The 54,056-nt window shown below is 34.5% G+C and carries 79 protein-coding genes (1 of these 79 running past the window's edge); 12 read left to right on the top strand and 67 right to left on the bottom strand.

Annotated elements, in window-relative coordinates:
• Positions 1-173, bottom strand: the 5' portion of a protein-coding gene (locus RTL21_RS04785) for a GNAT family N-acetyltransferase (protein WP_312093850.1). The gene continues 670 nt to the left of window position 1, outside the view; the window shows 173 of its 843 coding nt (coding positions 1-173); it begins with the start codon at positions 171-173; its stop codon lies beyond the left edge, outside the window.
• A 49-nt stretch (positions 174-222) separates the two neighbouring features.
• Positions 223-804, bottom strand: a complete 582-nt coding sequence (locus tag RTL21_RS04780) for an LOG family protein (protein ID WP_312093848.1) — start codon at positions 802-804, stop codon at positions 223-225.
• 729 nt (positions 805-1,533) lie between these two features.
• Between RTL21_RS04780 and RTL21_RS04775 the strand changes: the two genes are divergently transcribed.
• Together RTL21_RS04775 and RTL21_RS04770 are read left to right on the top strand one after the other, a co-directional pair.
• Positions 1,534-1,635, top strand: coding sequence for a YjcZ family sporulation protein (locus RTL21_RS04775; protein ID WP_251629896.1), 102 nt, complete (start codon positions 1,534-1,536; stop codon positions 1,633-1,635).
• A 270-nt stretch (positions 1,636-1,905) separates the two neighbouring features.
• The gene (locus RTL21_RS04770) at positions 1,906-2,016 is read left to right on the top strand and encodes a YjcZ family sporulation protein (RefSeq protein ID WP_312093844.1); all 111 of its coding nucleotides are present in this window, start codon (positions 1,906-1,908) and stop codon (positions 2,014-2,016) included.
• Positions 2,017-2,137: 121 nt separating this feature from the next.
• Here the strand turns inward: RTL21_RS04770 and RTL21_RS04765 are convergent, their stop codons facing one another.
• The gene (locus tag RTL21_RS04765) at positions 2,138-2,446 is read right to left on the bottom strand and encodes a CotD family spore coat protein (protein WP_312093842.1); all 309 of its coding nucleotides are present in this window, start codon (positions 2,444-2,446) and stop codon (positions 2,138-2,140) included.
• 215 nt (positions 2,447-2,661) lie between these two features.
• Positions 2,662-2,883 (bottom strand): WYL domain-containing protein, encoded by a 222-nt coding sequence (locus RTL21_RS04760; protein ID WP_312093840.1) that lies wholly within the window; start codon positions 2,881-2,883, stop codon positions 2,662-2,664.
• Positions 2,884-3,144: 261 nt separating this feature from the next.
• Between RTL21_RS04760 and RTL21_RS04755 the strand changes: the two genes are divergently transcribed.
• On the top strand, positions 3,145-3,735 hold the full coding sequence (locus RTL21_RS04755) for a ferritin family protein (protein ID WP_312093838.1): 591 nt from the start codon (positions 3,145-3,147) through the stop codon (positions 3,733-3,735).
• A 271-nt stretch (positions 3,736-4,006) separates the two neighbouring features.
• Entirely contained in the window at positions 4,007-4,597 is a 591-nt protein-coding gene (locus tag RTL21_RS04750; RefSeq protein ID WP_312093836.1) for a hypothetical protein, read from the top strand.
• A gap of 371 nt (positions 4,598-4,968) precedes the next feature.
• Here RTL21_RS04750 and RTL21_RS04745 read toward each other — a convergent pair whose 3' ends face one another.
• The 7 genes from RTL21_RS04745 to RTL21_RS04715 all read right to left on the bottom strand — a co-directional run bounded on the left by RTL21_RS04745 (position 4,969) and on the right by RTL21_RS04715 (position 7,978).
• Positions 4,969-5,244 carry a hypothetical protein gene (locus RTL21_RS04745; RefSeq protein ID WP_312093834.1) on the bottom strand — a complete coding sequence of 92 codons (276 nt, stop codon included), beginning with the start codon at positions 5,242-5,244 and terminating at the stop codon, positions 4,969-4,971.
• 13 nt (positions 5,245-5,257) lie between these two features.
• Positions 5,258-5,494: a hypothetical protein gene (locus RTL21_RS04740; protein WP_312093832.1), complete on the bottom strand. Its 237-nt coding sequence runs from the start codon at positions 5,492-5,494 to the stop codon at positions 5,258-5,260.
• A 1-nt stretch (position 5,495) separates the two neighbouring features.
• Positions 5,496-5,705 carry a hypothetical protein gene (locus tag RTL21_RS04735; RefSeq protein ID WP_312093830.1) on the bottom strand — a complete coding sequence of 70 codons (210 nt, stop codon included), beginning with the start codon at positions 5,703-5,705 and terminating at the stop codon, positions 5,496-5,498.
• Positions 5,702-6,277 carry a replication-relaxation family protein gene (locus RTL21_RS04730; RefSeq protein WP_312093828.1) on the bottom strand — a complete coding sequence of 192 codons (576 nt, stop codon included), beginning with the start codon at positions 6,275-6,277 and terminating at the stop codon, positions 5,702-5,704. Before RTL21_RS04730 ends, RTL21_RS04735 begins: the two co-directional genes overlap by 4 nt.
• Positions 6,270-7,490, bottom strand: a complete 1,221-nt coding sequence (locus RTL21_RS04725) for an FtsK/SpoIIIE domain-containing protein (RefSeq protein WP_312093826.1) — start codon at positions 7,488-7,490, stop codon at positions 6,270-6,272. The genes RTL21_RS04730 and RTL21_RS04725 overlap by 8 nt, the downstream gene beginning before the upstream one ends.
• Before the next feature lie 84 nt (positions 7,491-7,574).
• Entirely contained in the window at positions 7,575-7,835 is a 261-nt protein-coding gene (locus tag RTL21_RS04720) for a hypothetical protein (RefSeq protein WP_312093824.1), read from the bottom strand.
• Complete coding sequence (locus RTL21_RS04715) at positions 7,835-7,978, bottom strand: hypothetical protein (RefSeq protein ID WP_312093822.1); 144 nt, start codon at positions 7,976-7,978, stop codon at positions 7,835-7,837. Before RTL21_RS04715 ends, RTL21_RS04720 begins: the two co-directional genes overlap by 1 nt.
• Positions 7,979-8,035: 57 nt before the next feature.
• On the opposite strand from RTL21_RS04715, the gene RTL21_RS04710 reads away from it, so the two are divergent.
• Positions 8,036-8,344: a helix-turn-helix transcriptional regulator gene (locus tag RTL21_RS04710; protein ID WP_312093820.1), complete on the top strand. Its 309-nt coding sequence runs from the start codon at positions 8,036-8,038 to the stop codon at positions 8,342-8,344.
• A 25-nt stretch (positions 8,345-8,369) separates the two neighbouring features.
• Here RTL21_RS04710 and RTL21_RS04705 read toward each other — a convergent pair whose 3' ends face one another.
• From RTL21_RS04705 to RTL21_RS04580, 26 genes are all read right to left on the bottom strand, one after another.
• On the bottom strand, positions 8,370-9,092 hold the full coding sequence (locus RTL21_RS04705; RefSeq protein ID WP_312093819.1) for a toxin regulator: 723 nt from the start codon (positions 9,090-9,092) through the stop codon (positions 8,370-8,372).
• Between the two features lie 137 nt (positions 9,093-9,229).
• Positions 9,230-9,487, bottom strand: a complete 258-nt coding sequence (locus RTL21_RS04700) for a hypothetical protein (protein WP_312093817.1) — start codon at positions 9,485-9,487, stop codon at positions 9,230-9,232.
• A 331-nt stretch (positions 9,488-9,818) separates the two neighbouring features.
• Positions 9,819-10,724 (bottom strand): peptidoglycan-binding protein, encoded by a 906-nt coding sequence (locus tag RTL21_RS04695; RefSeq protein WP_312093815.1) that lies wholly within the window; start codon positions 10,722-10,724, stop codon positions 9,819-9,821.
• A gap of 132 nt (positions 10,725-10,856) precedes the next feature.
• Positions 10,857-11,087 carry a phage holin gene (locus RTL21_RS04690; RefSeq protein WP_312093813.1) on the bottom strand — a complete coding sequence of 77 codons (231 nt, stop codon included), beginning with the start codon at positions 11,085-11,087 and terminating at the stop codon, positions 10,857-10,859.
• A 5-nt stretch (positions 11,088-11,092) separates the two neighbouring features.
• Complete coding sequence (locus RTL21_RS04685; RefSeq protein ID WP_312093811.1) at positions 11,093-11,449, bottom strand: hypothetical protein; 357 nt, start codon at positions 11,447-11,449, stop codon at positions 11,093-11,095.
• Between the two features lie 92 nt (positions 11,450-11,541).
• Positions 11,542-12,387, bottom strand: coding sequence for a DUF4393 domain-containing protein (locus RTL21_RS04680; RefSeq protein WP_312093809.1), 846 nt, complete (start codon positions 12,385-12,387; stop codon positions 11,542-11,544).
• Positions 12,388-12,666: 279 nt separating this feature from the next.
• Positions 12,667-12,801: a hypothetical protein gene (locus RTL21_RS04675; protein WP_312093807.1), complete on the bottom strand. Its 135-nt coding sequence runs from the start codon at positions 12,799-12,801 to the stop codon at positions 12,667-12,669.
• 33 nt (positions 12,802-12,834) lie between these two features.
• Complete coding sequence (locus RTL21_RS04670; RefSeq protein WP_312093805.1) at positions 12,835-13,155, bottom strand: hypothetical protein; 321 nt, start codon at positions 13,153-13,155, stop codon at positions 12,835-12,837.
• 16 nt (positions 13,156-13,171) lie between these two features.
• Positions 13,172-15,346: a hypothetical protein gene (locus RTL21_RS04665; protein ID WP_312093803.1), complete on the bottom strand. Its 2,175-nt coding sequence runs from the start codon at positions 15,344-15,346 to the stop codon at positions 13,172-13,174.
• Positions 15,339-16,859, bottom strand: a complete 1,521-nt coding sequence (locus tag RTL21_RS04660) for a phage tail protein (RefSeq protein ID WP_312093801.1) — start codon at positions 16,857-16,859, stop codon at positions 15,339-15,341. The genes RTL21_RS04665 and RTL21_RS04660 overlap by 8 nt, the downstream gene beginning before the upstream one ends.
• 14 nt (positions 16,860-16,873) lie before the next feature.
• Entirely contained in the window at positions 16,874-17,689 is an 816-nt protein-coding gene (locus RTL21_RS04655; RefSeq protein WP_312093799.1) for a phage tail family protein, read from the bottom strand.
• A gap of 5 nt (positions 17,690-17,694) precedes the next feature.
• Entirely contained in the window at positions 17,695-20,520 is a 2,826-nt protein-coding gene (locus RTL21_RS04650) for a hypothetical protein (protein WP_312093797.1), read from the bottom strand.
• Positions 20,521-20,757: 237 nt separating this feature from the next.
• The gene (locus RTL21_RS04645) at positions 20,758-21,102 is read right to left on the bottom strand and encodes a hypothetical protein (protein WP_312093795.1); all 345 of its coding nucleotides are present in this window, start codon (positions 21,100-21,102) and stop codon (positions 20,758-20,760) included.
• 9 nt (positions 21,103-21,111) lie between these two features.
• Positions 21,112-21,690: a major tail protein gene (locus RTL21_RS04640; RefSeq protein ID WP_312093793.1), complete on the bottom strand. Its 579-nt coding sequence runs from the start codon at positions 21,688-21,690 to the stop codon at positions 21,112-21,114.
• A 2-nt stretch (positions 21,691-21,692) separates the two neighbouring features.
• Positions 21,693-22,007 carry a hypothetical protein gene (locus RTL21_RS04635; RefSeq protein ID WP_312093791.1) on the bottom strand — a complete coding sequence of 105 codons (315 nt, stop codon included), beginning with the start codon at positions 22,005-22,007 and terminating at the stop codon, positions 21,693-21,695.
• Positions 22,004-22,363, bottom strand: coding sequence for an HK97 gp10 family phage protein (locus RTL21_RS04630; protein WP_312093789.1), 360 nt, complete (start codon positions 22,361-22,363; stop codon positions 22,004-22,006). Before RTL21_RS04630 ends, RTL21_RS04635 begins: the two co-directional genes overlap by 4 nt.
• Before the next feature lie 5 nt (positions 22,364-22,368).
• Complete coding sequence (locus RTL21_RS04625; RefSeq protein WP_312093787.1) at positions 22,369-22,719, bottom strand: phage head closure protein; 351 nt, start codon at positions 22,717-22,719, stop codon at positions 22,369-22,371.
• Complete coding sequence (locus tag RTL21_RS04620) at positions 22,706-23,011, bottom strand: hypothetical protein (RefSeq protein WP_312093785.1); 306 nt, start codon at positions 23,009-23,011, stop codon at positions 22,706-22,708. Before RTL21_RS04620 ends, RTL21_RS04625 begins: the two co-directional genes overlap by 14 nt.
• Before the next feature lie 6 nt (positions 23,012-23,017).
• Positions 23,018-23,197: a hypothetical protein gene (locus RTL21_RS04615; RefSeq protein WP_312093783.1), complete on the bottom strand. Its 180-nt coding sequence runs from the start codon at positions 23,195-23,197 to the stop codon at positions 23,018-23,020.
• A 16-nt stretch (positions 23,198-23,213) separates the two neighbouring features.
• The gene (locus RTL21_RS04610; protein WP_312093781.1) at positions 23,214-24,383 is read right to left on the bottom strand and encodes a phage major capsid protein; all 1,170 of its coding nucleotides are present in this window, start codon (positions 24,381-24,383) and stop codon (positions 23,214-23,216) included.
• 6 nt (positions 24,384-24,389) lie between these two features.
• Positions 24,390-25,187, bottom strand: coding sequence for a head maturation protease, ClpP-related (locus RTL21_RS04605; protein ID WP_312093779.1), 798 nt, complete (start codon positions 25,185-25,187; stop codon positions 24,390-24,392).
• The gene (locus RTL21_RS04600; RefSeq protein WP_312093777.1) at positions 25,184-26,332 is read right to left on the bottom strand and encodes a phage portal protein; all 1,149 of its coding nucleotides are present in this window, start codon (positions 26,330-26,332) and stop codon (positions 25,184-25,186) included. The genes RTL21_RS04605 and RTL21_RS04600 overlap by 4 nt, the downstream gene beginning before the upstream one ends.
• Positions 26,333-26,407: 75 nt before the next feature.
• Positions 26,408-27,013: a hypothetical protein gene (locus RTL21_RS04595; protein ID WP_312093775.1), complete on the bottom strand. Its 606-nt coding sequence runs from the start codon at positions 27,011-27,013 to the stop codon at positions 26,408-26,410.
• A gap of 75 nt (positions 27,014-27,088) precedes the next feature.
• Entirely contained in the window at positions 27,089-28,732 is a 1,644-nt protein-coding gene (locus RTL21_RS04590) for a terminase TerL endonuclease subunit (RefSeq protein ID WP_312094019.1), read from the bottom strand.
• Complete coding sequence (locus RTL21_RS04585) at positions 28,729-29,061, bottom strand: P27 family phage terminase small subunit (protein WP_312093773.1); 333 nt, start codon at positions 29,059-29,061, stop codon at positions 28,729-28,731. The genes RTL21_RS04590 and RTL21_RS04585 overlap by 4 nt, the downstream gene beginning before the upstream one ends.
• Positions 29,062-29,193: 132 nt before the next feature.
• Complete coding sequence (locus RTL21_RS04580) at positions 29,194-29,943, bottom strand: HNH endonuclease (RefSeq protein WP_312093771.1); 750 nt, start codon at positions 29,941-29,943, stop codon at positions 29,194-29,196.
• A 113-nt stretch (positions 29,944-30,056) separates the two neighbouring features.
• Here RTL21_RS04580 and RTL21_RS04575 point away from each other — a divergent pair, with 113 nt between their 5' ends.
• Positions 30,057-30,197 (top strand): ribbon-helix-helix domain-containing protein, encoded by a 141-nt coding sequence (locus RTL21_RS04575; protein ID WP_224428280.1) that lies wholly within the window; start codon positions 30,057-30,059, stop codon positions 30,195-30,197.
• Positions 30,198-30,209: 12 nt separating this feature from the next.
• On the opposite strand, the gene RTL21_RS04570 is transcribed toward RTL21_RS04575, so the two are convergent.
• Genes RTL21_RS04570 through RTL21_RS04555 form a run of 4 tightly spaced genes read right to left on the bottom strand, consistent with a single transcriptional unit; the run spans position 30,210 to position 31,882 of the window.
• Positions 30,210-30,557: an HNH endonuclease gene (locus RTL21_RS04570; protein WP_312093767.1), complete on the bottom strand. Its 348-nt coding sequence runs from the start codon at positions 30,555-30,557 to the stop codon at positions 30,210-30,212.
• Positions 30,558-30,570: 13 nt separating this feature from the next.
• The gene (locus RTL21_RS04565; protein ID WP_312093765.1) at positions 30,571-30,750 is read right to left on the bottom strand and encodes a hypothetical protein; all 180 of its coding nucleotides are present in this window, start codon (positions 30,748-30,750) and stop codon (positions 30,571-30,573) included.
• Positions 30,750-31,001 (bottom strand): hypothetical protein, encoded by a 252-nt coding sequence (locus RTL21_RS04560; RefSeq protein ID WP_251645190.1) that lies wholly within the window; start codon positions 30,999-31,001, stop codon positions 30,750-30,752. The genes RTL21_RS04565 and RTL21_RS04560 overlap by 1 nt, the downstream gene beginning before the upstream one ends.
• A 38-nt stretch (positions 31,002-31,039) precedes the next feature.
• Positions 31,040-31,882 carry a hypothetical protein gene (locus RTL21_RS04555; protein WP_312093761.1) on the bottom strand — a complete coding sequence of 281 codons (843 nt, stop codon included), beginning with the start codon at positions 31,880-31,882 and terminating at the stop codon, positions 31,040-31,042.
• Positions 31,883-32,429: 547 nt separating this feature from the next.
• Here RTL21_RS04555 and RTL21_RS04550 point away from each other — a divergent pair.
• Complete coding sequence (locus RTL21_RS04550; RefSeq protein ID WP_312093759.1) at positions 32,430-32,606, top strand: DUF8096 family protein; 177 nt, start codon at positions 32,430-32,432, stop codon at positions 32,604-32,606.
• A 427-nt stretch (positions 32,607-33,033) separates the two neighbouring features.
• Here RTL21_RS04550 and RTL21_RS04545 read toward each other — a convergent pair whose 3' ends face one another.
• From RTL21_RS04545 to RTL21_RS04525, 5 genes are all read right to left on the bottom strand, one after another.
• Complete coding sequence (locus RTL21_RS04545; RefSeq protein ID WP_312093757.1) at positions 33,034-33,192, bottom strand: hypothetical protein; 159 nt, start codon at positions 33,190-33,192, stop codon at positions 33,034-33,036.
• 209 nt (positions 33,193-33,401) lie between these two features.
• A complete protein-coding gene (locus RTL21_RS04540; RefSeq protein WP_312093755.1) occupies positions 33,402-34,151 on the bottom strand; it encodes an FRG domain-containing protein in 750 nt (249 codons plus the stop codon).
• Between the two features lie 49 nt (positions 34,152-34,200).
• Complete coding sequence (locus RTL21_RS04535; protein WP_312094017.1) at positions 34,201-34,635, bottom strand: ArpU family phage packaging/lysis transcriptional regulator; 435 nt, start codon at positions 34,633-34,635, stop codon at positions 34,201-34,203.
• Between the two features lie 80 nt (positions 34,636-34,715).
• On the bottom strand, positions 34,716-34,865 hold the full coding sequence (locus RTL21_RS04530) for a hypothetical protein (protein ID WP_312093754.1): 150 nt from the start codon (positions 34,863-34,865) through the stop codon (positions 34,716-34,718).
• 19 nt (positions 34,866-34,884) lie between these two features.
• Positions 34,885-35,232 (bottom strand): hypothetical protein, encoded by a 348-nt coding sequence (locus RTL21_RS04525; RefSeq protein WP_312093752.1) that lies wholly within the window; start codon positions 35,230-35,232, stop codon positions 34,885-34,887.
• Positions 35,233-35,338: 106 nt separating this feature from the next.
• Between RTL21_RS04525 and RTL21_RS04520 the strand changes: the two genes are divergently transcribed.
• Positions 35,339-35,917, top strand: coding sequence for a CBO0543 family protein (locus tag RTL21_RS04520; RefSeq protein WP_312093750.1), 579 nt, complete (start codon positions 35,339-35,341; stop codon positions 35,915-35,917).
• 285 nt (positions 35,918-36,202) lie between these two features.
• Here the strand turns inward: RTL21_RS04520 and RTL21_RS04515 are convergent, their stop codons facing one another.
• From RTL21_RS04515 to RTL21_RS04440, 16 genes are all read right to left on the bottom strand, one after another.
• Positions 36,203-36,679 carry a hypothetical protein gene (locus RTL21_RS04515; RefSeq protein ID WP_312093748.1) on the bottom strand — a complete coding sequence of 159 codons (477 nt, stop codon included), beginning with the start codon at positions 36,677-36,679 and terminating at the stop codon, positions 36,203-36,205.
• A 2-nt stretch (positions 36,680-36,681) separates the two neighbouring features.
• Positions 36,682-37,233: a RuvC family protein gene (locus tag RTL21_RS04510; protein WP_312093746.1), complete on the bottom strand. Its 552-nt coding sequence runs from the start codon at positions 37,231-37,233 to the stop codon at positions 36,682-36,684.
• Between the two features lie 12 nt (positions 37,234-37,245).
• Positions 37,246-38,556: a replicative DNA helicase gene (locus RTL21_RS04505; protein WP_312093744.1), complete on the bottom strand. Its 1,311-nt coding sequence runs from the start codon at positions 38,554-38,556 to the stop codon at positions 37,246-37,248.
• A complete protein-coding gene (locus tag RTL21_RS04500) occupies positions 38,525-39,376 on the bottom strand; it encodes a conserved phage C-terminal domain-containing protein (protein WP_312093742.1) in 852 nt (283 codons plus the stop codon). The genes RTL21_RS04505 and RTL21_RS04500 overlap by 32 nt, the downstream gene beginning before the upstream one ends.
• 16 nt (positions 39,377-39,392) lie before the next feature.
• Positions 39,393-39,755, bottom strand: coding sequence for a hypothetical protein (locus tag RTL21_RS04495; RefSeq protein WP_312093740.1), 363 nt, complete (start codon positions 39,753-39,755; stop codon positions 39,393-39,395).
• Positions 39,756-40,502, bottom strand: a complete 747-nt coding sequence (locus RTL21_RS04490) for an MBL fold metallo-hydrolase (protein WP_312093738.1) — start codon at positions 40,500-40,502, stop codon at positions 39,756-39,758.
• Positions 40,503-40,507: 5 nt separating this feature from the next.
• Positions 40,508-41,407, bottom strand: a complete 900-nt coding sequence (locus tag RTL21_RS04485) for a RecT family recombinase (RefSeq protein WP_312093736.1) — start codon at positions 41,405-41,407, stop codon at positions 40,508-40,510.
• A 17-nt stretch (positions 41,408-41,424) separates the two neighbouring features.
• Positions 41,425-41,586, bottom strand: coding sequence for a DUF6906 family protein (locus tag RTL21_RS04480; protein WP_312093734.1), 162 nt, complete (start codon positions 41,584-41,586; stop codon positions 41,425-41,427).
• The gene (locus RTL21_RS04475; protein WP_312093732.1) at positions 41,583-41,831 is read right to left on the bottom strand and encodes a hypothetical protein; all 249 of its coding nucleotides are present in this window, start codon (positions 41,829-41,831) and stop codon (positions 41,583-41,585) included. Before RTL21_RS04475 ends, RTL21_RS04480 begins: the two co-directional genes overlap by 4 nt.
• A 1-nt stretch (position 41,832) precedes the next feature.
• Positions 41,833-43,383 (bottom strand): AAA family ATPase, encoded by a 1,551-nt coding sequence (locus RTL21_RS04470; RefSeq protein WP_312093730.1) that lies wholly within the window; start codon positions 43,381-43,383, stop codon positions 41,833-41,835.
• Between the two features lie 10 nt (positions 43,384-43,393).
• Positions 43,394-43,753 carry a hypothetical protein gene (locus tag RTL21_RS04465; protein WP_312094033.1) on the bottom strand — a complete coding sequence of 120 codons (360 nt, stop codon included), beginning with the start codon at positions 43,751-43,753 and terminating at the stop codon, positions 43,394-43,396.
• A gap of 12 nt (positions 43,754-43,765) precedes the next feature.
• Positions 43,766-43,981: a YqaI family protein gene (locus RTL21_RS04460; RefSeq protein WP_312093728.1), complete on the bottom strand. Its 216-nt coding sequence runs from the start codon at positions 43,979-43,981 to the stop codon at positions 43,766-43,768.
• A 73-nt stretch (positions 43,982-44,054) separates the two neighbouring features.
• On the bottom strand, positions 44,055-44,222 hold the full coding sequence (locus RTL21_RS04455) for a DUF6877 family protein (protein WP_312093726.1): 168 nt from the start codon (positions 44,220-44,222) through the stop codon (positions 44,055-44,057).
• A 63-nt stretch (positions 44,223-44,285) separates the two neighbouring features.
• Positions 44,286-44,441, bottom strand: coding sequence for a hypothetical protein (locus tag RTL21_RS04450; RefSeq protein ID WP_312093724.1), 156 nt, complete (start codon positions 44,439-44,441; stop codon positions 44,286-44,288).
• 11 nt (positions 44,442-44,452) lie between these two features.
• Complete coding sequence (locus RTL21_RS04445; RefSeq protein ID WP_312093722.1) at positions 44,453-44,722, bottom strand: hypothetical protein; 270 nt, start codon at positions 44,720-44,722, stop codon at positions 44,453-44,455.
• A gap of 5 nt (positions 44,723-44,727) precedes the next feature.
• The gene (locus RTL21_RS04440; protein ID WP_312093720.1) at positions 44,728-44,952 is read right to left on the bottom strand and encodes a helix-turn-helix domain-containing protein; all 225 of its coding nucleotides are present in this window, start codon (positions 44,950-44,952) and stop codon (positions 44,728-44,730) included.
• A 252-nt stretch (positions 44,953-45,204) separates the two neighbouring features.
• Here RTL21_RS04440 and RTL21_RS04435 point away from each other — a divergent pair, with 252 nt between their 5' ends.
• The 3 genes from RTL21_RS04435 (at position 45,205) to RTL21_RS04425 (ending at position 47,315) form a co-directional block, all read left to right on the top strand.
• Positions 45,205-45,642 (top strand): helix-turn-helix domain-containing protein, encoded by a 438-nt coding sequence (locus tag RTL21_RS04435; RefSeq protein WP_312093718.1) that lies wholly within the window; start codon positions 45,205-45,207, stop codon positions 45,640-45,642.
• 16 nt (positions 45,643-45,658) lie between these two features.
• A complete protein-coding gene (locus tag RTL21_RS04430) occupies positions 45,659-46,075 on the top strand; it encodes an ImmA/IrrE family metallo-endopeptidase (protein ID WP_312093716.1) in 417 nt (138 codons plus the stop codon).
• 82 nt (positions 46,076-46,157) lie between these two features.
• On the top strand, positions 46,158-47,315 hold the full coding sequence (locus RTL21_RS04425) for a tyrosine-type recombinase/integrase (protein ID WP_312093714.1): 1,158 nt from the start codon (positions 46,158-46,160) through the stop codon (positions 47,313-47,315).
• A gap of 115 nt (positions 47,316-47,430) precedes the next feature.
• Here the strand turns inward: RTL21_RS04425 and glnA are convergent, their stop codons facing one another.
• The 5 genes from glnA to spoVK all read right to left on the bottom strand — a co-directional run bounded on the left by glnA (position 47,431) and on the right by spoVK (position 53,010).
• Positions 47,431-48,741 carry a type I glutamate--ammonia ligase gene (gene glnA, locus RTL21_RS04420; protein ID WP_396954419.1) on the bottom strand — a complete coding sequence of 437 codons (1,311 nt, stop codon included), beginning with the start codon at positions 48,739-48,741 and terminating at the stop codon, positions 47,431-47,433.
• 63 nt (positions 48,742-48,804) lie between these two features.
• Complete coding sequence (locus tag RTL21_RS04415) at positions 48,805-49,224, bottom strand: MerR family transcriptional regulator (protein WP_031538273.1); 420 nt, start codon at positions 49,222-49,224, stop codon at positions 48,805-48,807.
• A 111-nt stretch (positions 49,225-49,335) separates the two neighbouring features.
• Entirely contained in the window at positions 49,336-50,604 is a 1,269-nt protein-coding gene (locus RTL21_RS04410; RefSeq protein ID WP_312093709.1) for a methionine gamma-lyase family protein, read from the bottom strand.
• Positions 50,605-51,879 (bottom strand): GTPase HflX, encoded by a 1,275-nt coding sequence (gene hflX, locus RTL21_RS04405; RefSeq protein WP_312093707.1) that lies wholly within the window; start codon positions 51,877-51,879, stop codon positions 50,605-50,607.
• A 177-nt stretch (positions 51,880-52,056) separates the two neighbouring features.
• Positions 52,057-53,010 carry a stage V sporulation protein K gene (spoVK, locus tag RTL21_RS04400; RefSeq protein WP_312093705.1) on the bottom strand — a complete coding sequence of 318 codons (954 nt, stop codon included), beginning with the start codon at positions 53,008-53,010 and terminating at the stop codon, positions 52,057-52,059.
• 336 nt (positions 53,011-53,346) lie between these two features.
• Here spoVK and RTL21_RS04395 point away from each other — a divergent pair, with 336 nt between their 5' ends.
• The gene (locus tag RTL21_RS04395) at positions 53,347-53,961 is read left to right on the top strand and encodes a Type 1 glutamine amidotransferase-like domain-containing protein (protein ID WP_312093703.1); all 615 of its coding nucleotides are present in this window, start codon (positions 53,347-53,349) and stop codon (positions 53,959-53,961) included.
• Positions 53,962-54,056: the final 95 nt, after the last annotated feature.

Below are 54,056 nucleotides of genomic sequence, written 5' to 3'. Positions count from 1 at the left end.
AGAATCGGTTGTTCATCCTTATATACCCCAGCCATTACGGTAGGCATAATCTGCTCATTTATATTCATTAAAATTCCTAGAGGCAAGCCATTCACCGCTTCTTCTTTTTCTAAATATGGCAACATAACTCGCTTGAAATCTTCTACATCATAAAACTTTTGAACAAGTAACACCACAGTTCTCCTCCTATCGTCAAGTATCTGTATATGCAATGAAAAGAACTTAAGACTGACTCACTTGAATAAATGATTTTATTCCAGGGGGAGTATAGGTCAAAAATTGATCAAGCAATTGTTTTGGATCAGAATCGATGATTGTAATCGTACGATATTGTTCTTGTAAAAATTCTGCATCGGCCATATGATTAATTAAGCCTACAAGAGGGTCATAATAATGATTGATGTTAAGAATCCCAAGAGGCTTTTTATGTAAGCCAAGCTGTGCCCAAGTAAAAATTTCAAAAAATTCTTCCATCGTTCCTGCACCACCTGGAAGGGTAATAAATCCGTCTGCAAGTTCAGTCATCTTTGCCTTTCTCTCATGCATAGATTTCACGACAATTAATTCGCTTAAAGCAGGATGAGCTATTTCCTTTTCTTGAAGAAAATCTGGAAGTACTCCAATTACTTTTCCACCAGCTTCCACCATGCTATCAGCAATTGCTCCCATTAAGCCAATGCATGAACCACCATATACAAGCTCCATCTCTCGTCTTGCCAATTCTTTCCCTAACGCAATTGCTTCTTCCGTATAGATTTTCGAAGCTCCTGTACTCGAGCCACAGAACACAGCAATTCTTTTCATATTGGTTCCTCCATTTCACAAAATCCAGAGCAATAATTTAATAATATTTTCCTATTATTTGTGCAAATTTGCACGGATAACTGAATCAATAAGCAAGAGAATTCGAAATTAATGGAAAAATTTTCTCCTCCTTCTATTTTAACTGGAATGGAGGAGGAAAAGAAGTAGCGTTTTCCTTATTTCGTATTACCATTTTAAATTTTTTTATAGATTGCTAGCATTTTTTTAAAAATAAATTTTTAAAAAATAAAAAAAGTGTTTAAGAGTTTTATATATTGGGTATTAGATAGTTAAACTATATAAATACACCTAATATCAAGGAGGAACAAAATGAAAGGAAATGTATTGTATAAAGGCAGAGTGTTTAAAATTTTATTTTGTTATGATACAGGTTATTGTGAAATTAGGGATATTTATAATGTGTTTAAGGTGGAACTCGTACATAATTCTCAATTAACTATGCTAGAAGATGTCTGCACTCCTTAAACATAAACTTTTTCTTTTTTTGTCATTTGAGAAATGACATCTTATTTTCAAGCGAATTGTAAACGTTATCTTTTTTTGTCGAATTGGATGGTTTCCATGCGTCGTTTAATTAATGGATTGTTCCATTATATATATTTATTTCTTCCTTTAGACCCTTTTTCTGCATATTACTAATGAACTTGTCCACACCATATTCAATCACTTTCATATCCTATAGTAAATCTATAGATGGAGGTGACTAGTATGTCTGAATATGGAGGCGGATTTGGAAGCAACTTTGCACTAATCGTAGTATTATTTATTTTATTAGTTATTATCGGTGCATCTTACGTAGGCGGTTATTAATACTTCTATTGTTTAGATTAAGAGTGTCTTAATAGATGGCATTCATAACTGCTTTCTAATTATGATTTAATTAGATAAAGCATATGAATGCCTTTCTTTTTGGGGTATTTTTGTATGAGGTCAATTTAAAAAATATCCAAATCACAAACCATGCTTGATTACATAATTACTAATCAAAAAGCCTTTTATTCTTCCACATAGATTCTTGTCCACTCACTTTAGACATTCCTTCATAAAATATGTTGTAGCTTGTAGAAGGAGGTGGCACATATGTCAGATTGTTATAGCAGCGGTGGCGGTTACAATAGTAACTTTGCTTTGATAGTAGTGTTATTCATCTTGTTAATTATTATTGGAGCTTCCTATTGGGGAGGTTATTAATCAGCTGAAAAGAAGGCACTTTTGTGCTTTCTTTTTTTGTACAAAGGAATTAATTATTCTTTCATCCTTATACCAAAAGAAATGGTACCCTTTTTCATCAGGGTACCATTTCTTTTCTACTTTAGAAGAATCTTCTTGGTCTGCAATTGTTTGAATTATTTACATCAGATCCACAATCAAAATCTTCCACTACTGTTTCGTTCACTTGTCTTTCAGTTACAGGAAAGAAATTCTCATTACGAATAACCGTTCTATTCACATTGATTACTTCTGTTGGATGAATGTTACGAACTCTTCTTTCGTTTGTTGTTGTTCTTACAACTGTTCTAGTAGGATGAACGATATCTTCTACAGGAGAAACACGATTGCAACATTTTCCTCGATTATTATTGCCTGTACCCAAAACATTATTATTGTTATTGCGTCCCATCTCTTTGGCTCCTTTCCATTTTAAATTTCAATTACGATATATAGTATGAAAGGAAAGAGAGCTTGTCCGAGCTTTTGACTATTCCTTGTCAAAATATGCTGAAGGACTAAGAGGAAAGTGTAATTGGCTAGAAACAGGTACACATCATTGCAAAAGAATATATAAACAGCTACAAACTGACTTTTTCAGTGGCTTGCTCAAAAGAGAAATGCTTTTTAAGCATACAATTTATAGGTTTTTGACTGAAAGGAGGCAGCTAAGATGGAATCCACTTTAAAAATTCGCGGCTGCTTCTTTTTTAAACATTGGGCCTTAATGTATGTGTCTGTTACGCCATACACAAGAATCGTCCGTTGGGAAATAGAGCTATCTTTTTTCACATAAATAATCTCTATCGGTCTTTTTTCTTTCCACGCTTTTTCTAATTGTTTTTTCATCTTAAGCCCCCTCCTTTTATAAATATTATATACGAACATTTGTTCTAAAACAAGTTTTTTTCGCAAAAATGTTCTTTTTTACAGAAGTAGATTCCCCTTTTAAGAAAATGGAAAACGTATCTTTAATTCGATTAAAATTTCTTTCGAATACCTGAATACCTACCTTGTATTTTCTCGCCATCCATACACCCATTTTAACCGAGACAACCTTCTTTCCCAATAAAAGGGAATAGGATAAATCAAAAACGAAGGAGTGTCAGTATGTATCCATCCATAACTACAGGACTAAATGGGGCAATCTACCAAGCTTATCCCTCTCTTTATCATAGTCCACCCAATCACCTATTTAATTTTCCAGCTCAAAGTTGTCATGCTCATTTTGGTCAAGGAATCTATCCGGTTAGACAAATTCCAACTGATCAATATAATTTTCACCGACCCAATATGCCTTTAGACAATAGACAAAACGAAGTACTTTTTCAAATTTCAAAAGCAATTGATGGCGAATATGCTGCAATTGCCTGTTATCAGAAGCTAAAAAACTTAGCTCCTACAAAAAAAGAGAAAGCAATCATTACTGAAATAAGAAAAGATGAAATTAGGCATTATAATACGTTTTCTAAATTATATACCCAAATATCTGGCAAGAAACATACCCCTACTATTAAAGAGAAGTGCCCAGAGGATTATAGAAAAGGCATCGATTTCGCTTTTAATGATGAACAAGAAACGGTGGATCTGTATTTAGATATTGCTTACCATACAGATAACGCGGAAATAAAAGAACTATTCTTACGAGCAGCCCACGATGAACAAAATCATGCAGTTTGGTTTTTGTATTTTATGAAATAGGAAATAGCAGTTGGTCATTCCCTAAGGTTGAAACTTAATCATTCTTAGGAAATTGCCTTGTTTACTATCTCCTATAACAGAAATCATCCTTCCACGATTCCGTTTGATTGTCCTATTGAATGATAACTAAACTAATTATTTTCCCAATACGCGATTATTTTTAAAAATAATCGCCTATTGGCGTATTCCATAAAGGAAATTCTCTTCCGCTAAATATATTTGTCATTAGACTACCTCTGTCTAAAATAGCTTTAAGTAGGAGGTGTTTCCATTGATTAAATTCTTAAAAAAACGATGGATGCTCTTTGATCAAGCTGTGAAGCCTTATAAACCGTATGTAACAGTTGATTATGGGATTATCTCTGTGTCCCCTGAAGATATTGTTGGATTAACATTACCAGTTAGCAAAGTTAAAAATGGAGAGAAACTCAAAGAGCTTCGTCATTCCGTAAAACGACTAGGATGGAAGGATGATTGTCCAGCTGATATACATTTACTCCGACTTCCTAATGGCAAATACACTGTAGCTTCAGACGAAAATCACCGCATATTGCTATCTAACCAAATGGATATTCCGAAAATTAAAGCGATGGTGTCCCTTTTAATTCCGGAAAGCTATATTCCCGAAAATATCAAAGCAAAAATTGTAGATTTTGATTATAAAGAACACACATACCGGCTAGAGGCTGAAAAGCTCCATGAATCCTTACAGAATCTTGGCACACAGCGTAAAAACACGAAGGAAGAATTTGCTTTTAAAAATTATCGAAAATTATCAGAGGATATGTATACTAAACGTCAGCATACACTGCTTGGATTGGCTAGATTTTTGAATTTATTACCAGATGAAGTAGCGGAGTGATCTGCTACTTTTTGTTTTGGAGGGTTCATGAAGATTTATTGAAATAACATCGGGGAGTTTCCGGGCATTCTATTGTAGTAAAATCATTGTCCTTTTTACTTTTATTTCCCTAAAAGAAAAAAGCCCCGGCACCTACAGCGCCAAGGCTTCCCCTTCTTAATACATTTCCATGTATTGATCTCTCTCCCATGGATGCACCTGAGTGCGGAACATAGTCTATACTAGAAAATAGACTAAAACAGTGGGATAAAAGGTTGATTTATAAGGATTGTGTTAAACCGGTTCTCAAAATTACTCAAACTTATTTATAGAAAATCGGGCATTTATCGGGGGGATTTCGGGCGGTTTTATATCAAGTATCGGGCTATATTTCATTCAATTTCATACTCATTCTTCTTCAACCAATTATTAATGTATTTTCTATAGTTCCAGATTTGTTTCTCTTCTAAAGAATGTTCTTTGATATCCCAAAACAATTCGTAAGAACGATATATAGTCATGCTGCCATCTACATATTTCATAATTGTTATAATTCCTTTATTTATTTCATCTACAAAGTTTAAATAATATTTCGTTCCATCCCAACTAGCTAATTTATCAAACATGTGGACGAAGGATTCTATATCCTTTTTTCTTTTGATAATCATACTTCTCTCTCCCTTACCATTTTTTCCAATCTTCAAGTTGACCTTTTGTATTCCCTTCTCTATCTATATTGAAGTACTCTCTACTTCCAAAATGTTTATAATAAGTTGAATCTTCATCGTGATACATATACATATATTGATCTACAGTATTACGAAAATCTTCAGTAGTAATATTTTGATTCATATATTCATCTTTTAGATGGTCAAATAATGGCTTAAATGCTTTTCTTTTATCGTCATGAAATTTCATATTACCACCCCATCTTTTTCTTAAATAACTGTTCTTTTAATATCCTTTTTGCGAAATCATCTTCCACCTGATTAGCAGCAGAATTAAGATAAATATAATCATCCTCTGAATTTGCTTGATTAATTAGATCACCAATTTCATATGCATTAGCTTCTTCATTCATATAATCAAAGCGTTGATATAAATATCTTCTTGTGTGTTTATCCATCATCTTAAGTCCTCCTTGGATATGATTATGTTTTCTAAACCTACATCACTGCACAGCTTTTCTAATAGGCCTTTACGGCTTTCGGTAGTTGTATAGAATACAAGAATAGGCTTATGTTTAAACTGTTCTTCAATGGCTGGTGAAAGTAGTTTATATTGGTTTATTTTCTTTTTGTTTTCTGACATGGATTGAGTACGATCTACTTCTAGGAAATGAAATATGTTGTGGAGGGTAAAGGTAGCGTCCGGTATGATGGATGATTCTTTGTAGGATAGTCCGTTTTTATATTTAAAAGTTATTTTCTGTTCTGCCTTCCAATCATGTGGACATTTAAAATATAAATACATGTCATTCCTTAATAAATGATGATCTACAGTTAAAGACCATTTAATTTCTGTTTCCGCTCCGATTATCTCCCTTCCTAAGTTGTTCAGATAGTACACATTACGTCCGTTATGCTTTCGAATAGTTAAATACTCTTTCATCTGATTAAGTACCTTAAGAGCGTTTCTAAGGCTTCCTAATTTGTGGAGGACTCTTATATGCTCACTAGTAGCAAACTTTAATTCATTCAAACTTAACAAGATCTTCTCTTGTCTCATTTTCTTCCGTTCGATACTCGACAACGTCATCTGGTTTCACCTCTAATACTTTTGGTTCTTGGTATTTTTCTAATCGTTCCCACATCTCTTCGTGGCTTATAAATGGCGCTTGTAATTCCCTTAATTCGTGCGTTTTGAATATAGCCCTACCTTTGATATTACTCGGTAATTCTTCTGCTCCTTCGTCATCTATAGCAACCTTAGAAGCATATCCTGATGGAAGCCTAAATGATATCTTGGCATCTGCATTCTGTTTTATTTGTCTTGGTAATGTATCAGCTGTAGGATATTGAGTTGCGTAAATTAATCTATAACCCAGTGCGCCTGCTACACGTGCTAATTCACTCAGTACTCCCTGGCAATAGGACAATAATATTTTTTCTTCTTTACTATGAAACTTCTCTGGTGCTAATTGGGCAGCTTCGTCCACAATGACATACCTTCTTCTTTTTATTTTTGTATCAACAATGTTCGCATAGTTATTTTGCTTAAAGTATTTAAAATCCTCTGCAAACATACTTTGTAGCTTTTGTAATAACTCTGCCGCTTCGTAAATATCACTAGCCACTTCCTTTACTTGCTGAAGTACTCCATATCGACTAAATTCTAATCCACCTTTTAAATCAATGACATAAAATTCAACGTTATTTTGATGATGTTCAATTAGATACGTCATCATCATACGAAGAAATACTGTTTTACCAAATCGAGTTGTTCCTGCTGCAGTCATGTGTGGTGTATGGTCAAAATTGTGCCATATGATACCTCTAAGACTTTTACCTAGCGGAACACTCCAATCATATTTAGAAGGCAATTCTGCATAAGGAAATAACTCTGGTAACTCTTCATCAAATACATGGACCTTAAGAAATTTCTTATACTCGACTTCCACAGGCTTATTTAAGCCATCTGAAAATATATTTATTTCACTTTCGACTTTAGTCATTTTTGACGCTGGAAGTCCTAAGGGAACACTGTACAAGTATGTGGTCCCGATTGATTCTTCTCCATCCACAATTGACTGCTTACCCTTGTACTTTGGAATTTTTAATTCCCCTTCTTTACCCCTGATTCCATACCCAATGTTCTTCATGATTCGCTCAATTTTCTTATGGTCAGCTTCTGCAGCCCTCGGTAGCATGGCGACAGCAAGGATGGCGAGGGGAAATGTGAGTAATTCGAGCATTTCGTTTCACTCCTACGGAACTAATTTGTTCAAGTAAAAACATATGAAAATACTAATGTCCAAATGGATAACGCAATAGACACATCAGAACCCGATTACTAGACTACCGAATAAGGGATTCTTAAAGATGGCCCATAATCCAGCTAATACGCCACCTGATACTACTACTAAACGAACGAGAGATTCATTGATTTCTACTCCGCACTTTTCTAGCACTACTAAAGCGAGTAATACGCCACCAGTGGACACGAAAAATGTAAGTCCACCATCTAACCAACTGTGGACAGGCATAGTAGGGTAGATGTTGCCAGCGATAAACGATTTAAAGGGGATCACTTCATACATTAGATAATCCCCTCCTTTTTCAATAATCGTTCAAATAATATACCGCTGATTTTTAACGCTGTTTCTTCATCTCCCCTTAGGACTGCTTCTCTATAGGCAATTTCTAACTCTTTACTTTGAACAATTTCATACAAACTCTTCATGATGGAACACTCCTTTATCTGGTTGATAGTCTATTGATATGCACTAGAAAATTAATATTGCCTGTCTATCCAAAAAATATTGTGCAATTTATCAAAATTAAATCAAGAAAGGGAAATCATCATAAAAGTGGAATATTAATAGTGGGTGATGTTATGGAAATTAAAAGTAATATTGGAAAAGCGATTGATGAATCTCCTTATAAAAGAGAGTACATAAGAAAAGTTTTTAATAAATCCAGAAACACAATATCTAATTGGTGTACTGGTAAAAGTTATCCCTCTGTTCCAGAACTCTTTATGTTAGCAAATTTATTAGATAAAAAAATTGAAGATCTTTATGAAGTCAAAAACAAAAAAACTCCCTAATATTTTAGGGAGTTGGTAACTTATATTATTCAATTTTCTCCGCCATAACAGCTGGAAGTGTAATCTCCCAACCTGCTTGAGATGTATAGCTATATGCCCCGTATACTTCACCATAGATAGTAACCACATCATCTTCTACAAAGTCTGTGTATCCATCATATTCTACAAAAATCAAGTCATTAATATCCCAACCATACGAGTCCTTTGTAACAGCTAAACGGATCTGTGTTAGGTTGTCACCTTCCATAATTTGAACAATTTGACCCTCATATTTTACATATTCTCCAGCGTGTCTATCTGGATTTTTCTTTAGTTGATCATATTCAATAGGTTTTGCATTTGCTCTTTTCTCTTCAGCTTCTTTTTTAGCCTTAGCCTCTGCCTCTGCTTTTTCTTTAGCTTCTTGTTCAGCTTTCGCTTTCGCTTCTGCTTCTGCTTTCGCTTTTTCCTCAGCTGCTTTCTTAGCTGCCTCTTCTTCTTTTTTCTTCTCTTCGGCTTCTCGTGCTGCTTTTTCTTCTGGAGTTTCTTCAGTCACTTTACTATTAGCTGTTTCAGCTTTTTCTGTAGTATCTCCGCTTGACCCAATAATAAATGAACCAATAATCGCAATTACAAACGAAACTAAACTGTATTTAAATCTATTTTTAGCTGTACCATTTTTCTTAACAAGAGAAATTAGTCCTCTTACTAAATAAACTATAAAACCAATAAAACCTATAAAAAATAATATCCCACCAAGGACTTCCATTAATTGTTTCCCCCTAATTATGATCTTTCTATCTGTATTTATTTCGAAACTATGATAAATCAATTAGTAAATTCAGTCTATAGATTCGACAAAACTTGTCAATTTACTACAAAAAAAACATTCTCAAACGAGTTGGGCTATTTATTTGAGTATTTATTATAAAGCTCTAATGATTTAGGTGGTAACCATTCTCTTTTCATCGGATCCTTATAATATTCTAGAAACTTATTTAAGGATTCTTGGTCTTTAGCGAGATGACTAAAATAATGTTTTTCACAATAATATGTTGCATACTCATCGTCATTTTTACCCCATGGCATAAATTTCAATAGTTCTCCACGATATTCACACCCTAATGCTTGGCATTTTAAATATTTGATATCTGACTGTTTCATATTATCGTTTGTCCTTTTTGACTTGGATTATAACATATCTGGTGGAAAATTATCTAAGAAGGTATCGATTAGGAGTTTAAGGTCTGAGGTAGTTTCTGCGGAATCGTACAGTTCTTGGAGTTCAATCAATAGTTCATAATCTTTCATTGCTTCCCTCCTTTCTTGTATAGGAGGTTTCTTTATTTTGGGTAGATATTCCTGTTAGTTCACGAAATGTCCATAAAAAAATACCCCACTCAATTAAGAGCAGGGCTGTGTGAGATAAATCATGATGTACAACTATTGTATATCCATCCACATTATTTTATGCAAACATTTTCAAACTGTAGACTTAAAACATCTTATTCCAAGTGTTTTTACCAACAATGCCATCTACGTCTAATCCATGTCGTTTTTGATATGCTTGTACAGCTTTTTTAGTAGCATTACCAAAGATTCCATCAGCTGTAACCCCTACTGCACGTTGAATACGCTCAACATCTTTACCTTTACTTCCGACTTTGATTAAATGACCTGGATAAAGCACTATAGCTTCACTATTCGCTTTATTCGATGTGGACGGCTTCTTATATTCGTCTAACTTTTTAGCAGTGACTGGACCGTACACACCATCCACAGTGATTTTTACAGCTTTCTGAAATGATTTGATTGCATTTACTGTCTCGTCTCCGTAATCGCCATCTGCCCCGAATTTAGGTAGTTTAAAGCCTTTATCGATTAGTTTTTGTTGCAACTTTTTAACAGCAGTACCTTTATCGCCTTTTTCTAACACGGAAGGAGTAGTAATTATCTCCGCATCTACTTTTGTATCTGGAGTCACTGTAATCTCGCCAGTATACTCTAAATGAGGATTGTCTTTGAAGCTAGTCCAATCTCCTCCCCATGCGAATCCTTTGCTTTTAGCGATAGCAGCAACTCGTTTCCAATCAGCATTAACAGTCCAATATGCTGCTGTACCTTCTTTGTTTGTTAAGCAATAATCTACTGCGATGCCTTTATTGTGATTAGATTGTCCACCTTTAGCATTTGTAACGATTTTCTCTCCTGGGATACCTCGACGACCAATTTTATATAACTCATCTTGTTCTGCATATGAACGATATCCGTCTGTAATCAATACGTAAATTCCTTCATCGTACGCTTCTTCAATGATCTCCAATACTTTTGTTACCACAATTGCTTTCATTCCAGAACCCATACGTTTAATAGCTTTGTCTTGTAATGTTTTTAAACTCATTTCATTCCACTCTCCTTAATATTTTTCATCTAATAAGATGTTTAGGTCAACTTGATCTACTTTGCTAAAAAACCATTTGATTTTCTTAAACACTCTTATCACCTCATAAAAAAAGGCAGCCGTTCGGCTACCCTATTTCGCATTTGTTAGATTATTTTCTTTAAGTACTTCTTTTTGTTTCAAACCCTTTTTACTTAAATAGTTATTTTTCCAGCCTGCATACAAGATATAAATACCAGAAGCAACAGCGATAATGTCATTTACTAAGTCCTCTGAAATAGTTTGATATCCCAACATGTTTAACACTGAATTGATAACGGCTAAAATTAATAATGCAAATCTAGTAACGCTTGCTTTATCCACACTAACTACCCCTTCCAATATTGTAGAATTAAATCGACCACTGCATAAAGAAAGCCCCCACCACCAACTATGGCAAGAGCTAATTCCCATTTCTTATTACTATTTGTTTGTTTAATTCCTAAAGTATGAGCTATTAATTGATCCATTAATTCCTTTTGCTCTTTCCTTTGTTCAGCTAATAATTTCTTTTGCTCTCTTCCTTCATCAAGCAATGTACGTTCAATTCTAAGTTGTCCAGTTTCCACAGAAACCAGTTGGCTTTTTAAGTCTGAATAGCTCTGTTCCAATTTTAATATCCTCTGTTCATGATCTTGGACGATTGTTTCCATATCTTTATTTGATACCTCCACACTTGCTGTCATTTTCCCATCCCCCTTTTATCTCTATATTCACGGACTCACCTCCTTGAAGGTAATAAAAAAGAGCCCTTCAATAGGACTCTTTTTTCACTAAATTAATTTTCAAATTGGATTCCTTTAAAGAATTCATTTCCATAATCAGTAACTTTAAAATGTCCCCAAATACTATTTAGCTCAGAAGCATTTCCAAGGTCACCTTTTTTATGTTCATCTTCCAGCATTTTTTGCATTATCTGCTCTGCACCTTCTTTAATTTCTTTTATCGATTCTTCAAATTTTATATATCTTTCCTCGTCGAATCTATAGTACAGATCTCTTGCTTCAATAATACCCATACTAATTAAATTGTTTATATAAAAATTATTGTTGTCCGGAAAACTTAGTTCAATCAATCTATTAATATCATTGATATTATCAGTTAAAGGTATCATTGCTCCATTACTTCTTCTTACTTTTTGATATCTGACATAAATAGGGAATATATTTTCAACACTATTAACCATTAAGAATTGTATAATTTTAGCTTCATCAGCACTCAAATTCTTTAAAACGTTTAAAAAACTTGGATGCGCATACCGTGAGTTCTCTACGGAGGAAGCATTAACTAATAAATTTATATACATTTCTGTTAGTTCTTCGTTTGTTATTCTCGTTAATTCTTCTAATATTGGGACACCTATTTCTGGTGGCACTGATCCGATTTCAGAAGAATCTATACTGTCCAATTTACTTTGATAGTTATTCAGATTTTTTTTGATTTTTAAATCTGCCTTTTTACTAACCATTCCTAAATATTTGAAGGGTAGGATTGTAAAGTCAATTGTTGCTTCTAGAGCTATCCCTACTTTTCTTAATGCTGGTTGTGCAAGGTCAGGGTATATCTCTTTAAAAACTTCTACACTATTGTCACTTAGCTTTCCAAGTCCGAAAAAATCATCCATTATTATATCTCCTTTTAAAATTGTTAAATATATACATATAATAACAGATGATTCAATAAATAAATTTTATTTTTGCAAATTCGAAGAATAATCTTTTAGCTTCATCAATTTATTTAAAATAAATTCGATTATTATTCTGATAAATTTATTGATTGATATTAACATAGCTAAGGATTTAATCATAAATCGATAAAATGATTTTCGTAAACTTGTCTTCATTTTTTTATAATCCTTTCTTTTTATTTATCGCACAATAGTATCCTTATTCTTCTTAGATATTCATAATTGTTTTAAAAACTCTTCAAATAATTCTTGAACTTTTTCTTCTGCATCTATGCCTGTTTCCTTTTCCCATTTTTTCAACTTTTCCCATTTTTCTTCTGTCATTTGTAATTCTGTATACATTACTTTCAAACTGTTCGCCCTCCTATAGTTTCCTCTTACCTTTTATTGAGAAGCCTCTAAAATACTTTCTTGTTCTTTTCTAATTAAATCAATTACGTACCAAATATCTGATTCTCTGTATTCATTTTGTAGCTTACCAACAGCAAAGTCTGGGGATTCACTCATTAATAGATCGTACTTCTCTCCAGTTATTGCATAGGATTGAGTGCCAATCACTTTATCATTACTATCTCTATAATACACATCAATAGAAACGGATTTTTGATCTTTGTATTCACAAATACTATTTAATTCTTCTTTAACAGCAAGCTTATTTTCCATAACTGTTTTTGGTATTTGGAAAGTAATGTTAGCAGTTCTCATCTTTATTCCTCCCTGTTTATAGTACATATGTGTAATCTGTTGTTTTCATAAATTCGATAATAAATTTAGCTTTGGAGGTATTGGAAGATGTCTTGATTTGAACCCTATATGTTCTATCTCCATTCGCTATAAACTGCAATTGATAACCTAATGCAAAATTAAATATTTCTGTTGCTGTAATATTATCTTTATCTGGTAACACTATTTGATAACTAGCATTGATGTATTTATTAACTGCTGTGATATTTGCGTTTTTAATATTCAACATACACCCAGCTACATCATATCTTGCTTTCAACGTGAATAAGGTTGTCCAAGTATCCACCACAGAATCTAAAGAAACTAAATAAGTTTGTTTAGAGCTATTAAAATCTCCGTCAATTAGCGTAATGGGATTTTCCACTGTGTCACTAACGTTATTGTTTGATGCATTACCCTTCCAGATTAAACGTTCAATAACCACGCTTGATGGTTTTCTTAGTAATATAGTTGAAGTAGACTTTGTGTTAGCTATCTTATTACCCCTTAATTCCACATTACCGCTGTTTTGTAAAACAGAAAAAGGATAAGTTGTGATAGCTGCTAATATAACTAATTTAATGTAGTTATCTTTTATAACTGCTTGTCTAGCATAGTCCACAGTAATTGCTTCCGAGTTATTGCCGGCATGAGAAGTAATAGCACCAAATCCATTTTCTAAGTGGATTTTATTGTCTTTGATGTTTAAATCTTGATAGTACGTATCGCTGGTGTTGTTTACTTGTGAAGTATATATAGCAGATACACACATATCTGCTAACGCCTTATCCACAGGGACAGTAATGGTGTTGTTATAAATATCAGCACCGTACCTATTAGTCGCTAATATACCCACAGAGTCAAATATATCCTTTTGCTTGTAAGGATCTTTTAAGGCATCATCTCCAAAGACAATCCTGTTATTATAAATCTTTGTTAAAAAGGTATGGTACCCTACTGATGCCGATTCTCCTATTCGGTCTGCAATTCCAATTTTACAATTAGAAACATCGTTATCATAAATATCCACATTTTTAGAGTTTGCTTTAGAATCTATACCGTAAAAATATCCATGTACAAAATTATTGTGTACACGTATGTTATTAGGTGCTTGGTCTATAGTAATACCTTGACAAGTCATATCCTCCACAACCCCATGGTTACTACCATAAGCATACAAATGATTGCCAAATACATCCACATCATCAGTACCAGCACCGAAAATACTTAAGTCGCCATCACGTAGACCACCAAATATAAGATTATGACCTACTTTTCCGATAGATGAGGCATAACATAGAATACTACTTAACCCTCTACTTCTTTTGCTTACCTTTGTTAAGGTGTGGTCAAATCGAGTACGATAAACTTCATAAATCGTACAATATTGAATTTGAGTGTTATAAAGCATATCCATTGTTTCTAACCCATCTACTTTAATATGTCTACAGTTATAGAAATAAACAGCAGAACCGCAATAGATAGAAACATCAGCAGAAGGAGTGCTATGAATAATTGCTTCAAAGTAACCGCCTTTTACTTCAACATGGGAACAATTCTCGAAATGGAATATGTTTGGGAACTCTGGAATGTAGTCTGTTTTTATAGTTAAGCCGGACAAGTCTAGAAGCAAATGGTGATAATCATGGATTGGGATTAAATAAGGACGACCAAAACTGTCTTTTGTTGGGTTGTTTAAATCTAACGTTGCTAGGTAGGTAACATTCCCACCAATTATTTTGACATTTTCCAAGTTAAGAAGTTTAATTGCAGTTATCATATTTTGGAATGCTTTCGTGTCATTCGTTACTCCATCCATTTTTGCCCCAAACCATTTCGGATTGACCCCACGCTCGGTAAACTCATTTTTCATTTTTGAGATGATGTTGTTTTCATGATTTCTAAACAGTGATAAGTCTCCAATGTTAGCAGCGACTTTAGCACTATCTGAAATGATACGATCTCTAGCTGTAGGATGCTCCACTCCTTCTTCATCCACACGAAGGTCTACTAATTCACTAGGTTGTGGAGTATTTCGTATAAGATTATCCGTTCTTGCTTTTTGCTCTTTTAAATCTAAACCAACTAAATCCGCAAAATTGTTAATCCATTTAGCAAAATTAACACCAAACTTGGTGCTACTATCAAAAGGTTTATAAGGAAATTTAGACATTAGTTGTTCCTCCTTCCTGCTGTTGTATCCACTCTTCAATCGATTGGATTTTCTGCATTAAATTAGACAAGTTCGCGACTTGTCCTTCATCAATTAATATTTGATTTAGTTTCTTTTTATCTAAAGCTGACATTAACCCTTTTTCTGTTACTGTAGCTTCCGTTTTATCAGCTTTATTAATCTGTAATTGTTCTATTTCCTGTTCTATTTTAGTTAAATCCACAACCACATTTCCGGAAGAATCCACATTAATTCGTTCGACTTTTTGGAACGCACTACTGCTCATTAATCCATCTTGTATGGAGGAAGCTAATGGATATTCTGGTATTTCAATTTGTGTAGGATCATAACCTTCTGCAAAAACTGTATTTGGACCAACGGATACTTTATCTTGGGATAATCGACCATATGATTTACTCAAGTCGAAAGTAATATTATTTAAAGCTTGTTGTTTAATAGTTCCTGAACCATTGTCTATTACTTTTCCAACTGTTTTAGCTGTGGAAGAAAAATTAGCAATAATTACAGGTGATTTATTTTTTAAAACACCAAATGTAAAAACTGGTGATTTACCATTCGCATAATCCTCTACATCCACAATTCTTAACCGAATATTTAAGCCAAATGGCTCAATAATACACCATGCTGCATCGCCTTTTTTTACGTTCGAAAGGTCCATTTCAGCAAGCTGAATAGCATTGAATTTTAAAGAAACACTTATTTTATCAGTTAGATCATTCACCAGTCTTTCTAATAAATTTTCTTTATTAGTGTAGCGTTCATCCCTCACAGGTTCAGCAATCCTTATACCATAAATCTGTGCCAATGGGCTTGTGTATTCCGCCACAACAATATATTTATCATCACCAGTTAATTCTTCATGATTTTCTTTTAACTTACCATACCCTTTCATATAAGTGGCAAAATCATTCGTATTAATATCTTTCGTCGGACTGCTAATGTTATAACGATGTCTAAATTGCACATCTAAGTCCTCACCGATTCTTTTGGACACAAATATGTGTTTGTCACTATAATCATATTCCACAGCAAACAATTCTAATATTTGTTGAAATAGCGCCAATCCATTATCATCGCCGAAATTTTGAACCTCAACTTTAACTCCAATGAACGAAGCGTCCACAGTGAATGTATAGCCACTTCCCTTTAAAGCGAAATTCAAAAGGTATGTTATATCGAATGTTCCGGAAATGGTATCATATTGCCTGGTTCTCCATTTCAAATCATCAAAAAAGATGTGGATAGCAGTTGTTTGAACTCCTACAAGCTTGTTATAAGTAATCTCTGAATGGTCCTTTATTACATATTCTTCATCTTCATACACAAAGATGTTTTCATTCACAATTAATGGATAAGCCGATTCATTCTGTTCAGTACGTATGGAAGTTACCTTAATCGTTTTCTCCCCAGATAACCCATTATTTCGAGTGACAGTATAATCATAAACTGGTTCCATTTCACCAGTAATCGACTTTATAGCTAGTGATTTCATATGTCATCCCCTCTCTAATAATAGTAAAATCGAAAATCAAACGATATTTCATAACTTCCATAAGCACCAGCAATCTCGAAGTCATTCCAACCAGGAGCAATAATAATGTGCTGTCTATTCGTATCAGAAAATATACTTACTCCATTTTTTAAGTGTCTTAATCGTTCTAATGTAATAACATCATTCTGATTGGTTGCTCCATTGTATTTAAAGGCTTGTCCTGTAGTTAAATTCCTAATGGTTAGTCCATTACTAGCACCTTTAAAGAATATACTCAAAGGTAATTCCGTTGGATCTACTGGAGCATTACCAGCGTTATAGATTCTAAATTTGCTAGTACTCCAAATATAAGTTAATTCAGCATCAGCTGGTAAGTTCATACCAATCTGCCATAAATCCGAATCAAATGTGAAGTCATCTAATGTAGTTCCCACACTTTCTGAATAACTTATCGGGGAAATGAATTCTAAATCATATTTAGCCACCCTTGGAGTTGAATAGGGAGTATCAAAAGTATTATTTGTTAATACCCTCCAACGCTTACCAGGTTGCCTAGAATCAATTAAAAAGACCTCTTTGTTTGTGGCAAAAAGGTCGTGAATTTCATCTATTAACATTTGCATAAATATATGATTCTCTCCATCTAATAAAAATGAAGCTATTAAAGAACGTGGCCCGAAAGTTGTTCCTGTATGAATAGAACCATTTCTTCCTTCGATATCGGAAAACTCGTGTCTATGTTCCATTGACTGTTTCCTAAAACTCAGTAACTGTAGTCCTAAATTACGGTGATCTATAATGGTACCATCTTTTTCAATTAGCAAATACATTACGATCACCCTTTCATTGCATTGATAAAATTAATTTCATTTGCTTGTCTAGTATTGATGAAGTCCATTAATGCATTACTATCAATTGTTAAATTCTTTGAAGCTATTTTTCTTAATAAAGATATTACTTCTGAATCGTCGTAGGGATTAGACAGTTGGCTACTTGAATTACTTTTAGGAATTGTAGGTATTGCTGCATCTTGCATAGCTTGAGAAGCTTTCGAAATCTTAGCCTGAGATTGTATTAAACCTTCTTCTAATCCAGCGCCAATGTTCTTACCTATATCATCCCTCATAAGCCTTGATGGACTGTGGATGTCAAAGAAGTCTTTAAATCCATCCGCTATGCCACTTCCTATTTCTTTCACTTTATCCCACACAGCGCCAGCCATAGAGCCTATACCATTGATTAATCCTCTGATAATGTCTTTACCGGTGCCGTATAAATCAATGCCATCTAAATACTTTTGAATGTTTTCCCAAATGTTCTTCAAGATTTGAAGGATTGTATCCCATGCGCCTTCCCAGTCACCTTGTAGCAATTTAAGCACCGTTTGGATAATCCCTAAAACTATATCAATTCCTGTTCTAACAAATAACTTTATAGTTTCCCAAACATTTCGAGTAGCAATTTTAATTACTTCCCAGGCTCCTTTAAACACAGTGGTAATAACAATCATAATTATTTCAATAATCCCTTTAATATAGTTCATATACATCTCAACAAGAATCATGATTGCCTGTCCGTTTTCATCCCAGAAGGCTTTTATTTTTCCTAGGCACTCTTGAAAAAAGGCTGTTACATTGGTCATGATTGTATTAACTAATTCTTTGATGTAATTTAGGACATTAAAAAAGACCTCCTGAATACTCGTCCAAATTTCTTGAACCTTATTCCGAAAGTCTTCATTATTTTTATATAAGTTTATGAATATCGCTATTAGTGCCCCTATAATTGCAATTACGCCAATTACAATACCTACTACCGCCAAAAACGGTGACAATAACGCTCCGATAGTTACGCCTGCAGCAGATGCGGTTGTTGCTAGTGCAGTGAAAATAGGAGCAAGCGCAAGGACTAGTCCAGCTAAAATCCCTAATACAACAGATATAGCTGTAATTGTTGCCGCTAATTTAGGGTTTTCGGAAATCCATTCAGCCAATTTAGCCACAACATCAGCGATAAAATTAAGCAACGGCTGCATAGCGATAAACATATCATTGATTGCTGTACGAATAGCGATTAATGGATCTGCAGAAGCTTGAGAAACTGTATCGTTCAATCCTTTTTGCATTTCTTCTAAAGACTGAACTTCACCTTTTGCATTAAGAATTGTATCGGTTATTTTTTCTCCATTCTCTTCATAAAGAGTACCAAATAATTTTACACCGACTTGGTTTTTCTTAGTGCCATCATCAATTTCATCTAATGCAAGTGCTGCTTCTAACATGGCTAACTTTCCTTCTTTACCGCCATTAGAAATTGCTTTTCCCCATTTTTTTAATTGTCCAGCAGAAATATCAGTACCTTTGATTACTTCTTTTGTTGCATCATCAATTCCTTGGCCCATTTCAGCTAGACCGATTCGACCTTCTTTTAATCCATCCAAAAGTACGTCGATATTCCAAGTTCCGGTATCAACGCCTGCAGCCATTATTCCTCTGACTTCTTCTGCGTTGTAGCCAGCTCTACGCAATTGCGCTCCGTATTCTGCAATAATATCCAATTGATCAGGAGGAAATCCTGCTTTTAATAGAGAATCAACAAGTGAAACTGCTTCTCCTTGAGATATTTTTAACTCTTTACCTATTTCATAACTTTCTTGAATAAGTTCGCTATAATCAACATCTTGGAAAGCAAAAGCAATTGCTGCAGCACCTTCTGCAATTGAAGCATTTACTTCGTCAGATGCATCTTTATTCAAGAGCCATAATTTATTTGTTCCGGATAGCGCCGATTCTTGGTCATTAATTAACGCAGTAACATCATTTACAGTCCTCTTTACATTTTGAAGGGAATCTTCTGGTAAATCCAAAGCAATATTGATTCTAGTGTCTACATTAGCATTTTCTAAGGATTTCTCAATAGTTCCAGTTATCCCACCGCCAGCAACTAAAGCACCAGCTACGTTTTCAATTCCGTAATCAAGTTCCTCTAATGCATTGGTTGTATCATCGGCTTGTTGTTCGATCTGTTGTAACTCTCTACGAATCTGTTGCAATGAATTTCCGTCATCCACAGACCTTAGAGTAGTTGTTAATCTGTCTACATCAACATCTGCTCCGAGCGCTTCTCTGCCAATACGTTGAATTGCTCTTTCTAAGTCTCTGCTAGTCGCTGTTCCGTTTTGAATAGACCTAACCAACTTATGCCCTATTGCATCTGCATAATCCTCTATAGACGTTTCTGTAGCGTTCATTAAAGTTGCTAAATCTTTTTGACTTTGACCGACTTTATCCTGCTCTACTTGCATATCTTGAAGGGAATTTTCAAAACGTTGAAGAGTTCTTTCTGTATCTTGTAATTCACGTTGAAACGCTCGATATTGTTCTTCTTTAATATCTCCACGTTCAAACTGTTGCTGGACTTGCGCTTCTGCTTCTTTTAATTGATCCAATTTATTACGTGTGGTTTCTACGGATTGGGAAAGTATTTGTTGTTTCTGCGCTAATAATTCTGTACTGTTAGGATTAAATTTAAGGAGCTTCTCTACATCTTTTAATTCATCAGCAAGATTTTTTGATTTCTTATTAACATCAGATAACGCACCTTCAAGTGATGTTGTATCCGCCCCTAATTCAATCGTTATCCCTTTGATTCTACTCGCCATATATTTATCTCACCTCACTTTAGAAACTGTCATAATCAGCCTGTGTGGCTTTTCTAGTGGCAACTTTCTTCTTTTTCTTTGGATTACTCATTTCAAGGTAAACATCTATATAATCAAGACACATTCCTATCGTCATATCTTCAAGATCAAGTCGTGTAAGTTTGCATTTATAACAAAGAGCCAGGTATGTTTCGGTATTTAATCCTTCACCGTCCTCGTTACCTGGCTCTTTATCATCTATTTTTTTTTTGATTGTATGTTAGCTAAAAGCATTTCTTGTACTTCGGAAATATAATCTAAAATGGGGAAGCTCTCGAATGATTCCAGCCATTTATCCGGCTCGGGAATCTTATGATTTGCTGTCTTTGCAAAAGTCCAAATGATATTATAAAAAACTTCAAAATCAAGTGCATCTAAAGTTTCATCATCCATTTCCTCGATGCTTTTTAACTTTCCTAGTTTGTGAAGTTTTAAGATTTCCGCGAAAAAATCTTTACGGAATTGCATTTTATATTTGATTGGTGTTGCTCCATTACTTTTCAACAATACTTCTTTATCATCTACGATAATTGTCTTTTCCATCTAATCACCTCAAACCGCTGGAGTGGCATCTTTCACGAATACTGCATCATACCATGAGTTATAGATAGTATCTGTTGTTTTATCGCTTGTTTTCGTTTTAACAATTGGTCTTCCATCCATTTGAATCGGACTAGCAACATAAGTTAATTCATTTGCGTTTGGTTCTACTGTATCTGTCTTTGTGGAAGAAGAAACTGTAGGTCTGTTGGCAGTACAATTGTACATAACATGACGTGTTGCTTTTTGGTCTCCGTCAAATTCAAAAAGTAATGCGAAAGGCTTTGGTTTTGCATCTGCATATTCAGCTAATACTCCATCTGTTTCATCTATTTCCTCACCTAGACAATCCACTGCGAATGATTCAGGGATATTTGCAATGCTTATTGTTCCTTCGTAACCTTGGTTATTCGGAGCGCTGTAATAAAGCATATCATCAGCGTAAAATTCAATCATATCTCCTCTTGGCTCATTAGACATTTCAACCGCTCCCGGAATAGGTTTAGGAGTCCCAAAAGTGACAACTCCTGCTTCGATTGTATAAGGGGCATAATGTACATTTTTCAAACCAAATACTACTTTGTTTTCCATTCTTATCTCAACTCCACTTCAAATGTATTTTTAAATAATTTCTCTTCGTTTATATAAACTTCATTTTGTTCAAATGTAATCCCATTAGCGATTAAGATATCTTTAACTTTCTTTTCAGCAGCTAAATCCTTTTTAGAAGTGTATAGTTCAATATCAATGTTCATACCTTCCACAAACACTGTATTATCTGCAAAGAAATTCTCTGAATCTATAAAAAGGTAGCAGATATAAGGAACACTAGGAGCGCTACTAAAATGCGAATAAGTCACAGGATATCCAGTTTGGTCTAATAATTGTTTCAATTCAACTAGTGTCATGATGATTGGATATCCCTTTCAACTCTTTCGATGTATTCATCCACAGTCTTTTCTTCCACAGGAGCAATGTGGACCTGCGGTGGAGTCCTTCCTCCATCTCTATTCGCATGTCCTTTTTCTAATAGGTGAGTTAATTGGTAATCTGTAGCATTGTGGACGATAACTCTATCCTTTTCTTTCTTTAATCGCCAACCTTTTTTATATGATCCTGTTTGCTTAGGACTTTTCTTTTTTAATTCCTTTACAGCTTCTTTTCCTAGCTCCTCTTGATTGACTTTCATTTTTTGTTTTACATCATTTGTATAAATATTTAATTGCCTCATAATTTCATTTTGCAATTGATTAATTCCAACCATGATTATCACTCCTTTTCCTTAGCGATAATGGTTAATGTTTCTCCGAGTTCATTATCATTGATTGGTGGCTGGACAATATCATAAATACGGCCATCATATTTAACCCTCATCTCATTTGTAATGTCAGGTGTATAGCGAACAATAAAACGTGAGGTATTTTCTGCTTGTGTTGCAGCAGCCGCAAAATATTCTCTTCCTTGCATGGTTTTAATATCAGCCCATAACTTCTTGAAATCCTGCCATTCTCCCTCGGTTTCTTGTCCTAATTCATCTACACCAGATACATAATGCTGAATAGTGATTCGATGTCTTAAATTACCGTTATTCACTCGATTACGATACTTAAATGGCTGCATCCGTATCATCCTCTAAATCTATTGATTCCAACGCTTTATCAATGGCCAAACTATTAATCTGAATTAAGAAATTGTGATTAAAGTATTCGAGCGCATCATTATAGACATACCGAGAACGTTCAAAGACTAATTCCTTGAACGTTTCATCAATATTAATGTCATAATTCCCACAAAGTCTTACTAAGTCCTTATTAGACGCAGAAAGGATGCGTTTTAGGTTTTCATCTTCCTCATCACCTAAACGCATCCTCTCTTTAAATTCATTTAATACTTGGTCTGTGATGTCATACATTCAACATCACTCCTTGTCTTCTTTTACTTCTTCTATAAATGCCTTTTTATGTTCTGGGTGTTCTTTTGATAATTCCACAATTCGTTTTTTAGTAGCTTTATAGCCATCCACAGGATAAGTATCGCCAATTCGATAAAGAATGTTTTTGTTTTCTTTATCCTTAAATGCATTAATAACCTTATACATTAATAATCATCCTTTCTTAGACTTCTGGAGTTGCTGTAGTGAAGCTAATATCAAGATCATAAACTAGAGCTGTTTTGTTATCCTTTGGCTTACCATTCGCAAATTGTTTCATAGTATATAGACGAGCATCTTCAATTGCTAATGTTTCATCAAACTTGTTGATTTTATAACCACCAGCAATAGCAGCAAGGTACGCATCTTTCACAAAGAATAATGCTTTATTGCTAGGAATTTCTTCTGATTCAACAACTTGAATATTGTATGGTAAAGCAGTAACCCATTGACCATTAGTTGTTTGAATTGTGTTTCTAGCTTGTACACTGATAGCATCAATTGGATTTACTACCATAACAACCTTATTAAGGACCTTACGAGCTTTTCCTTTCCCATCTGTTGTTAATTCTTTAATCACATCATGTAGTTCGCCAGCTACAACTTCACCAAATTGAGATGGAGCGAAAGTAAGAGTACCAGATGAAGTTTTTGTTGTTACCGCTCCTGTATCAGCATTAACATCTTTCATTAATCCAATAGGCTCGTTTTGTGCTGGACCACGACCATTTACAAGACCATATTCTAATCCTACAGAATATGATTCTACTAAAACAGTACGAACATAACGCTCTACATATTCAGGTCCTAATTCCAACATATCTTTTGGGATAACAGCGAAAGCAGTAAGTTTTAATTGTCCAATTTGTTCTTCACGGAATGCAGCAGAAATTTGTCCTTTAATTTCTCCGAACAATGCACCCCAAGCATAAGCTTTAGTTGCATCAGAATAAATGTACCGAGTGATAGCTCCAAGATCTTTTAAGCCGATAGCATCTAATAATGGATGTTCAGTTACTAAATCTTCAAACACACGCTCTTGAGTTGTGATAGGAAGAATAGTATCTTCTGCGAATCCACCACTTGCAATTACTTCGTTGAAGAATTTACGCTCAGTAGATGTTAAAACATTTTGTCCACGAGCAGCTAAAATCTGTGCATCTTGTACTTCATTACGTGCTTCATTTGTAATTTGTTCAGATAAATCAGTTTGAAGAGCAGTAAACATTTCGTTAAATGCTGTTTCTAATTGTTCAGGAGTTGAATTCTCCGCTTTCATTACGTTCATATATGCTTTCTTTTTCGCTTCGAAATTTTCCATAGTACCTTTTTTGTTAGTAAATTTGATTGTCATAGTTTGTTACCTCCATTTTTTAAGTAAATTAAAAGAACCTTTTCCTTTGTCCACAGTTGTATCTGCAGCAGTTGGAGAAGGTTCCTCTATTTGATTATTTGGTTTTAAAATCCCTTTTAACTCATTCATAATATTTCTTTTTTCTTCCTCACTCATAACTGAGTTAGTAGCCGCACCGCTTTCTTCTGAATCCGTTCCTTCGGCTGTATTGGCAAAACCAATCTCTACAGCACTTTTAGCACTAAACCAAGTTTCAGCATCTACTTTTGCACGAATATCTTCTCGACTAACATTAGCTTTGGTCATGTAAATATCAATGATTCCTTCTTCTAGTTCATCAAGAATATCAGCTTCTTTTCTCATTTCCGTTTTAGTTCCCCAAACAAGATTACTTGCTTCATGAATCATAAACATAGAACCTAAACCCATAATTAATACATCTGCCGCCAGAGCTAGAACAGATGCAGCAGAACATGCCCAACCATCTACATAAATGGTTACTTTCCCATTATGACGCTTTAAACGATTGTACATAGCGATTCCCATAAAGGCATCTCCACCTGGACTGTTAAGACGGATTGTAATATCGTTGTCTCCAGCTTCATTTAAGGCAGAGTCCATATCACTTGCAGAAAAGCTATCACTATACCACGATGTTCCTATAACACCGTAAATAGTAATTTCACTTGTCTTAGTTTCTTCATTGTGGACCACATTAAACTTTTGAGGAATTTCCTTCAACTGATTAACATAGGTTTGGTTCTTAAACATCTTAAAAAAATCTTCTTTGGTTAAGTTTCTCATTCTTCTTCCTCACCTCCTTCAGATGCAGATTCTCCATAGTTCTTAGTCATATGATATTTGCTATGCATAGGATCTCCTGTCACGTCATAACCTACTTCCACACGAATTTCATCACCGTTAAAAGTACCAGAAGCAATAAGTTTATCAATACTTGTTGCAAGGTCGAAAATAGTTTGATAAGAAACGCTTTTAATATCTATCTTCTTACCAGCTAAGTATTCATCCATTTCAAAGAACTTCACGTTTCCTTCATCAGCTATTTTCTTTAGCAATGGATTTACCGTTAATAATTTAAAATTCTTTGTATTTTTCTCTACATCTGCCATATCACCATGAAGCAAACTTAAAGGTATACCTATTGCCATGGCTACTTGATCTAAAAATCCATTGGTTACTTTGTTTATTTCGTCCACGCTAGGACCATTAGCAACCCCGTTATATACCTCGTTATATTTAAGTCCAGGTTGCTGCGGAACGATAGCTATATCTTTTTCGCCAAATGATTTGTAAATCTTATTAATAAACTCTTGTAATTTGTTTTGAGTTTTGTCATCTTTAGCTACTTGGACTTCCATATCAACTGTTCCACGAACTTGGTTTTTCCTTTTTTGTGAACTAAGCAACCTCCCAAATAAATCTCCATAATCAGCAAATAACCCCTCTATTAAAGGAGCTAGTTTTTCATTTCGATATTTAAGGTGCATGACTTCACTTTGTTTGTAGCTGCGCTTAAACTCATAATCTCTAACTACAACATTAGTGAAAGTATCTTCAAACACAGCATACTTATTGTGCGTAAAATCATCTGCAATAAGTAGATCACCATCATCCGCTTGAATGACTAATACCTCATTGTCATAAATCAATTTGTGGATGAACGTTTCCCAAAATGTGCTTGCGGTAAAGTTTTTGCTAGGTCTAACGTTTAATCGATAATACAATTCATCTTTAATAAATTCTTTCCCATGTTTAACCCTAAATTCTGATTGACTAATCGTTCTCCCGAGAAAAGATACACAAGTATCTATCGCAAGCTTTTTCATGTGGATTCTATCAGCAGTATCAGTAAACATATCTAGGTCAAACATAATGGACATTTCTTTATTTCTTCCTAAAATAACATCTAACCACCCAATTGTACTCACCCCCTTTTAATTTTCCTCAAACAAAAAGGGACCCAAATGGTCCCTAAATGAAAAATTTAGATATATAGTTGCATACTATTCTAATACATTGTTAAGCTTTTGTATCGCAGCTGCTAAATCGTTATCTTTAGCACTACTTTCTTGTACAAAAGTTTGCAATGAGCCATTAGGATTTTTCGCTAATGAAACAAAGTCGTTCAGTGCATCATATGCATCTAAAGCAACACCGTATTCACGTTCAAATTCATTTGGTGGGTTTTTCAACTCTTTTATTAAGCCATTTGCAATATCCATGTTTTCATCTAATGAATCAAGATCACCATTTGTCTGAAACAATGTAAATTGAGCTGCAAGTGCTGCATTAAAATCATAATATCGTTCTCCATCAATAGTAACAGGGCTTTCCCAAATAGCATCATGCCAAACACTCGAATATTGATTAGTAATATCTTCTGCTTGAGTACCCGCTGTTATAACCGCTATAGAGAAAGTCGATAGATTAACTGCATAAGAATTTAATAACTTTGCATATTCTTTTTTTGCTTCTTCTTTTTTGTGATTGTCGTAAATTAGCCATGAAACGACTAATCCAACCACTAATATAGCAACTCCTAAAATAATAAAAATTGTTTTCTTTTTTGAATTCTTTATCGGAACACTATCTTCTTGTTTAAGTTCCATGTTTTTCCCCCTAAAATATATAGTAAAAACTTCCTATACATCTTACACAAAACTCCTATTTTTTACAAGACTTGGTTAGAAATCTATTGCATCTAAAAAGAATTCAACTTCATCTTTCAAAAGATTATCAGCTTGCCATAAAGCATAAACAAACGCTATGAATCCATCCGTCTTTCTTCTGACTTCATCCTTTTTCAAGAAGTCTTTATTGCCATCATTCTTGACTTTCACAACGATATTGTTTGTATTCCATCTCATTAATGGATTATCACCAAAGATAATTCTTTTTTGTGCAAAGAGTGTCTCAATCCTTGGAGCAAGTTTTGCATACACAGCATGCGGATTTCTAATATACAAAACATGAAATCCAGCTTCTTCTAAAGCTTGTTTCACTATATCTAAACGGAAAGTATCTCCAATGATCGTATTAAGACCATATTTCTCTCGCATATCACAGAAATAATCAACCATGTATTTAATATCAATTACTGGTCCGTCTAGTAGTGTTAAAAGACCATCATTAGCCCATTCTTCAATAGGCGGTTTAAGATTGGCTTCCTTAACGAAATCACGTCTTGCAAATTGATGGCTGTCCCAAATGTAGTTATCACCTTGTTTAAAAAGGACGCCGCATGCCGTGAAATCCTTAATGAAGGAGAAATCAATCGCTCCAATACAAGTTTTCCCTTTTAAATCTTCATGAGGAATAGGTCTATTAGTTGCTAAAATGTCCTCCCAAGAAGCAACTTTAACGGTGTTATCTTCCTGTGGAAGGTTCATCCTCTTAGCCATAAATTCAGGACGGCCAGATGGATCATCTTCCAAATCGAGATATTCGTCCATAATCGTATCGAATAACTCTTCTGCATATGGGCTTCTAGGCTTGCTAAACATTGGATTAGCTTTTTCCCACATTTCGGGATTGTCGACTTCTTCTTTGCTATCCATTTTGCAGATGAAGACGAAACGGTTTTTGCGCTTACTACCACCTCTTAGAATCTCTAAGCATTGCTCTATGAACTTATCAAAAAATCCACCACGGACATGACCGTTAGTGGAAATATAAATACGTCTTCTATGCTTTACTTTACCTAGTCCAGAACTCAATGTATTTATCAGTTTGGTATCTTCATAGATGTGCCATTCGTCAAATATCAAACAACCAGGACGACCACCATCTTTTGTATCAGCGTTAGACGTTCTAAACTTAAATTCAGAAAGAGTAGACTTTCCTACAATCTTTGTTTTCGTCCACGAGAAGAAACGCTTCATCAACGATTTATTCTTTTCCTTGACGTTATAAACTTCTTTCACAGATGTTTCAGCTTGATCTTCACTGTTTGCCACTACATCAACGTTATACCCTTCAATGCCATGACCAGGACTAATAAAGTAATCGGATAGTCCAGAAATCAAACCGTTTTTACCATTACCACGAGCGATTACAATAACAATATCTTTATAAAATAATTTGTCTCGTGATTTAAATTTGAGGAAAATAAAAGCAATGATAAACTTCTGAAATGGTTCCAAAGGGAAATACCACTTTTCAATAAAGTTTATACATTGCTCTATTTGTTCTTCATCAAAATAAATGTCGTCTCGAATGAGGACTTCTGTTTCCAGCTGCTTGACTAAATCAATACGCTCTTGGTTGAAAATAACTCGCCCACTTTTCCAAGCGCCTATATAATCATCCACATACTTTTGATGTATCAGTATAGATCACTGACTTCTGGTTCGTCATTATCCTTTTTAGGTATTTCTACTACTTCCATCTTTTCAAATTTAATCGAATTTTCAAGAGAAATGAGTGTTTTCGTGAGCTTATTTAATTCATTTATTGCAGGGTTTGTTTTAATAAATTCTTGACTTGCGTTTACTGTTGTCGTCAATACACCAGCCTTGTTTATTTCAGTCTGCAATTTTCTAATCTGCCTAACAATGCCTATATACCGCTTTACTTTATCAACTTCTAATAAGTCATCTTGATTGATTCTATTTAACATTTGCTTCTCCAAATCTGCTACTTTTACAGCTCCACTCACAAAAACACCCCCCTTCTTTTTTCTACCCCCTAATATAACGGTCATTTTTCACAAAATTTTGGACGAAAGCCTCCCCTCTCCTCGGTGTCCCCTTGGAAATTTAGAAGCGAAATTATTTTGGCGGGGGGTCAATTAGCTACCTCTTTTTAATATCTTATCTCGTTTTAACGTATTACATTTTCTATGTGCTAACTTAACATTATCCCATGTGTGTGTTCCTCCTTTGGAGATAGGAATAACGTGTTCGATACTTGGATAGTAATCATCATTTGTATCAGTATATAAATCAAATGACTTATGGCAGAGATAACAAATCGAACCATCTCTTTTTAATAACCTTTCGATTGAAATACTCCAATCAACACGACCATTCGCCATTATTCTTTTTCTTCTAATTAATTCTCTTCTTCTGTTTTCATATTTATTCGAACAGACTTTTGAACAAAATGTTGCTCTCATTCTGTTGGATACAAAATGTTTACCACATTCCTTGCACTTCTTTTGGTGTTGACTCTTTTTCAAGTCTTTCTTTTGTCTTAGTACTTCCTTTTGATGTTCATATGAACAATTTTTGCTACAATAAATCTTATTATTTTTTGTAGTGATAAAACTCTTCTTACAACAAAAACAAACCTTTTCGACCTTGTGATCCTTTTTCTTTCTTATCGTTAATTCCTTTTTGTATTCATTCTTACAGTGAATCGAACAGCAATCTCGAATTTTGTAATTCCTGAATTCATTTCCACAATACTTACAGGTTTGTTTCCTACCTTTATTTTTCTTATTAAATTTTGCGCGACACGCATCGCTACAAAACTTAGTAGTGCTATATCTTGAAACTGTTTCAACTCCGCAATTCTTACAAACTATTACACTACTCATTTTATATTCACTCCTCAAAATACAATACTATTACATTACTTATATTGTAACATGATGAAGTATTGTATTCAACATTACTTATATGGTAATATCAACACAAAAGGAGTGATTGTATGAAGAAACGACAAACATATACTTTAGAACAAGAAACAATTGATTTACTTAAGAAAACTTCAGAAGAAACAATGATTCCACAAGCTAGAATAGTTGAAGAAGCTATAAAGGAAATGTGCAAGAAGTTATCGTCTAAATGATAGCTTCTTTTTTCACCACCTTTCATCATGCGCCCACTTGTTAACCTTCTTATTATTGAATCCATGTAGATAACGTCCATGTTCCTTGTTATGGCAATTAACACAGACTGTCTCAAGATTATCCTTATCTGTTGCCAACTCTGGATACTGTTCAAGCTCCTTAATGTGATGGACAACAAGAGCTATCTTCTTTCGTTTTGCTTTCTCACTGTATTCATTCTTATCAATGGCTACTCGTCCTTGCCTTTTACATTCCTGGCATTCGTATGAGTCTCGCTTCTTTATGTCTTCACGAAGCTTCTTCCATTGACTACTGTTGTAGAACTTAGCTTTCTGTTCTTTTGTTTTATATTCAGCCATCTAGCAACAATCCTTATTCCTTATCATCTTTTGTTTGCTTGGCTTCAAGTCTTATTGTATAGTCATTGTCCTTTGCATCATAATCAATGTAAGCTACATCAAAATCTTTGAATAACTCCACGATCTTTTGTTTAGCTGCTTCTTGTATTTTGTTTTCCATATCATTCAACCTTCTTTCTCCAATTGAAATCATTAAACCAATTCAGTTATAGATTCGGCTTCTCCATACGTGAGACCAAACACTTTTACTTTGCTATTCATAACATGGACAAGTTCGTCACTATACGCATTGTTATAGAACTTTTCTTTAGCATCAAAAGATACTTTCGGAACTGCTATCACTTCTTGGATTCCTTCTGCTTCTATTCCTACAAAAACAAAAGAAGCACCATTTTCACGCGCTCCCTTAAAAGTATTAGTTAAATGTTGTTTAGTTAATTTCATTTCGATTCTCTCCTTCTTTCTCCAAAATAAAAAGCACCTCATTGGGTGCCTACATTCTTATATTTTCTATTAAATTTAGTCATACACTTATAATTTAACCAATCATTTATTGCGTTTGTTAGAGATACTTTTATTTCTTTTAATGTTGGGATTTTACTCGGAATCGGAATCTTTGTAACACCATGTCTTGATAAAATACCAGATGCATCTCGCGAGTTCATGTATTGAGAATATTGATATATCTCATTTAGTGAAGTTAATAAAAATTCAGGAAGATCTTTAGAGTTTTTACTCTTAATTAATTTGCTATTATTTGAACCTAATGATAAATCACTTTTTATATTCTCAATAATTTTATATGTATTAACTAAAAAGTATACAATTTCTTCTTGGCTCATTGCTAATAAAATTATTACTTCTCTTACAAGAGAATCAGAAATCAACAAATTAATAACATCTTCATCAAATTCCGAAGAATAATAACCCTTTTTATCTTTGTAGTATTCACATACCTCAGAATCAAAAGGATTTGAGAGTTCATCAAACATAATGTCGATATCTTCTTCCCAAGACGGAGTATCATAACGATATCCATTATAGTAATTTAAACTCTTTGGAGAAATAATCTTTTCTTTCCCATGTAAAACTCGTATTCCACTAACCAACTGTAATAATATCTTTAGCCGAGCATACGCTCTTGAAGCATCATTCTCATCTAAAATATTCACATGAGGAGAAGTGAAATACGGATCACCTGATCCTTCAATATTACAAAAAGCAAAGTGATTTCCTAAATGCCATCTAGTAATACCGGGATTTTCATAAACCCTGATTGTGTATTGTTTATTATTATATAATCTTTCTTCCATAACTCCTTCCAACTCCCTTCTCCCTAATTATCAGAGAAAAGAAATAAATGGACAAATGCTATCGTTCGACTTTTATCGACAATAATTTCAATGAATACTTAATGTTCTTTTGCATTTTAAAAGACACTCTTTTCTTTCTTTTTATTTCTTTTCTTTTCTTTTGTGTACTTATTGCATACAATTTTTGAGTTATTGCATACATGATGTAAACAGAAAATACAGTTTATGTTAACAATAACCCTAGTTAATGCATACATTAATTCTTGATTTTTAATCTTGAACCCTTTTTAACAAACTATATAGCATTTTTGAGTTAGAGCTAGTTAGAGTTAGTATGAGAGAGATAATCGATACCATAATTATGTGAAATCAAACATTAGTAGTATTTTTGAGTATAAGTGAGATAATTAAATATAATCTTCTTTAATCGTCTGATAGGAGTTTGTGAATTGATTAAAACTCACTTTATTCCATTAAAGACCACTCTATTTTCACCAACATTCCATGTATAATAAATCCGTTAAATATAATTAAATTACAATTACTGTAGGTGATAACAATGTCAGAAGAAAAAGAGAAAGGTTACGACACATCAATCATTTATGATTACAAAGATCACCCAGATAAACAGGCCGGAATCTGTGATAACTGCGGCAACGCTCAATTCAAGAGTTCCGTTAAGGATTATGTTTTCCTACGCGAATGCCGTGAATGTGGAATGAAGAAGACTATTTAATTTATTTTCATTCACGAAAAAATACCGTAACCAATATAGATTACAGTAATAATAAGATATTTGCTCCCATAGATATTAATTAGGTATTTGCAGATACCTAATTCTAATTAGGAGTGAAGTATATTGATCACTTTCATAAAAAAGGTAATAAAGAAACTTTTTCGCCCCACAAACTTTACGTTTATTTTCTTTGCGGTGATTATTATTAAAGGAAATGATGCCCCCTAATAATTTTTAACAGCTCTCTTCGGAAGGCTGTTTTTTTCTTTTCTCTACACTATATGTTACTAAGAGTAATATATTCATTTCGTATACACTTTGTAATTTATTTTTATTAAAGTATATTTCGATATGCTTGAGACTTACAGCCATAAGCATTTATCTTTTTTAGTTAATGTAGTTACTGCTATAGCAGCTGGCATAGTAATTAAGCATTCCTATAAGCACCACCCTTACCACGCTTCATTCCGCGTTTATTGCTCCCCATTAACTCACACAACTCTCTTTCGTGTAATTTAATTTTATTTGAGTTAATTTTCTTCAACTTCTCTTTGGTGTCAGTTCGTAGATGATCTTTTAGTTTCATAATCACCACATCCTATAATAGTTTTCAGACTTTCAGAATTGGCCTATTTCGCATTTTAAATAGATTTATAGACAAATACCTTAGATAATACAAAAACGCTCCTATGAGTCTAGGAACGTTCTCTTTTGATTTATTAACTTAATATCATAATAACATGGTTAAAACCTAATGCTCTGCCGACTTCCTGCCAAATTACTGCCTCTTAACTGTCAATCATACCTATTTGTTGTAATAACTTTTGAAAGTCCATCTAAATCAGGGAAAACACTAAAATGATTAACTCCTGCCATAGCTAGAAATATAGATAAATCAAAACCTATAGCATCCGGTATTTCGATTTCTGTGATTATTCTCGAATTCCCTCCTGCTTGATATACTTCTTCATCTAATGGTAATAAACTTCCTTGCATAGTGAAATTTCCTTGTTGTGCATTAATTCTATTAGAATTTTTTATCGAAGCAACTGCTCTAGAATTTTGTAAACTCCTTACAGTTTTAAAATAATCCTGTTCAGTTCTTAACACTTCAATCGTAGATGAACTATTCAATAGTTCATTTAATCTAATTGGATTTACCAACCATAAACTAGGTTTATTTTTACCTAATTGCCATCCCTGCCTTGCAAAGTAAAGAGCTGTTGGTAAAGAAGTTGTCCAATCTAAAAACCTTGTAGGTAACCCATGGTGCTGCATTACAAACATCAGTGACCAAATGTTCTCTATTTTATGCAAGTTATATCCTGTATGAAAAAACTCATATGTATAGTCATTTTCTAACTTCAATATACTTTGTAGGTCACCGCGTTGTCTGAATAAACTTGAGTTTAATTTATAATCTAAATGATCTCCGTTCGTCCCTAGATTACTATGTCCTCTAAACCAAACTTGTCCATCATTTTCTTCAAAAAAATCTCTTATTTTATTCATAAAAATATTCCAATCGCTTGAAAATCTTCTCAAAGTCCCACCCCATTAAAATTAAATAAAGCACCCTAATAAATAAGAGTGCTCATTTTTCAATATTATAAACCTCAATTTTTAGCAGAAAAGCAAGCTTGTAAAATATTCTCGCTTTTAGTCGATAATACCTTCTTTCACTGTAACCAAGCTCAATATAAATTTCATAATCAAATACTTCTTCATCTTGCAAGTACTTTTTAACAATAATTTCTCGCTCTCTAGGAGCTAACCGATTAACAGCTCGCCTAATCCACTCGATGTAATTCTCACGTTCTCTTTCGAAGTCCACGTTCTTGATAGCAATATCTTCTGTTGTTGAATGAAATTCATTTGTATTAGTTGGAGGAACCAGTGAATATGTAGCTGTTAATTTAGGCAGCCTTTCTTCTGGAATAGTCAGTAAGTAAAATCGATATTTTTCAAATGCTGCTTCTACTGCTTTTTTAGTTGCGTCACGATCTATCTCAGGAAGCACAAAAGACATTTGTTTCAATGCGACTCCCCCCATGATATAATTTATTTAGGTTGTTTTATTTAATGCTGGGAAGAGTTTCCTGGCTTTTTTTAATTATCCTCATTCGTTTTATAAACAACCATAATATGTTCTCCATATTCAGCTGTTAAGCACATTTGGATGTTAATTATTTCTACATTTCGATTTCTAGCTAACCATTTATTTACTGAGTTTTCATCATTACAATATATTTGAATCATTTCCCTTCACCCTTCCTTTCTACAATTCGGCATTATCTTTTGCTATTTCAAATTGTTCCTCTGTGATTTCTAAATGAATAGGTTTATAATGTTTTAGCCATCCCTCAACGTCATAACTAACTATTGCGTTTTTGCCGAACTTTTCTAACATGTATTTTTTATGTCTAGCTGATTCTTCTTTTACATTTTCTAAATCTTCTTCTGTTGGTTTTTCTAAATCTTTTCTCCAAATTAGAAAGCCGTTTTCAATATCATCAAGGGAAACATCTAACTCTGGATCACTCCAATCTCCAACGTCCATATTGGCAGCTAAGAATCGATTTCCTTTTGATTTATTTTTCAGTGCTATTACTGGGATTTTTCTCATGATACCCTTCCTTTCTGCAAATAAGTTTTGTATCGTGATAAAAAAAGTATACTTTTGAATACCAGGGGAAAAATATTACCATATTATTCAAAGGGAGAGAATATATATGAATCCATCTCAAAATCAAAAAATTGAAGATTTAAAACAATTGGAAACCGAATATACAAAAGAGTGGTTCGACTATTGGCTAGAATATTCAAGCCTAAATGATTGGCAATTTTGGATTGTTCTATTATTATTGATTGTCCCGCTAATAACCCTCTATAGTTTTATAGATAAAAGGAAAGCACTACTTATTGGATTTTATGGTTATAATGTTCATGTTTTTTTTACCTATATAGATGCTTTGGGAGCAAATAATGCATATTGGTTTTATCCATACAAAGTATTTCCTCTGTTAGCTTCAAACTTTACTTTAGATGCTTCTTTAGTTCCTATATCATACATGTTCATCTTTCAATGGACTTTAAACTATAAGAAAAATTACTATTTTTACATGACATTTCTTTCTGCTGCCTTTGCTTTCATTTTCAAACCTTTAATGTCCACTTTAAATTTATTTGAATTGGATAAAGGAGCAAATTACTTACATTTATTTGTAGGATATATTATTGTCGGTCTAGTATCTAAATGGGTAACAAATTTATTTGTATATTTTCAAAATAAAGTACAAAAGAAATATTGAATAAAAATATACTTTTACGAAAGACAAGAATTAATTACTTTCTTTTGTACAGTTGTTTTCTGTTCTTCTTAACTTTTACCATCAACGGATGCTCGCCCCCCCTTTACAACGTGGGTAAGTTTTATCATTATAAAGCGTCCCATGTCCATTGCACATCAAGCATACTGTCATATCAAACAGGCTTGTTATGCTCATTTTAGTACCCTGTATCTTGTCTTATATGGTTCACTTTGGTTCCTCCTAAAATTCGTTTCTCTCCCTCCCGAAGGAAGGAGAGTGAAGTTATTAATCTAATGAATCCTCATCATTTGGAGAAGCAAAAGGATCTCCATCTAATTCATCTTTTTCTCCTACATCTTCTAGAGAAAGTTGGTCTGGGCTGATATTAGCTGTTCCATCTTTGCCAACTGAATAAGAAATGCCCTCATGCTCTTCCTCAAAATCATCAGCACTCATTTGAGTTTCAACGATATGAAGCGTTACATCTGCCCCAGCCTTCTTATAGAAATTGAATGTATTTTCAGCAGAAGCATCACCTTTTACAATGAACTCCAAAACAGTTTTTTTGCTATCCTTGGTGGATTTGCTAAATTCACATTTTAGCTTATGTTCCACTCCTTCAATTTCTAAAAGAACCATTTCACGAGTAAGTTTGTTAAGTTCCGGCTTTTTCTCATCTTCACCTTTCACATGGAATTGCACCAATTCCTTTTTGCTATCTTTCGTCTGCTTATTAAAATGCGCTTTTACAGTAACTTGCATGGTTATTTCGCTCCTTTTAAGATAGTGTCAATTACTTGTGCTTGATAGTGTATTAGTTGAATAGAGTCCGTTTCTTGAACGATAAAGTGACTTAATGCTATTTGCGCAAGCACATAAGCGTCTATAACGTTGTCGCTTTTATGGCTATAGTTAAAATGTTCTATTACAGCTTGCTTTACTGCCTTTTTCTTTTCTGGACCAGATAATCTTTTCTTATTTCCTGCTTCTCCTGTCCATCCAGTAACACCAACATATTTTTTTAAAGCATTAGGTGCAACTTCAATATAATTAATCTTCCTGGCATCAAGAGCCATTCGAATGCCCCAGCCAATTCCACCGTTTTGAATAGCTTGTTGTGAAGCAAATCCGAATCCTTCAATGGCAATAATGTCATCTTTATGAATATGGTCCATTACATCTACAATCATTGTTCTCATCCGTTTTGGATCCACAGTACCTATTCCAGTAATCTCTTTTTCTCTTAATATTTGACCATGTTCATCCAAAGCGACAAAGCCTGTCTTAGTGGACGGATCTATACCTATGAACCTCATAATCTCACCTTCTTATTTACTTTGTAATTCACTAAAATGCTGTTTCCACCCTTGAAATAACAATCTAAAATCATTTAGGCCTGTGTCTCTTCCCTTTGCTATTGTTTGTTGAATAACTTTCCCACCCATTTCCGTATCATCTGGATTATGCCAAAGGAACTCAACTACATCTGCATCTTGTTCAATGGATCCTGATTCTTTTAGGTGCGACAGCTGCGGTTTTAATGCTTTTTCAAACTCACGAGACATTTGAGATAGCATATAGAAACAACACTCTAGTTCTCTTGCAATCTGTTTAGCTGCTCCTGTAACATTTCCGATTGCTTGCGATCTGCTTTCACCTTTACGCTGTGGAATGTTCATAATTTGTAAATAGTCCACTGCGATTAATGCTATTTTTCCGTGCTTTTTCTTAAACTGTCTTGCAATCCCTTTAACTTCATCAATCGTTATATAAGGCTTGTCTTGTATGAAAATAGGCAGGAACTCAAAACCTTCATAAGCATTTTTTAACGTATCTAGTTCCTTTTCACTCAAGGTTTTTGCTTTAATTCTTTGATAAGGAATACCAGTAACAGAAGACATCATTCTGTCTTTCAGTTCGTCTTCTCCCATCTCTTGAGAAAATATAAGGACCACACCTTTATGTTGTTTAGCAGCTCCATAACACGTTTGTAACATCTTAGCCGTTTTACCTACTGATGGTCTTCCAGCACTCACATATAACCAACCTCGCCATAGTCCCTTCGCCCAATTATCAAAGAACTTGAACTCTGTTTTTATGTAATCCGCTTGGGTTGATAGGTGCTTAAAGTAATCTTCTTTACTTTCGGAAAAACTTCTCATTTTCACGTTATCTTGCGGTCTCATTTCACCGACTAATGCTTCAATAGATGAGAAATACTCTTCGTCCGTTTCATAATCATCCCTAGTCATTCCCTTGATGATTTCGCCCATATTCTTTGTTCTTCGCTCTAATGCCTTCGAACGAATAATCCTTGCGTAATATTCTGCGCTGGCTGTAGAAGGACAGGCGGCTGTTAAATCCATTAAATAAGATACCCCGCCCATATTTTCTACTTGTCCGAATTTTACATAGGTTTCTGTGACCGTTACTATATCAACAGGAACGCTTCTCTTTTCTAGGTATCTCATAACCTTGTAAATCTGTTGGTGTCTTTGTGATGAGAAATCTCTAACTTCTAGAAAAGTAATTTCATCTAAAACATTTGAATCAATAAGGATAGCCCCTAATACGGATTGCTCAACCGATATATCATTAATTTCTTGTTCAGCTGCTCCAATCGAACTCAGAAGGATCACCCCCAGCTTCTACAAATTTAGAGAATGCTATTTCCTTATCTCTAATATCTTGGTGAGGTTGTTGCTGTTTAGAATCAGACTTGGACTTTTGATTTACATAGTTCTCAAAATTCTTCTGGCTAAATAAAGTAGCTGGTCTAAGATATTGACTCATCTTGTCATCTTGCAGCCATTCTTCACATTTCACATCAATAACACGTTTGAAGTCGTCAACTGTTCTACCTTCATTCATCCGACCATTTATAAGCTTTTTATTAGCTTCTGACTTATGGCTGTAGTTCTTTCCTGCCTTTTCATTTAAGTAAGAAAGGATTTCAACATAAACGTTATTATCTTTATTTCTTTTCTTTTCTTTTACTTTCTTTTCTTTTGTGGTGTTATTGTCATCATTTTCAGGATTAATGTCATCATTAACCGAGTTATTGTCTACAATAACTTCTTTTACTAGGTCATATTCTTGTTTTATGATCACTCCTTTTCGTCTATTGACGGCAAGAAGAAATCTTTTCTGGAACCCTTTTGAAGTAAGGATTCCGTACTTTTCATATAAATCTTGATGAAAGAACCCCCACTTCAAACATTCCTGAACAACCTCATTGACAAAGTCTGCTGTCTCCACGATTTTCATTGAAAAAACATATTGCTCTTTTTCCGTCCAGTGATAGAAATAGCCATTCCTATACACCTCCATCATGAGACGAACGATCACCCCAAAACCTCGCATGCCATATTTAGCTACAACAACTATGATTTTTTCGTCTTGGTCAATATCAGTGTCCAGCGGAAAGTATTCGAGTCCTTCTTTTGTTGGTCTTGCCATCTGAATCACCATCCGATCATTGCGTTACTAGTTGTTCTTTAATAAAGGACGTCAATTGTTCTGCGAATCTATATCTATCGTCTTTCTCGTCGCCATCAAATTCAGCATTTAACCACCGGTTAATCATTTGGTCTACTTGCATTACTGTCCTTGTTTCGTTATTTAACTTGTATCCGTTCGCTATCGCTTGAATGTATTTAGTAGGATGTTCTAATGCGAATTTTTTCAGTGTGATAGAATCCCCGATGTTTTCACTTGCTAAATTTATTATCTGAATAAGCAAGAGATTGATTTCTTCTTCACTTACAAGGCTTCCCCACGATCTTTTTATTCCTTCAAATGCGTTATATACTTCAAGTGGTAGTTCAACTTTCTCCACTTAAATCACCTCAATTTTGTAATGTTCGTCTTGTTTGTATCCTTTTTTCATCAATGCCCTCATAGTAGTCATTTTGGCTAGCGCAGGCATGTTATTTTTGCTTGATAAATGAGTTAGATATATTTGCTCCCCTAGACCTTGAATGAGTCTAGAAAGGGCTGTGGCTGTCTGCTCATTAGATAAATGTCCTACATGTGATAGAATCCTAGCTTTTACACTGTTAGGATAGTCCGATACTTCCACCATGTTAGGTTCATGATTGGATTCAATAATATAAATCTGGGAAAACTCCATCTTCTCAAGCATGGTTTCATCTACATGGCCAGTATCTAAACAAATAGAGCATTTGTAATTCATATAATCCGTTACTGTATATCCAACAGGATCATAAGCATCGTGGTGAGTCTTGAAGGATTCAATAAAGAACTTATCCTCAAAATTAATGCTCTCTCCTGCTTTAAATGTTCTCTTTAATTCTTCATCTACATTGGGTATAGACTTCCATTCGTTCTCTGCAGCATAAACAGGTATCTTGTATTTATTAGCCAGTGCCAAACCTTGTACATGGTCCTTATGGGCATGTGTGATAAAGATGGCTACAATGCTTGTTGGTGAAATACCTACTTCCAACAACCTTTTTTCAATCTTTGTTTTAGCAATACCGACATCGACTAGAATAGTAGATTGATTGGAACGAATGGCAATCACGTTGCCACTCGAACCACTTGCTATAATGTCTACTTTCATAAGCCTTAGTCCAAACTGTCCGCACTAGATTCTTGAACTTCTTTCAAATCGATATGCATGTCCAATAAATCATTTAATCCAGTTAATTGCGCTAACGTTGGGTTTTTACCAACTAAATCAGGAGCATGTTGAGCAATATAATCTTCTTTTGCTTGCTTACCTTTGATGCCTAACTTTTTGAATTTCTCATTCATATCTGCTTTTACTTTTTCAATTGGATTCAACTCTTTTGTTGCTTCTGGTTTTGGTTTATCAATCACTTCTGTTGTAGGAGTGATATCTTTTCTTTCTTGTGGTTTGTACTCTGGAATACTGTTTTCTGGCTCGCCATGAGTGATTGTTTCATCCTCAAATTCTAGTCCGTATTGTTTCTTTAATGCACGTTGCTGTACGTGTTTTCCGAACATATCAGCAGTCCATTTATTCCAGTTATCTTTATTTTGGCCAGTGAACATATGAGATACTTCTTCAATGTCCATAATCACCGTTACAGGTCTATGTCCATCACGATAAGCAATAGAATAAGCACCAATGATTTTTCCTCGCGGGAAACCAATTTCATGAAGGACTACTTCCATTTCCCTAGTTTCTTTGTTCATTGCGATTTTAAATTCATCATTCTCATGCACCATTTGTGTATCTGGTGGTTGGAAACCTTCTTGTAATCTAGCCTTTGCAAGATACGCTTCTGCAGCAAACTGAATACGAGCTGTATTTCCATATTTGATAAAGAAAATTTCATTTTTGAATGGATCCAAGCCATAAGAAGCTGCTTTATGTGCGAATAATAAAAACTCCTGGTCATTTGCTGTTGGTGCAATAGATGTTCTAATCACTTGTAATACTTCTGGTTTAAATGCTTCTGTAATTTCCGGTGTATATTGTACGATTGAGTTATTAGCCATTAATTAAAACCTCCGAGTTATCGATTATTTTTTAATATGTCTCTAGTGGTACCTGTGTTTCTATGAATCAATGAAACTTTCTCACCATGGTTTTTATAAATCAGCCAGTTGTCGGGATTAAGACCAGCTTTTCGAATGTTTTCTTTTTGTTTGCGAGTGGGATTCTTTCCTTGTTTCACTCTTCTTCCTCCTCGTCTTCGTATACAAATCTCACTTTTTTTCCTTTATGTTCTATTAGGAAGTTTTCTAACAAACTAGCAAAATCACCAGGTCCAACAAGATCACGTTCCAAAATTGCATCTTCTGGACATTCTGACAAAGGACCAACATGCATTACCTGCTTACCATCGATGACTAGCTTCTCTCTTCTACATCCCTCCCAGCCCTCGCTGGACAGGACTTTAACTACAACTACATCGGACATATTAGATCACCTCAATATCAACTGTTATTTCATCATCATCAGAAATGCTTTCTACTTTCAATTCCTGCCCTGCCACCACTCGGCAAAGTATCAACTGTCCTAATGGCTCTTTAAACTTTGTAATGGACTCAGCATTATCAATAAACACTGGTGTAATCAGTTCACTTTGAGCAGATAACACATCCCTTAATTCCAATCCTGCTTTAATGGTTTCAGAGAGTGATAGCTTGCTATAAGGTTTGCCATCCATTTCAATTTCAAAGTCTGACTTAATTTCTCCATCTGTCTTATTCTGTTTGAACAATCTAACTGAAAGAGTAGTGAATAAGGCTTGTACTTTTTCGGCCTGTAATTCAGCTTCTTTTGCTTTGTAATCCTTGATGCCATCTAAAATAAAGATGGATTCATTCAGCGTTTCTAAGCACTCTTTTTCTTCTACTTTTGCTTGTTCTACCTGCTCCACGTAATGCTTGTAATCTTTATGTTTAGCAATCTCTTTTTCTAGGGGTTCTATCTTAGATTGCAATTCGTTAAGTTTTTCTCTTGTTTCTGAAACATCGATATATTCCAATGTTTTTAGTTCTTCTTCCAGTTTTTTTCTTTGTGCAATAACAGTATTGAAAGAAGTTTTAAACTTACCAATTCTTTGCTGTTTTTCTTCTTCTGCAGCCTTTAAGGAATCATCTTGCAAAGGCTGTTTACAAACGCGGCAATGGTCCTCAATCTTTTCTTCTTTAAGCAGAGACCAATCATTTTTCATGCTGTCTCTTTCTCTATTCAGATTGTGAATTTGAGTATTGAGCGTATTGATTCTTATGTTTACATCACTTGCAGAATCGTTGATTTCATCTAGTTCCGCACGTTGCTTAAGTAATGGCTTCAATTCAGCTTGCAATGACTCTAATGGAACACTTGGAGCATGATATTCTAATTGCTCTTTTAGTGTTTTTGTTTTACTTTGTGCTGCACTATACTGTTTATCTAGACGCTTCTTTTTATCAGAATGTGCAGCCTTAATATCATCAATAGATTGCTTTTTTAATAACGGTTCTAGTACTTCTGATTGCTTGTCTAGCATATGCTTTAATACTTCTTTTTTAAGTGGAGCAGAAACATATTGCAGTAAGATGGCCCTTTGCTTTTCCCAATGCATAGTGAAAAAATAGTTTGGATTATATAGCGAAAAGAACAAATCCTTATCAAATAATTCACTCACAAAGTTATTAAATTTTGTTGCTGGTGTTGGCACTTCGTTTACATAGCATTGTGATTTAGATTTTTTTAATACTCTTTCTAAAAGCACTTGTTTTCCATCTACTTCAAGCAATAAAGACACTTTTGTTTCATCTGAATCGTAAGTAATTGGTGTTGGATCTAGTTTACTTCCGAATGCATCTGTGTTATAAAGTAACCATGTGATCGATTGAGGAATGGTTGATTTACCTTCCCCATTGTCCCCAGTGATATCAGTTCTCTCGCCAAAGGAAACCAAAATATCACTGTGGGCTTGGAAATCTATTAGTTTTAATTCCTTAAATTCAATTTTCTTCATAACGTCCTCCTTATCTGATTGTTCTTCTTGGAAATGCTTTAGAACTTCTCTTTCTTTCTGCAGCAATAAAATTATTAATTGTATGTTTCTCTACACCTAAACCTTCTGCAATATCTTGAAGCCTAGCCCCTGATTCATATTGGATATAGACAAACTCTTTATCTTGTTCATCTAAAATCTTGTTATTTGAATTAGCTTGCTTGCCATTTTTATATCCATTCATCGAAGCTTCTTTTCTCTTCATTTCATGAATGTTTGAAAACTGACCACCTCTTGGCTTCTCTGTAGGTACAATAGGATGCTTTGCTATGTAAGCCAAGCGCTCTTCTTCTGTCATCTGCCAAACAATGACTTCACCGTGTAAGCCCATTTTATAAACCTCCTATTCTGCTGTTTTATATTTGAACCCTAATTCTTCAATGAGATAATCTTCTAAATTGGATTCAAGAATGACATTTCCGTTATGCTCAATAATTGAATCACCAACTAATATTTCATCACTGAAAAAATCAGTGCCGGCATGCTCTGGTTGTGCAACCATATTTGGATATCCAGTTTGATTAATTTGGGTTACTACCGGATGTTCTAGCTCGCTCATATGCTTCACCTCCTTAAAATATTCATTGATTCGTTCATCAAATTTTGCACATTGGCTAAAAAGGAAAGGCTATTCAGCCTTTAACAAATCGCTTTGCAAATCTTAATTGTTGCTCGATGTATGGATCTGTTTCTTTACCTCCACTTGCTAACCAATCGCCAATACGTTGATTAATATCTTTCAATACAGGAAGTGGTAATAGGTGCGCTATTGATGTTATTTCTTCCAGTGGATTTTTCATTACTTCACACCTTTCTTAGCTTCCAACAAACTTTGCTTTTCTTCTGAATTAAGCTTTAGCCATTCAGCTGGTTTGATTTTCATTTTGTGGTCCTCCTTTTTCATGCTTATCTAAATATTTTTCACTTTCGTTTGAAGCCCATATTGCGACATTAATTCTGTTCTTCAAGTACATTGATACCGCTAAACTCATAAACATTTCTGCTTTTTCTAAGTGCATTAGATCACCGCCTAATGAGTTGGTTGTTCTTTAATCCAAGTTAAAATAAATTGTTCTGTTTCTCTTGCTGGGAAGTACCATTTTCCACCGACTTTGTACTTTGGAAATCTTGGATCATAAAAGAATTTTTCTTTGATGTTGTTGTCACTCATATTTGTCTGTTTCATAAGTTCCTTCATATCCCATAAGGTACATCTATTTTCTAACTCATTTAACTTTTTGCTTAATTCTTGAAGAAACTGTTGTTCTACATATTTTTCATCAATGTTTACACTGATCAAGTCAATCACTCCACAACTTGTATTTCCGTCATTCTAAGTAAATTTAAATCCATTTCTATACAAGAAGCTATTTTGTACAAAGATTCAGCACTTGGCATATATCTTCCTTTTTCAATGTCAGAAATATAACTTCTCGATAGGCCTGTTGTTTCTGAAACATTTAGCTGCGTAAGTTTCTTCTCCTTTCTTTTTTCTTTAATAAGAGCTCCAAGCTTTTCTTTGTCTAACATGCTTTAACACCTCCTGTTGTTGCTCTCAATTTCTATAACTGAATTGTATTGTATTCACGACAAATAGTAAAACCTCAAAATAAACTAAAATTGAGCATATTTAAGCATTTCAGAGAAATACACTGGTATACACGACATAATACTTAAAAATACTTGTATTTACGTCATTTTAGGCATTGTATTACCGACATTTTGTTATTATAATAAAAATATCAAGTCGGAATTACCGACAAAATGGAGGAACATATTAAAATGTCTATAGGGGAAAAAATTAAAATACATAGGAAAAAAGCTGGTTTGACACAAGTTGTCCTAGCAGAAAAAGCAAATATGTCCAGATCATACTTAGCTGACTTAGAAAGAAACAGATACAATCCAAGCCTTGATACTTTAACTGCTATTGCCGAAGCGTTAAATATTAACGTTAGTAATCTACTAGATGATGAAGAAAAGGAAAAATCGTTTGAACCTGAGTTGACTGAAAAAGATGAAAAAGACATACAAAAAGAATTACAAAAAATGATTGATGGTCTTGAAGGTAAAAATGGATATGCTCATTTTAACGGAGAATCAATTGAGGATATGGATCAAGAAGACAGAGAGTTACTTATTTCCTCATTAGAAAATTCTTTGCGAATTGCTAAACGATTAGCTAAACAAAAATTCACTCCAAAAAAATATAGAGACTAGGAAGTGTCGGGGGTCAATGGAGCATATAGAGAAAAAGGTTAGAACCTTACTTAAGAGATACAAAACATCTAACCCAATTAAGTTAGCTGAGGCGTTAGGCATCGTAGTTGTTCACGAAAACCTAGGTAATACATTGGGCTATTACAGTAAACATTATCGATTTAAAATTATTCATTTAAACGAAAAGTTAGGTGAGGATAAATTAGAGTTTGTGTGTGCTCACGAACTTGGACATGCTATTTTACACCCAGACTCTAATACTCCATTTCTTAAGAAAAACACCTTATTTTCTACAGATAAAATTGAAATGGAAGCTAACATATTTGCTATGAATCTTTTATTTAAAGAAAAGGATTTAAACAGTCAGTTGACTATGGAATTAGCTTTAAATAAGTATGGGATTCCACAAAAATTATTAACTAAATTTTTTTAACTCTAAAACAGAACGTATATTCCTATAAGGAGGTGATGAAACTTTTTTGTGCTCTTAAATTAAACGAAAGGAAAGATTAAAAATGGCGACTTTTCATAAATATAAGAAGAAAGGATCTAAAAAGGACTTCTGGGAATACAGAATTTACTATCAAGATCCCATTACTCGAAAAACAAAAGAAAAATCAAAAAAAGGATTTACAAGTAAACCTGAGGCAAAGTTAGCTGCAGAAGAAATGGAGAGATTGATAAGGGAAGGATACGAACAAACGGACATTCCTCTAAAAACCTATTTAAATGAATGGCTAATCGAATATAAAAAAGGTTCTGTTCGTAAAAACACTTATGAATTACATGAGAGAAATGTTAAAAATCATATCATCCCCTACTTTAAGAACATTCTTTTAAAAGATGTTAAGCCGATGATGTATCAAAAATTTATTAATAACCTCCATTCCTTAAGTTATAGCAAAAGAACAGTAGAAATTATCCATGGGACTATGTACAACGCATATGAGAAAGCAATCATACTTCAAAAAGTCGAGAAAAACCCATGCGTTGGAGTTACTATAAAAGGTGAAGAAAAACCACGTGAGATTAAATTTATAGACTCTGAAGACCTGTCGAATTTTCTAAAAGAAGCATATAAGGATGATTATATTTATTGGATATTTTTCAAGGTCCTTATTGAAACCGGAATGCGAAAAGGAGAAGCCGGAGCTTTACAATGGTCCGATATAAACCTTAAAGAGCGCACCATAGATATAAATAAATCACTCGATTTTAAAGAAGCGTTCAGTAACCCAGATAAAATGTTCGGAGATGTAAAAACATATCGCTCAAATCGAATTATCACAATTAGTCAAGGACTTGCTAATGATCTACACTTTCATAAAAAGTTTCAAAATCATAACAAATTAAGCTTAACCGATAATTATAAACACGATTTAAATTTAGTGTTGTGTAGAAATGATGGGGATTATATGCCTAAATCAACTTTAGCAAATGCTTTTGCGAGAATACTGAGAAAAGCTAATCTCCCCTCTTTGCCAATTCATTCAACAAGACATACTCATGCTGTTTTACAAATGGAAGCCGGAGCAGATATGAAATACATTCAAGAAAGGCTTGGTCATGGAAGTATAAGCATTACATCAGATGTATACTCTCATATAAGTAAAAAAATCGAAGAAGATAGAATGAAAAAATACGAAGAACATATGAAAAATGTTCTTGAATAATTTATTGGAATAAAATCGGGCATTTATCGGGCAGCCCTTTAAATTAAAGTATTATTAATAATTTGCCCGAAAAAAAAGAAAGCCCTGATACTTGATATACCAAGGCCTTCCCTTCTTAATACATTTCCATGTATTGATCTCTCTCCCATGGATGAACTTGCGTGCGGAACATATCCCACTCAATCTCTTTTGCCTCAATAAAGTGAACGATGATATGCTCTCCGAGAGCGTCGATCATTGTTTCGTTTTGTTTTAACTCTTCTAATGCATGTGCTAATGTTGATGGTAAATCAACAATGCCTTCTGCAATTCTTTCTTCTTTGCTCATGATGTAGATATTTCTATCTACTGGAGCTGGAGGAGTCAATTGGTTTGCGATTCCGTCAAGACCTGCTTTAAGTAATGCTGCCATTGCTAAGTATGGATTTGCTGCTGGGTCCACGCTACGTACTTCTACACGTGTGCTTAAGCCGCGTGAAGCTGGAATACGCATTAATGGTGAACGGTTTCGAGCAGACCATGCCACATAGCAAGGTGCCTCGTAACCAGGTACTAGGCGTTTGTATGAGTTTACAGTCGGGTTTGTAATTGCCGTAAAGCTAGTTGCATGCTTACCGATACCAGCAATAAATTGTAATGCTGTTTCGCTTAATTCTAACTCACCATTTGGATCATAGAATACATTTTCACCATTTTTGAATAGAGAAAGGTTGCAGTGCATCCCTGATCCATTCACACCGAATAATGGTTTTGGCATAAATGTTGCATGTAGACCATGCTTACGAGCAATCGTTTTTACTACTAATTTAAATGTTTGGATTTGGTCACATGCAGTAATTGCATCTGCATATTTGAAATCAATTTCATGCTGACCAGGTGCAACTTCGTGGTGAGATGCTTCAATTTCGAAGCCCATCTCTTCTAATTCTAATACGATATCACGACGACAGTTTTCCCCTAAATCAGTTGGTGCTAAATCAAAGTAACCACCATTATCGTTAAGTTCTAGAGAAGGTGCGCCTTTTTCATCTAATTTGAATAAGAAAAATTCTGGCTCAGGTCCAAGATTGAAATGAGTGAATCCTAAATCTTCCATCTCTTTCAATATTCTTCTTAGATTGTTACGAGGATCTCCTTCAAATGGTGTTCCATCTGGATTGTAGATATCACAAATCAAACGTGCAACTTTTCCTTTTTCAGCAGTCCATGGGAATACAACCCATGTATTTAGATCAGGATATAGATACATATCTGATTCTTCAATACGAACAAAGCCTTCGATAGATGAACCATCAAACATCATTTTGTTATCCAACGCCTTATCTAGCTGACTAATTGGAATCTCCACGTTTTTGATTGTTCCAAGGATATCCGTAAATTGTAAGCGGATAAATTTTACGTTACTTTCACTTGCAAACCTTCTAATGTCATCTTTAGTGTAATTTTTAGCCACGACTATTCCTCCTGCTCCCTGCTTTTCTTTTTTTATCTATTTTTGAAAATAACGAGACATGTCTCCTTGCCTCATAGAGGGACGATGAGTATTATTAAAGCGACCTGCATTTAATAATTCTTTGCGCAATAACTTGCGTAAATCCTCATCCGATAATTCTCTGCGTGCTTTTTCTGCTTCTTTCTTTACTTCGTCTGTCAGCACTTGTTTTTCTTGAACAGAGAAGATTTGTTTAATTCCAGCAAGGTTTACTCCTTGATCAATTAGATCTTTAATCTCCAATAATTTATCAATATCCGATAATGAAAAAAGTCTTCTATTGCCATCCGATCTTGCTGGAGCCACTAATTCGTGTTCTTCATAGTAACGAATTTGTCGAGCAGACAGCTCTGTTAATTGCATGACAATACTTATTGGAAAAAGAGGCATCGATCGACGAATTTGACTACCAGACATAGCATTCGGCTCCTTTAAAATGATTTAATCCACCTTCATTATATGATTGGGAAAAAAAGATGTCAACTAATGTTACAAATTCTTCCCAATTCATGTTACTGATTACTATATTCATATAGTAATCAGTTTTTGTTCTAATAAACGATTAATCGCAATGCAAATAGCAATTTTCACATGGGAATAGGTTAATCCCCCTTGAACATAGGCAACATAAGGTGGTCGAATCGGACCATCTGCTGTTAATTCGATGCTTGCTCCTTGAATAAATGTTCCAGCAGCCATAATAACATCATCTTCATAACCTGGCATGTAATTTGGATAAGCTGTTACATGGGAGTTAATTGGCGACGCATATTGAATAGCCTGGCAAAAAGCAATCATTTTGTCTTTATCATCAAACTGAACAGACTGAATAAGATCCGTTCTTTTCGTATTCCAGCTAGGAGAGGAATTCATGCCTAATCGCTCTAGCATTGCCGCTGTAAAAATAGCTCCTTTTAAGCTTTGTCCCACTACATGCGGTGCAAGGAAAAATCCTTGGTACATCTCTTGAAGACTGTACAGGGAAGCTCCTGCTTCTGCCCCAATTCCAGGAGACGTCATTCGGTAAGAACATGCTTTCACATATTTCTCTTTCCCAACAATGTATCCTCCTGTTTTAGCAATACCGCCACCTGGATTTTTAATTAAGGATCCTGCCATTAAATCAGCACCTACATGACATGGCTCCAACTCTTCCACAAATTCCCCATAGCAATTGTCTACAAAAACAACGACATCTTCTTTAATCTCTTTTACAAAGGCAATCATCTTTTCAATTTCTGCAATGGTAAAAGAAGGTCTTGTCGCATATCCTTTCGAACGCTGGATGCCAATCATTTTTGTATTAGCATGGATGGAAGCAGCAATTTTCTCATAATCAGGCTGTCCGTCTGCAAGTAAGTCTACACTGTTATAGCCAATATTAAACTCACGCAGCGACCCGATTCCTTCGCCTCTGATTCCAACAATTTCTTCTAGCGTATCATACGGTTTTCCGGTAATATAAAGCAGTTCATCGCCTGGTCGAAGAATGCCAAACAGTGCTGTGCTGATGGCATGTGTGCCAGAAATGATTTGCGGTCTAACTAATCCAGCTTCCCCGCCAAATACTTCTGCATAAATACTTTCTAGCGTGTCACGGCCAATGTCATCATAACCATAACCAGTTGATGGAATAAAATGTGATTCACTGACTCTATGATTTTGAAAACTCGATAATACCCGAAATTGATTGCCATCAATTCTTTTATCAATCCCTTGATGCACTTCTTCAATTTGTTCTTCTACTTCATTTACTAACGCTTCGAGCTGTGTTCCATATGTTAACTGCTTGTACATTTATTTCTCCCATTCCTCTATTTCTATAGGCTTTTTGTATTTTAATATAGCATGTTCATTTAATGCATACCCTTTACATATATAATTTTGCGTTTCTTCATCAAAAATTAAGCTACGTAAGACGGTTTCATTTTTTAGTTGAGACAATAACTTCCCATTATTACTTTCAACCGTTGTCTCATAATACTCCATGCTTTCAATCATGATTTGTTCAATCTTCTGCTTTAGCTGTTCTCTGTCTTCTTTATCAAAAGCACTGATTAAAATGCTATCGGTTTTCGATGTTGGCACAAACTTTGGATGCACTAAATCTTTTTTATTATACACGGTTATATGCGGTATCGCAGGTATTTCCAAATCCTCTAGTAATTTATGGACCGTATCTTCATGCTGATAATATTCCTCATTCGAGCTATCGACCACATGGAGCAGTAGATCTGCTTCCCGTACCTCTTCTAGTGTAGAACGGAAGGCGGCAACTAATGTGGTTGGCAAATCTTGAATAAAGCCTACCGTATCTGTAATAAGCACCGAAAATCCGCTTGGCAAAATCATTTTTCTTGTCATCGGATCCAATGTCGCAAACAAGATATCCTCTTCAAATGAATCTGCTTCAGAGAGACGATTAAATAACGTCGATTTCCCAGCATTCGTATAGCCGACTAATGCAAGTTGGAAGGCTCTGTTTTTCTTCCGTCTCTCGCGATAGCGATCACGATGCTCCACAATGACACTTAATTGTGTTTTAATGTCATCAATTCTTCGTCTAATATGTCTTCTATCAGATTCGAGCTTCGTTTCACCAGGACCTCTCGTCCCAATCCCCGCTCCTAGTCTTGATAATTGGAGACCTTGTCCACCTAATCGTGGCAATAAGTATTGCAATTGAGCTAATTCTACTTGCAGCTTTCCTTCTTTTGATCTTGCTCTTGAAGCAAAAATATCTAAAATAAGCTGGGTGCGATCAATGACTCTTGCCTCCAAGTTCTTTGACACATTTCGAACCTGGCTAGGTGATAATTCATCATTAAAAATGATTAAGTCTGCTTCTAATTCTTCTGCAAGCATTTCTAATTCTTCTACTTTACCTTTGCCAATATAAGTAGAAGGATGAATTCTTTCTCTCATTTGGGTTAATGTCGCAACCACTTGTCCATTCGCCGTTTTCGTTAAGTTTGCTAGTTCTTCCATTGAATATTCAAATCTGGCCGCATCATTCTGTGTCTCACAGCCAACCAGGATTACTTTTTCTTTTTCTACTTTGGTTTCTTTCAACTATGTAAACCTTCTTTCCATGCCGAACTTTATCTATTATAGCAAACAAACAGCGTTTCATCTATTTGCTCCTTATAAGGTTACCCAAAATGTTTGTTAGTAAAAATGGATTTTATAAAAGAACAGTAAAAAGCTATCCCAAAAGAAATTTCCTCTTTTAGAATAGCTAACTAATCCTTATTTTTCTTTGGGGTCAAGGACAATATCATTACTTCTTAATGTCATTAATTCATATTTATCATAATTACTTTGCAAAAGTAAACGCATTGCTTGAGCTCTTATCGATTTTTCGATTATATTGCGGATGTATCGACCATTAGAAAAGCTTTTGGGATGCTGGACATTGCGAACATAGGTAAGATGCTCCTTTAACTTTTTTTCCGCTTCATGACTTAATGCATACTCTCTTTCTTTTAACATCCGATCGGCAATCTCCATTAATTGATCAGTAGAGTAATCTGGGAAGTCTATGACAAGTGGGAATCTGGAATGAAGGCCAGGATTTAACGATAGAAAAAAATCCATTTCTCTTGAGTAGCCTGCTAATATTAAAATAAAATCATGCTGCTTATCTTCCATATGTTTGACTAATGTATCGATTGCTTCTTTTCCAAAATCCTTTTCCCCACCTCGCCCTAATGAATAGGCTTCATCAATAAACAGAATCCCTCCCATTGCTTTTTTGACGAGATCCCTCGTTTTCTGCGCCGTATGTCCAATGTATTCGCCAACTAAATCAGCGCGCTCTGCTTCGATTAAATGACCTTTTGATAAAACGTTCATTTTTTGAAAAAGCTTGCCAATTAATCTGGCAACGGTTGTTTTCCCTGTACCTGGATTGCCTTTAAACATCATATGCAATGCTTGTTTACCCGTTTTCAAGCCATTTTCTTCTCTTTTTTTATTCACATAAATCCACGCGTATATCTCTTTTATCATTTTTTTCATTTCGTCCATGCCAACAAGGCTTCCTAATTCCGCTTCAATTTCCCTAAGTGCTTCGTGTTCACTCGGAACAGTTCTGGGGATTGACTCAGCTTCTGGCTTTTCCTTTGGAAGAACCTTCTTTTTCTGTGAGTTGATTACTACGCTGATCTGTCCATTATTCTTCATCCGGATTGGATGCTCCAAAAGCCACACCTCCTCTAAAAACAAAACGCTAAAAAACTTGCACATTAAAAGCTTCATTTATTGTGTTTTTACTTTTTACATCCATTCATACTGCTTGCTACTATTCCCCATTGTTAATGTATATTCAGAACCCCTTCTATTCATTAAACTATTTTTAGATTATTTTTTTATTCTTCTTCCATGCCTAGTCTATAGCGAAAAATGCAACTATTTTCAACGAATACTTTAGTCATTGCAACTGTGAATATAAATCAAGATTTATTGCTTTTTATGGTAAAATACAGATAATTAATTCAATATTCAAGAAACGGAAAATTTCTTAAAGGGTGATAAGAAATGGCTAACCTATTTTTAACTTCAAATGGCTTTTATACAGAAACAATTAAAAACGAATTTTTAACCATACTAAAAAAACAGAGGACGAATCCAAAAGCTGTCATTATCACCACCGCCTCCCCACTAAAAGAAAAGAATAAATTTGCACTTAAAACGAAAAATGATTTTTTAGAAATGGGCATAAACCAGGTGGATTTTATCGATGTGGAAGTGGAAAAAGGAGAAAAGCTAGAGGAGTATAATATCATTTATATTAATGGTGGAAACCCATTTCGCTTACTTTATTTTATGAAAAAAAGCGGGGCTGACTCCATACTAAAATCGTTGTCTAAACAGAATGCTATCTTAATAGGAGCAAGTGCTGGTGCGGTCATTTTAGGACCTTCTATTGATGTAGTCCAGTATTTTTCTCCTAAAATGAATGAGGTAGGCTTGAATAACTTCACAGCATTAGCGCTAACAGAGATCGCTATCTTTCCACATTATGATAGGGAAGATGCTTTTAAAGATGCTTCTGGGAAAAGCATTGAGGATCGTTTGATAGAATTTGAAAGGGTACATGATATCTCAATAACTAGATTACGGGACGATGAATACATCCTCAGCAATAGATAAATTCTATATGGAGAGAAAGGTCCAAATAAAAAAGCTTGAGAAAGTTTAAAATGTACCCTATAGAGTAGACACTAAAAAAAAGTCTACCTGTAGGG

Origin of the sequence: Niallia sp. (assembly GCF_031978665.1) — a bacterium.
GTDB lineage: Bacteria > Bacillota > Bacilli > Bacillales > Cytobacillaceae > Niallia.
Note: the sequence above shows the minus strand (reverse complement) of the source record. Positions and strands in the feature narration are given on the sequence as shown.

What these genes read in the sequence shown, in the direction of transcription:
- RTL21_RS04455 (WP_312093726.1), bottom strand. Translation starts at nt 44,222, where the DNA reads ATGAAAAATCCACTGGAAGAAATAACATCAATAGCGCACCTATTACCA.
- RTL21_RS04665 (WP_312093803.1), bottom strand. Translation starts at nt 15,346, where the DNA reads ATGTCTAAATTTCCTTATAAACCTTTTGATAGTAGCACCAAGTTTGGT.
- RTL21_RS04745 (WP_312093834.1), bottom strand. Translation starts at nt 5,244, where the DNA reads ATGATTATCAAAAGAAAAAAGGATATAGAATCCTTCGTCCACATGTTT.
- RTL21_RS04595 (WP_312093775.1), bottom strand. Translation starts at nt 27,013, where the DNA reads ATGGAACTTAAACAAGAAGATAGTGTTCCGATAAAGAATTCAAAAAAG.
- RTL21_RS04635 (WP_312093791.1), bottom strand. Translation starts at nt 22,007, where the DNA reads ATGACACTAGTTGAATTGAAACAATTATTAGACCAAACTGGATATCCT.
- RTL21_RS04775 (WP_251629896.1), top strand. Translation starts at nt 1,534, where the DNA reads ATGTCTGAATATGGAGGCGGATTTGGAAGCAACTTTGCACTAATCGTA.
- RTL21_RS04410 (WP_312093709.1), bottom strand. Translation starts at nt 50,604, where the DNA reads ATGTACAAGCAGTTAACATATGGAACACAGCTCGAAGCGTTAGTAAAT.
- RTL21_RS04685 (WP_312093811.1), bottom strand. Translation starts at nt 11,449, where the DNA reads ATGACAGCAAGTGTGGAGGTATCAAATAAAGATATGGAAACAATCGTC.
- RTL21_RS04560 (WP_251645190.1), bottom strand. Translation starts at nt 31,001, where the DNA reads ATGAAATTAACTAAACAACATTTAACTAATACTTTTAAGGGAGCGCGT.
- RTL21_RS04510 (WP_312093746.1), bottom strand. Translation starts at nt 37,233, where the DNA reads ATGAGGTTCATAGGTATAGATCCGTCCACTAAGACAGGCTTTGTCGCT.
- RTL21_RS04520 (WP_312093750.1), top strand. Translation starts at nt 35,339, where the DNA reads ATGAATCCATCTCAAAATCAAAAAATTGAAGATTTAAAACAATTGGAA.
- RTL21_RS04525 (WP_312093752.1), bottom strand. Translation starts at nt 35,232, where the DNA reads ATGAGAAAAATCCCAGTAATAGCACTGAAAAATAAATCAAAAGGAAAT.
- RTL21_RS04415 (WP_031538273.1), bottom strand. Translation starts at nt 49,224, where the DNA reads ATGTCTGGTAGTCAAATTCGTCGATCGATGCCTCTTTTTCCAATAAGT.
- RTL21_RS04530 (WP_312093754.1), bottom strand. Translation starts at nt 34,865, where the DNA reads ATGATTCAAATATATTGTAATGATGAAAACTCAGTAAATAAATGGTTA.
- RTL21_RS04630 (WP_312093789.1), bottom strand. Translation starts at nt 22,363, where the DNA reads ATGGTTGGAATTAATCAATTGCAAAATGAAATTATGAGGCAATTAAAT.
- RTL21_RS04610 (WP_312093781.1), bottom strand. Translation starts at nt 24,383, where the DNA reads ATGACAATCAAATTTACTAACAAAAAAGGTACTATGGAAAATTTCGAA.
- RTL21_RS04475 (WP_312093732.1), bottom strand. Translation starts at nt 41,831, where the DNA reads ATGTCCGATGTAGTTGTAGTTAAAGTCCTGTCCAGCGAGGGCTGGGAG.
- RTL21_RS04605 (WP_312093779.1), bottom strand. Translation starts at nt 25,187, where the DNA reads ATGAGAAACTTAACCAAAGAAGATTTTTTTAAGATGTTTAAGAACCAA.
- RTL21_RS04515 (WP_312093748.1), bottom strand. Translation starts at nt 36,679, where the DNA reads ATGCAAGTTACTGTAAAAGCGCATTTTAATAAGCAGACGAAAGATAGC.
- RTL21_RS04735 (WP_312093830.1), bottom strand. Translation starts at nt 5,705, where the DNA reads ATGATGGATAAACACACAAGAAGATATTTATATCAACGCTTTGATTAT.
- RTL21_RS04450 (WP_312093724.1), bottom strand. Translation starts at nt 44,441, where the DNA reads ATGCACTTAGAAAAAGCAGAAATGTTTATGAGTTTAGCGGTATCAATG.
- RTL21_RS04715 (WP_312093822.1), bottom strand. Translation starts at nt 7,978, where the DNA reads ATGAAGAGTTTGTATGAAATTGTTCAAAGTAAAGAGTTAGAAATTGCC.
- RTL21_RS04670 (WP_312093805.1), bottom strand. Translation starts at nt 13,155, where the DNA reads ATGAGAACTGCTAACATTACTTTCCAAATACCAAAAACAGTTATGGAA.
- RTL21_RS04705 (WP_312093819.1), bottom strand. Translation starts at nt 9,092, where the DNA reads ATGGAAGTCCTTGGTGGGATATTATTTTTTATAGGTTTTATTGGTTTT.
- RTL21_RS04625 (WP_312093787.1), bottom strand. Translation starts at nt 22,719, where the DNA reads ATGCAGCCATTTAAGTATCGTAATCGAGTGAATAACGGTAATTTAAGA.
- RTL21_RS04680 (WP_312093809.1), bottom strand. Translation starts at nt 12,387, where the DNA reads ATGGATGATTTTTTCGGACTTGGAAAGCTAAGTGACAATAGTGTAGAA.
- RTL21_RS04615 (WP_312093783.1), bottom strand. Translation starts at nt 23,197, where the DNA reads ATGTATAAGGTTATTAATGCATTTAAGGATAAAGAAAACAAAAACATT.
- RTL21_RS04435 (WP_312093718.1), top strand. Translation starts at nt 45,205, where the DNA reads ATGTCTATAGGGGAAAAAATTAAAATACATAGGAAAAAAGCTGGTTTG.
- RTL21_RS04535 (WP_312094017.1), bottom strand. Translation starts at nt 34,635, where the DNA reads ATGTCTTTTGTGCTTCCTGAGATAGATCGTGACGCAACTAAAAAAGCA.
- RTL21_RS04550 (WP_312093759.1), top strand. Translation starts at nt 32,430, where the DNA reads ATGTCAGAAGAAAAAGAGAAAGGTTACGACACATCAATCATTTATGAT.
- RTL21_RS04425 (WP_312093714.1), top strand. Translation starts at nt 46,158, where the DNA reads ATGGCGACTTTTCATAAATATAAGAAGAAAGGATCTAAAAAGGACTTC.
- RTL21_RS04580 (WP_312093771.1), bottom strand. Translation starts at nt 29,943, where the DNA reads ATGAGTAGTGTAATAGTTTGTAAGAATTGCGGAGTTGAAACAGTTTCA.
- RTL21_RS04660 (WP_312093801.1), bottom strand. Translation starts at nt 16,859, where the DNA reads ATGAAATCACTAGCTATAAAGTCGATTACTGGTGAAATGGAACCAGTT.
- RTL21_RS04460 (WP_312093728.1), bottom strand. Translation starts at nt 43,981, where the DNA reads ATGAGCGAGCTAGAACATCCGGTAGTAACCCAAATTAATCAAACTGGA.
- RTL21_RS04485 (WP_312093736.1), bottom strand. Translation starts at nt 41,407, where the DNA reads ATGGCTAATAACTCAATCGTACAATATACACCGGAAATTACAGAAGCA.
- RTL21_RS04575 (WP_224428280.1), top strand. Translation starts at nt 30,057, where the DNA reads ATGAAGAAACGACAAACATATACTTTAGAACAAGAAACAATTGATTTA.
- RTL21_RS04720 (WP_312093824.1), bottom strand. Translation starts at nt 7,835, where the DNA reads ATGTATGAAGTGATCCCCTTTAAATCGTTTATCGCTGGCAACATCTAC.
- RTL21_RS04760 (WP_312093840.1), bottom strand. Translation starts at nt 2,883, where the DNA reads ATGAAAAAACAATTAGAAAAAGCGTGGAAAGAAAAAAGACCGATAGAG.
- RTL21_RS04740 (WP_312093832.1), bottom strand. Translation starts at nt 5,494, where the DNA reads ATGAAATTTCATGACGATAAAAGAAAAGCATTTAAGCCATTATTTGAC.
- RTL21_RS04655 (WP_312093799.1), bottom strand. Translation starts at nt 17,689, where the DNA reads ATGTATTTGCTAATTGAAAAAGATGGTACCATTATAGATCACCGTAAT.
- RTL21_RS04570 (WP_312093767.1), bottom strand. Translation starts at nt 30,557, where the DNA reads ATGGCTGAATATAAAACAAAAGAACAGAAAGCTAAGTTCTACAACAGT.
- RTL21_RS04465 (WP_312094033.1), bottom strand. Translation starts at nt 43,753, where the DNA reads ATGGGCTTACACGGTGAAGTCATTGTTTGGCAGATGACAGAAGAAGAG.
- RTL21_RS04770 (WP_312093844.1), top strand. Translation starts at nt 1,906, where the DNA reads ATGTCAGATTGTTATAGCAGCGGTGGCGGTTACAATAGTAACTTTGCT.
- RTL21_RS04620 (WP_312093785.1), bottom strand. Translation starts at nt 23,011, where the DNA reads ATGTATGACATCACAGACCAAGTATTAAATGAATTTAAAGAGAGGATG.
- RTL21_RS04470 (WP_312093730.1), bottom strand. Translation starts at nt 43,383, where the DNA reads ATGAAGAAAATTGAATTTAAGGAATTAAAACTAATAGATTTCCAAGCC.
- RTL21_RS04650 (WP_312093797.1), bottom strand. Translation starts at nt 20,520, where the DNA reads ATGGCGAGTAGAATCAAAGGGATAACGATTGAATTAGGGGCGGATACA.
- RTL21_RS04565 (WP_312093765.1), bottom strand. Translation starts at nt 30,750, where the DNA reads ATGATTTCAATTGGAGAAAGAAGGTTGAATGATATGGAAAACAAAATA.
- RTL21_RS04700 (WP_312093817.1), bottom strand. Translation starts at nt 9,487, where the DNA reads ATGAAACAGTCAGATATCAAATATTTAAAATGCCAAGCATTAGGGTGT.
- RTL21_RS04640 (WP_312093793.1), bottom strand. Translation starts at nt 21,690, where the DNA reads ATGGAAAACAAAGTAGTATTTGGTTTGAAAAATGTACATTATGCCCCT.
- RTL21_RS04490 (WP_312093738.1), bottom strand. Translation starts at nt 40,502, where the DNA reads ATGAAAGTAGACATTATAGCAAGTGGTTCGAGTGGCAACGTGATTGCC.
- RTL21_RS04780 (WP_312093848.1), bottom strand. Translation starts at nt 804, where the DNA reads ATGAAAAGAATTGCTGTGTTCTGTGGCTCGAGTACAGGAGCTTCGAAA.
- RTL21_RS04545 (WP_312093757.1), bottom strand. Translation starts at nt 33,192, where the DNA reads ATGAAACTAAAAGATCATCTACGAACTGACACCAAAGAGAAGTTGAAG.
- RTL21_RS04755 (WP_312093838.1), top strand. Translation starts at nt 3,145, where the DNA reads ATGTATCCATCCATAACTACAGGACTAAATGGGGCAATCTACCAAGCT.
- RTL21_RS04440 (WP_312093720.1), bottom strand. Translation starts at nt 44,952, where the DNA reads ATGTTAGACAAAGAAAAGCTTGGAGCTCTTATTAAAGAAAAAAGAAAG.
- RTL21_RS04765 (WP_312093842.1), bottom strand. Translation starts at nt 2,446, where the DNA reads ATGGGACGCAATAACAATAATAATGTTTTGGGTACAGGCAATAATAAT.
- RTL21_RS04695 (WP_312093815.1), bottom strand. Translation starts at nt 10,724, where the DNA reads ATGAGTTTAAAAACATTACAAGACAAAGCTATTAAACGTATGGGTTCT.
- RTL21_RS04395 (WP_312093703.1), top strand. Translation starts at nt 53,347, where the DNA reads ATGGCTAACCTATTTTTAACTTCAAATGGCTTTTATACAGAAACAATT.
- RTL21_RS04645 (WP_312093795.1), bottom strand. Translation starts at nt 21,102, where the DNA reads ATGGAAAAGACAATTATCGTAGATGATAAAGAAGTATTGTTGAAAAGT.
- RTL21_RS04725 (WP_312093826.1), bottom strand. Translation starts at nt 7,490, where the DNA reads ATGCTCGAATTACTCACATTTCCCCTCGCCATCCTTGCTGTCGCCATG.
- RTL21_RS04500 (WP_312093742.1), bottom strand. Translation starts at nt 39,376, where the DNA reads ATGGCAAGACCAACAAAAGAAGGACTCGAATACTTTCCGCTGGACACT.
- RTL21_RS04430 (WP_312093716.1), top strand. Translation starts at nt 45,659, where the DNA reads ATGGAGCATATAGAGAAAAAGGTTAGAACCTTACTTAAGAGATACAAA.